Below are 55,838 nucleotides of genomic sequence, written 5' to 3' on the forward strand. Positions count from 1 at the left end.
AAGCCCGGGATTCCCGATCCGCATCGTGTTCACCGCCGACGGTCGCCATGCGCTGGTGACCAACGCCCGCGCTGGCGAACTGGCGGTGTTCGACGCCGACAGCAAGAGCCGCGTCGCGACGGTCGGCCTGCTGCGCGAGGATGGCGAGTATCGCGACACGCTGCTGGGCCGCGATGCGTTGCCGATCGGCGTGATAGCCGATCCGCAGCGCCCGCGGGTCTACGTCGCGATCAGCGGCGCGGACGAGATCGCGGTGATCGATACAGGTGACTGGAAGGTCGTCGACCGCTGGGCGACCGGACGCGAGCCGGACGCATTGGGGGTCGCCGAATGAACCGGCGCGTCCATCCGGCCGTCGCATCACATCCTCAGGTCCCGATCCGGCCGCGGCGGAGCTGAGTTCCCCCGTGGCGACCGGCACGGCACGTCGTCGCGAGGTGACCGGCACCGTCGGCGGGCGATCGGCTGGCCCCGTCGCGAATGCCCGTGCAGGAACGCGTGATGCGGATCGCCGCCGGAGTTCCGCCATCGACGGCTGCGACCCGGCGCCCGGAAAGGCGGCGGCCCCGCCAACGATCCTCGGCGCCCGCGTCGATCGATACCGTTGCTGCCTTCCGGCCCTGGCGGAGTTTTCGATCTAGCGTCGCGAGGGGCCGACGGGGCCACCATGGAGACGCGTCCCCCTCCGGCCGGGTCGCGCATCGCGCGGCGGCAGGACGGGGCGCTTGGAATTTGGCGGAGAGAGGGGGATTCGAACCCCCGAAGCGCGGTTTAGACGCTTACACACTTTCCAGGCGTGCTCCTTCAACCACTCGGACACCTCTCCGCTGGACCCGCCGGGGCGGCGCTCGGCCGCTCCGCAGGGGGCGCAAAGTCTAACGCTGGCGGTGGCTTGCCACAAGGGAAGAACGGGATCGGTTCATCATCGGCGCGGGCGCTTCCCTGCGCCACGGCGGGACGCGTACCCGCGCCGTCGCGGAAACAGGTCTCTGACACGGAACTCGACGACCCGCTGCGCGATGCGGGCCTGCTGCCGACGCTTTCAGCCGCGACACGAGGGCGCCCGGGCGTCGTCGCGGTCCCGGTGGGCCGGACGGGCATGGCACACTATGGACCTCAGCCGGCAGCGGCGACCTGCCGGTCGTCGACGGCGCCATCCGAGATCCGATCCAAGCCCATGTCCTACCTGGTCCTTGCACGCAAGTGGCGCCCCCGGCGCTTCGCCGAACTGGTCGGGCAGGAGCATGTGGTGAAGGCGCTGACCAACGCGCTCGACTCCGGCCGCGTCCACCACGCCTTCCTGTTCACCGGTACCCGCGGCGTCGGCAAGACCACGATCGCGCGCATCTTCGCCAAGTCGCTGAACTGCGAGCAGGGCACCTCGGCCGATCCCTGCGGCGAGTGCGCGGCGTGCAAGGACATCGACGCCGGTCGCTTCATCGACCTGCTGGAGATCGACGCGGCCAGCAACACCGGTGTCGACGACGTCCGTGAGGTGATCGACAACGCCCAGTACATGCCCAGCCGCGGCCGGGTGAAGGTGTACCTGATCGACGAGGTGCACATGCTGTCCAAGAGCGCGTTCAACGCGCTGCTGAAGACCCTGGAGGAACCGCCGGGGCATGTGAAGTTCCTGCTCGCGACCACCGACCCGCAGAAGCTGCCGGTCACCGTGCTGTCGCGCTGCCTGCAGTTCAACCTCAAGCGGCTGGACGAAGCGCAGATCGGCGGACAGATCGAGAAGATCCTTGCAGCCGAAGGGATCGATGCCGAGCCGGGCGCGATCCGGCAGATCGCGCGCGGCGCCGACGGCAGCCTGCGCGACGGCCTCTCGCTGCTCGACCAGGCGATCGCCTACACCGGCGGCAGGCTCGACGCCGCCGCGGTGGCGGCGATGCTCGGCACCGTCGACCGGACCCGGGTCGGAGCGCTGCTGGCCGCGCTGGCCGACGGCGATGGCGAGCGCCTGCTGGCCGAGGTCGCGGCGTTGTCGGAGTTCTCGCCCGACTGGGGTGGCGTACTGGATGCGTTGTCGGAGGCGCTGCACCGGGTGCAGGTGCGGCAGCTGGTCGCCGGTGCCGAGGTCGAGGGCGACGGTGTCGATATCGACCGGCTCGCCTCCGCGATCCGTGCCGAGGTCATCCAGCTCTGGTACCAGATGGCGATCAACGGCCGCCGCGACCTGGGCTATGCGCCGAGCCCGCGTGCCGGTTTCGAGATGACCGTGCTGCGGATGCTGGCGTTCCGTCCGGCGGGCGAGGACGGCGACGAAGCCGCGCCTTCCGGGCGCCAGGAAAGCGCGCCACGACGTGCGGCGGCGGCTTCGACGGCGGGCGCGCAGTCTCCGCCGGCCGCCGTTGCGAACCGGTCCGCGGATCGACCCATTGACCGGCCCGGTGCCGGACAGGACAACCCGCTCCCGACCGCATCCGGCGTTGCGGCATCGCCCGATCAGGCAGGACCGACGGCGTCACCCGCACCCCAGGCCGAGCCGGCGGGCGAGACGCCGTCGGTTCCGTCGTCGCTGACGTCACGTGTCGAGAGCGGAACGCAAACGGATGCGCATCGCGGCCTCCATCCCGATAGCGCAGGCGCTGACGGCACGCATGCGAACGGCGCGGCCGCCCCGTCCCGGCAGATCGAGGATGCCGACGACTGGCATGCCGTGGTGGATGGCCTGCAGTCGCTGAAGGGCCCCGCACGACTGCTGGCCGAGCACGCGGTATTCGTCGCTCACGCCGAAGGCGTATTGCGGCTGGCGCTGTCCGACCAGGACGAACACCTGCAGATCCCGATGACCGTGGAGCAGCTGGCGGTTGCGCTGGCGCCGGCTCTCGGCGAGGGCCTGCAGATCCGTTTCGAAACGGCCGCGCGCCTCGACGACTCGCTGCACGCGCGCAAGGCGCGGGCACGCGACGAGCGCCAGGCCGCGGCGGAGGAAGCATTTTTGAACGACCCGGACGTGCAGCGGCTGATCAGCCAGCACGGCGCGCGGGTCGTGCCCGATTCGATACGGCCTCTCGACGACGCCTGAGGACCGTTCCATCCCCCTGCCGGAGCCGTCCCGATCGTGCGGTCACGGCATCTTCCACTTCCATACAAGCGAGCAAGCAATCATGCGCGGAAACATCGCCCAACTCATGCAGCAGGCGCAGAAGATGCAGGAGAACCTGCAGAAGGCGCAGGAAGAACTGGCCAAGCTCGAGGTCACCGGCAATGCCGGCGGCGGCATGGTCAACGTGACCCTGACCGGCCGGATGGAGTGCCGCAAGGTGCGCATCGACCCGAGCGTGCTGTCGGATCCGGAAATGGCCGAGGACCTGATCGCCGCCGCAATCAACGATGCGGTCAACAAGGTCAACACCGAGTCGCAGTCGAGGATGGGGGCGGCCACCGCCGGCATGCCGATGCCGCCGGGGATGAAACTGCCGGGGATGTTCTGATGCGAACGGTGTGGCGCCCTGTCGCCACATCCGCGTCGCCGATCGGAAGCATGTCCTTCATCGGCGGCCGCACCATGCGGTCGGCGCGGTGCGCGCATATGTTCCGGTGCGGCGCGGGTACATTCCGGCGATGAGCTCCCTGCTCGAACAATTGATCGACGCCTTCCGCGTTCTGCCCGGCGTCGGGCAGAAATCGGCCCAGCGGATGGCCTACCACGTGCTCGAACGCGAGCGCGAGGGCGGTCTGCGGCTGTCCCAGGCGCTGTCCGAGGCGGTCGCGAAGATCGGCCACTGCGTGCGCTGCCGCGACTTCAGCGAGACCGAGGTCTGCACGACCTGCGCCAGCGCCTCGCGCGATGCGCACCAGTTGTGCGTGGTCGAGACACCCGCCGACCGTCTCGCGATCGAGCAGGCGACCGGCTACCGGGGACTGTACTTCGTGCTGCAGGGGCGGCTGTCGCCACTGGACGGGATCGGCCCGCGTGAGCTCGGTCTCGATGTCCTCGGTGCGCGCCTGGCCGAGGGCGAGGTGCAGGAGTTGATCATCGCGACCAACCCGACCGTCGAAGGCGAGGCGACCGCGCACTATCTGTCCCAGCTGGCGCGCGGGCACGGAGTGCGGCCCAGCCGTCTCGCCCATGGCCTGCCGCTTGGAGGCGAACTGGAATACGTCGATCGCGGCACGCTGTCGCACGCCTTCGGCAGCAGGACCGAGATCCGGGACTAGGTTTTCGGGATCCGCCGGCGCGACGCCGTATTCTTGCAGTCCCGAATCGCGGATCCCGAGCCATGACCGACACCATCTTCCACAAGATCATCCGTCGCGAGATCCCTGCCGACATCGTCTACGAGGACGATCACCTGATCGCGTTCCGCGACATCGCCCCGCAGGCGCCGGTGCACGTGCTGTTCGTGCCGAAGACCGACATCGCGACGCTCAACGACGTGCGGTCGGACCACGCAGTCATCATCGGCCGGCTCGCGGTCGCGGCCGCCGGGTATGCGAAGGCGCAGGGCCTCGCCGAGGATGGCTACCGTCTCGTGATGAACTGCAACGAATACGGCGGCCAGACCGTGTTCCAGCTCCACCTGCATCTGCTCGCCGGCGCGCAGTTGGGGCATTTCGGTACGCCGTAGGTCGCCTATCCGTCTGCTGCGGCCGTCATCGGCTCCCAGCGGTAGCTGCGGTGGTGGGCCAGTGCGAGCATCGCATGATCCTCGCTGCTGTCGCCGTAGGCATGCACGGCCTGGAAGTCCGTCAGCCGATACCGCTTCAGTACCCGTCGCGCCTTGTGGATGCCGCAGCAGTCGCGTCCCCGGTAGCGACCGGTGAAACGCCCATCGCGGTGGCCGAGCTGCGAGCAGATCAATGCCACGCCGTGCTGCCGGCACCAGTGGCGCAGGTAGAGGTCGATCGAGGCGGAGACGATCGCCACGGTGTCGCCGCGGGCCTGATGCCAGCGGATGCGCTCGAGCGCGTGCGGACGGACGAAGTCCGGCAAGGTATCGCGGGCGTAGCGCTCGGCGGCCGTGGCCAGCGCCCGACGTTCCAGTCCGGTCAGGCCGACCCGTACCACCGCCGCGCGCAGCGTCCGCGCCGGCACGATCTTCAGCCGGTAGTAGCCGAACGCCAGCGGCGCCAGCAGCAGGCCGCCCCAGCGCAGGCGGCTCGCAGGGAGGTTCGCCTTGAGGAAGGTCGAGAAGGTGTCGCGGTCGGTGACGGTGTGATCGAAATCGAACAGCGCCAGATCCATCTGCAACCTTCGAAGAGTCGGGTCATAGCCCCCTAAAGTCAGGGGGCAATTCGCGCGCGGCGCGAACGGGGGCGGAAGAGCATCGGCGGGGCGGAAATCTGCGCAGCAGATTTCGGGGTTTACCGAGCGAAGCCCGGTAAACGCCTCACCACCAGCCCCACCACGGCCACGGCGCCGGGTGGGTGATCACGTCGACCTGCTCGCGGACCGGCCACAGGTAGACGACGTCGGCCTCGACCATCGGAAAGCGGTAGTTGTAGCCGCCGATCTGGCGGTTCTCGTAGCCGGCGATGCGGCCGGTGAAGGTGACCTCGCGGCCGGGCTCGAACACCGCCGGGTCGTAGAAGCCATTGCGGCAGGCGATGAAGCGGCCGCCGGTCTCATCGGAGGCCCAGTACGGTCGTGCGTTGGCGTTGAGCCGGGTCGACAGCATCTCGAAGCAGGTCCGGTTCTCCTTCGGCTCGACCTGGATCACGCGGCCGCCCCAGCGCACCACGGCGCCGCTCATCTCGCTGTCCACCGCCATGCGCGGGGTGATCGGGTTGTATTCCCCCTGCAGCGGCTGTGGCTGGGTCGCGCAACCGGCGACCAGCGCGGCGGCCAGGACGGTGACTGACAGTCTTGGACGAAGCTTCATCGGTGTTCTCCCGGAATACGTGGGCGTTGCGGGCGGTGGCGGCGCAGGGCGCGGATCAGGGCCTTCAGGCGGGTCCGTTCCCCCGGTCCGGCCTGACCGCCAGCGTAGCGCCATTCGGCGAAACGTTGGCTGAGTCCGTTCAGCTCGGGTCCAAGGTCCGGGCGGGCCGCAGCGACGCGCCGCGCCCAGTCGCCGGCGGTTTCGTGCGCGGCGCGGGCAAGGCCGAGCCGCGCGTAGCGACGGTCGAGGCGATGCCAGGCGCGCAGCAGCGGGTCGCGCTCGCGCTCGCCACGGTGACTCAGCCAGGCCATCCACAGCACCGCGATCGCGGCGGCGAGTGCGAACAGCAGGATCATCTGCCGCGGCTCGAGCCGGTCGATGCCGAGCGGTTGCAACAGATGGCGCTGGCGGTCGGCGTCGAAGCCGAGCACGAAGTCGTTCCAGCCGCGCCGCAGCCAGTCGCTCAGCTCGAACGCCGGGGTGACGTTGGCGAGGCCGCCGAACAGCCCGCCGGCGCCCGGCGCACGGTCGGCGAGCGTGTCGTAGATGCGCTCCGGCGCGACCGCCGCGGTCGGGTCGACGCGGATCCAGCCGCGCTCCGGCAGCCATACCTCGGCCCAGGCGTGCGCATCGGAGCGCCTGACCAGCCAGTAGTCGCCGATCCGGTTGTAATAGCCGCCGGTATAGCCGGTGACGACGCGCGCGGGAATGCCGGCGCCGCGCATCAGCACGACGAACGCGCTGCTGAAGTGCTCGCAGAAGCCGGCCTTGTGGTCGAACAGGAACTCATCGACCGAGTGCCGGCCCGGCAGCGGCGTGGTCAGGGTGTAGGCGAACTCGCGACGGATCCAGTCCAGCGCGCGGCGCACGATCGCGGCGTCGTCGCGCCCGGCCTCGCGCCGCCACTGCCGGGCCAGCGCCAGCGTGCGCGGGTTGTAGCCGTCGGGCAGAGCCAACGCGCGCTGGCGGAGCACCGCGCCGAGGTCGGCGTCGTAGCGGGCCGGAGGTGCCGAGCGCATCCGCCAGCGGGTGAGCGAGGTCAGCGGACGCGGCGAGAACAGGCTGTGGTCGATCGCCAGGCGGCTGTCGTCCGGGGCCGAGCGCAGCAGGTCGAGCGCGACCAGCAGGCGGTCGTCGGTCGGCTCGACCTCGATCTCGTAGTCCCAGCCGGGTGTCGCCGGCTCCATCGGCGCCGGCGGCAGCCCGCGCAGCCAGCGCGGCTGGGTCCATTCGCGGCCATCGAAATCCCACAGCACGGGCCCGCGCCAGTACATCTGCGACGTCGGCGGGGCCTGACCGAAGAATTTCACCCGCAACGTCGGGGTGTCGTCGGCCATCAGGTCCACCCACTCGCCCGGCCGCATGCTGTCGGACAGGCCGGGCCGCGCCAGCGAGCGCTCGGGAATGCCCCACAGCGGATTGCCCAGGCGCGGGAACAGCCAGAACGCCGCCAGCGCCAGTGGCAGACCGATCGCGAGCAGGCGCCCGATCGCGGTGAAGCGCCGCCAGTCCAGTGCCGGACTGCCGGGGTCGCCGGCCTCGATGTCGGCCAGCCGCTGCAGCGTCGTCAGCGCCACCACCGAGGCGACCAGCCCGGACAGCAGGCTCAGCGGACCCTGGTCGAGCAGGAACGTTGCGAACGGTGCGAACAGCGCGAATCCGAGCAGGCTGCGGGCATCGCGCAGGCTGTAGGTCTCCGCCGGCTTGGCCGCGATCATCGCCGCCAGAAGCGCGCAACCGACATCGCGGCCGATGCTGAAGCCGGTCATCGCCATCACCACGCCGACCAGCGCCAACGCCAGCAGCGAGCGCAGCAGGCCCGGCATCGGCTGCCGCCACGACACCGCGGTCATCAGCACCGCGGTGAGCGCGACCAGGATGCCGATGCGCGGCGGCAGTTGCAGCAGCAGCGGCAGCAGGCACAGCGCGGCGGTGCCCAGCACGGCGACACGGGTGCCGGTATCGAGCCGCTCGCCGGTGGCGCGGCGGGGCATGACGGCCTGCGCGACCCCGGAGGCGCTAGCCATGAGGCATCAGCGCCAGTGCGCGCAGGCAGGCATGGCGGTGCTGGACGCCATGATCCGGACCCAGGCCGGGCTGTCCCGGCAAGGCGAGGCGGTAGCGCCGCCCCTCGCGCTCGGCGAGGTCGACCCAGCGCGCGAGACGTGCGATCCGGTGTTCGTAGCCCAGGCCCACGGTGGCCTGCCAGTCGAGCACGACCTCCGCGCCGAGCGGCTGCTCGTATTCGCGCACCATCAGCCGGTCGCGTCGCGCCGAGGCCTTCCAGGCGATCGCCCGGCGGGTGTCGCCGCTGCGGTAGTCGCGCAGATGATGGACATCCTCGCCGCTGGATTTCAGCTGCGATCGGGTGGCCTCGCCGCGGCCGTCGGGCAACGCCGGGCCGGCGGCTTCGGGGGCCGGATAGACCAGCAGCGGTGCCTGCGGCCACACGTAGGCCCATGCGCGGGCGAGGCCCAGCGGCCGGGTGGTCGAGATGCGCAGGCGCGGGACCTCGAGCCAGCCGCGATGCGTGGTCGGCAACTCGATGTCGGCCTCGCCCCGGTACGCGGTGAGGTTGAGCACTTCGCCACGGCTGGCGTGCGGCATCGCCTCCTCCCAGTCCACCTGCAAACCACGACGGGCGCGGCCCGGCCTGGCGCGCGCATGCACGCGCAGGCGGAGCGGAGTGCCGGCAGGCACCGGCTCCGCGTCGATCGCGAGGATTTCCAGGCCGCTGAGCTGCAACTGCGCGGCGATCAGGCTGGCCAGCCCGGCACCGGCCAGCAGCAGCGCCAGCAGCAGCGCCGGATTGTTGTTGTAGTTCAACGCGCCCATGCCCATCACTGCCAGCAGCGCCGCGTAGAACAGGCCGAAACGGGTCGGCAGCACATAGATGCGGCGACGGTCGAACGTCGCGGGCAGCGGCTCGGGTTCGCGCGGGCGCGCCCAGCGCAGCGCCCGTTCGCGCAGGCGTCCGAACGCCACCGTCGTCGGCGCCAGGCGGGAAACCGGTTCAGTCACGGCCCCGGAAACCCCGGCCGCAGCGTCCCGGAGCGGCGATCGTCGACCGTGTCGACGACCGGGCACGCGGCACGGCCATCAGTCCACCGGCACCGCGTGCAGGATCGACTTGGCCAGCGCGGCGTCGCTGCCGGCATCGGCGTCGGCGACCAGGCGGTGCGCGGCGACCGGAATGAAGAGGCTCTGTACGTCTTCCGGCAGCACGTGCTGCCGTCCGAGCAGCAGGGCGTGCGCACGGGCGGCGCGCAGCAGCGCGAGGCCGGCGCGCGGCGACAGGCCGACGCGCACCCCGGGATGCTTGCGGCTCTGCGCGAGCAGGGACTGCACGTAGCCGATCAGCGCCTCGCTGGCATGTACCGAAGCTGCGGCCTCGCGCGCGGCCAGCACCTCCTCGCTGCCGAGCAGCGGGTGGCTGCGTGCGATCAGGGTGCGGCGGTCGGCGCCGGCGAGCAGATCGCGTTCGGTCCTGTCGTCCGGATAGCCGAGGCTCAGCCGCAACAGGAAGCGGTCCAACTGCGAGTCGGGCAGCGGATAGGTGCCCGACAGGTCGACCGGGTTCTGCGTCGCGATGACGAAGAACGGCTCCTCCAATCGGTGGGTGGTGCCATCGACGGTCACCTGGTGCTCGGCCATCGCCTCGAGCAACGCGCTTTGGGTGCGCGGCGGCGCGCGATTGATCTCGTCGGCCAGCAGCACCTGGGTGAACACCGGGCCGGGATGGAATTCGAACCGACGGCTCTGGGCATCGAACACCGACACGCCGACCACGTCGGCCGGCAGCAGGTCGGAGGTGAACTGCACGCGCTGGAACTCGAGGCCGAGCGTCGCCGCGAGCGCATGCGCGAGGGTCGTCTTGCCGAGTCCGGGCAGATCCTCGATCAGCAGGTGACCGTCGGACAGCAGCGCGACGAAGGCGAGGCGGACCTCGAGCGGTTTGCCCAGCACCAGCGTGTTGACCTGAGTCATCGCACGGTCAAGTGCCGCGCGCAGGTCATCGGTTAGCATGACGGCCCTTGCGGGGGTCGAGGCCATTCGCTTCTCCTCTGCGATCCGAACCGCGGGCAGGGCGTCGCCGCCCTCCCCGGAACATTCCGAGTGTAGCGAGGTCCAGTGGCATGCGTGAGTTGGGCATGCGCGATTCGAGCGTGCGTGATGTGCGGATGCGCGGCGTGGAGGCGCACGACGCCGGTCGGGCGCGTTTCGCGTTCCTCGCGCTGTTCGCCTTCGTGATGCTGGTCAAGCTGCTGGTCGCCCTGCGTCTGCCGCTGTTCGTCGACGAGGCGTTCTACTGGCAGGAGGGGCAGCACCTGGCGGCCGCCTACTCCGACCTGCCGGGCCTCACCGCATGGCTGACCCGGCTCGGCGTCGCCCTGGGCGGCGACAGCACGTTGTCCAACAGCACGCTGGCGCTGCGGCTGCCGTTCCTGCTGCTGGCGGCCTTCGTGCCGTGGCTGGTGGTGCGGATCGCCCGCCGCGAGTCCGGCGAACGCGATGGCTGGATCGCCGGCAGCCTCGCGCTGCTGCTGCCGTTGTCGGGGTCGCTGGGGCTGCTCGCGCTGCCGGACGCGGCGATGGCGGTCGCGACCCTGCTGTGCGTCGACGCCGGTGCGCGGTTGCTGCGCCGGGTCGATGCCGCGACCGCTCTCGAGCTGGCCGGCGGGCTGGCGCTCGGGGCGCTCAGCCACTACCGCTTCATCGCCGTGATCGGGGTCGGTTTCCTGGCCCTGCTGCTGTTGCCGGACGGCCGCAGGGCATTGCGGGACGTGCGGGTGTGGACGGCGATCGCCTTCGGCGCAGCGGCGTGGACGCCGCTGGTGGCGTGGAATTTCGACAACGCCGACGCCGGCCTGCGCTTCCAACTGGTCGAGCGGCATCCGTGGGCGTTCCATGTCGACGGCGTGCTGTTCCTGGTGATCCAGGCCCTGCTGGTGACTCCGGTGCTGTTCGCGGCGATGGGATTCGCCGGTTGGCGCGCGCTGTCGGCACCGCGTCCGCAGTCGCGCTACTTCGGCTGGCTGGGCCTGCTGGTGGTGGCCGGCTTCTTCGTGCTCGGCTTCTTTGCCGACACCGAGCGGGTCAGCTTCCATTGGCCGCTGCCGGGATACCTGGCCCTGCTGCCATTGTTGCCGGCGCTGATCGAGCGATGGCCGAAACCCTGGCGCGTCGCGTTGTGGTGCACCGCCGGTGCCGGCCTGGCGGTGGTGCTGGGCTACTACGTGGCCGTGTCGGTCCCGGATGTCCGCGCGCGCGCCGCCGCCGAGAAGTGGTATCCGTCCAACTTCGCCGGCTGGGACGCCCTGGCCGACGCCGTGCGCGAGGAGCGTGCGGCAGCGCCGGCCGACACCCTGCTGGTGGCCGACAACTTCAAGGTCGGCGCCGAGCTGGGCTTCGCGCTCGGCGATCCCGACATTCCGGTGCTCGACCATCCGCTCAACCATTTCCATGGTCGCGCACCGCAACTGCGGCTATGGGGGCTGCAGACCGCCGGCCGCGAGGACTGGGGCGGCCGCCCGGTGCTGCTGGTGGTCGGTGCCAGCGAGGTCCGCTATCGCGAGCTGCTCGCCCGCTACCACGCGCTGTGCGAAATGGTCGGGCCGCTGCCGCCGCCGCGGGTGCTGAACGTCGATCACGGTCGCCAGCGTTTCCTGTTGTTCCGGTTGTCGGCAACTGGCGACGAGGCCACGGGGACGGGCGGAAACGTCTGCGTCGCACCGGCGATGGCCTGGATCACCACGCCGACACCGGGCCAGACCGCCACCGGCACGATCGAGGTGGCGGGCTGGGCGTTCAAGGACGGCGTCGGGCTCTCGCGGGTCGAGCTGATGGTGGACGGACGCGTGGTGACCGAGCTGCAGTACGGACTCGAAGATCCCGGCGTGGCCGGTTACTGGCGGATATCCAGCGACCCCCAGCACCCGAAGGTGGGGTTCCGCGGCACCTACGACATCGCCGCGCTGCCGCCGGGGCGGCATTGGATCGGTCTTCGCCTTCACGGGCGCGACGGCAGCGTCGAGGACTGGTCCGAACAGCCGATCGTGGTCGAACCCTAGACCGGGTTCCTTCGACGCGTCACTTCAGTGCGGCCGCAGGCCGTCGGTAGGGCAGGCGGCTCAGGGCAGGGGGTAGCCGGCCGCGCGCAGCAGGCGCGCGGTCTCGATCAACGGCAGCCCGACCAGGGCGGTCGGGTCGCGCGTCTCGATCGCCTCGAACAGGGAGATGCCCAGGCCCTCGCACTTGAAGCTGCCGGCGCAGTCGTAGGGCTGCTCGGCATCGACATAGCGCTCGATCTCGTCGTGCCGCAGCGGGCGGAACCGGACCACCGTCAGGTCGTTCGCCATCAACGGAACGCCGCCGGCGCGCATCACGCAGACGGCGGTGTGGAAACGTACCTGCCGACCCGACATCGCCGACAACTGCTCGATCGCGGGGTCGCGGCCACCGGGCTTGCCGAGTGGGCGGGCGTCGAGTTCGGCGACCTGGTCGGAACCGATGACCCAGGCATCGGGACGCCCGTCGGCGACCGCGGCGGCCTTGGCGGCGGCGAGGCGGGCGGCCAGCGCGGCGGGCGCCTCGTCCCCGTGCGGCGATTCGTCGACGTCGGGGCGCGCGGTCTCGAACGGCAGCCGCAGCCGCGCGAGCAGCTCGCGGCGGTACGCCGAGGTGGATGCCAGGATCAGTGGACTGCTCACGGGAGAGGCGACACGGGTTCAGGTCAGCGGTGCGCGCGCTTCCTCGATCCGGTCGAGCTGGCGCTCGATCCGGGCGCGGGCATTGTCGATGCCGCTGCGCACCTCCTGCAGTTCATCGAGGGTCGCGGCACTGCCGTGGTCGCGCAGCCACAGGCGCTGGCGCAGCATCTCTCGTAACGCGTCCTGGACCGGGTCTTCGGGCTGGTCGCCGGCGACCGCCTCGATCTCGTCGCGGGCCGTCCTGAGACGGGCCTCCAGGGCGTCGGCGGCGTCGAGGATCTCGCGGACCGCGCGGCGACGGCGCAGGCGCCGGTTCAGCAGGAAAAGCGCGGCCACGGCGGCCGCCACGACGGCGAACAGGATGAGTGTCAGGTTCACGGCAACGACGGGCGCGGGTGAACTTCCAGTCTGCCGTGCCGGCCTCGCTGCGGCAAATTCGGCTCCCGGTCGGCCGGACCCTGAAGGCGCATGCCGGGGGCGTTTGACAGGGGGGGAGGGCATCCTTAACATTCAGCGGCTTATGTCCGCTGATGTGCCAAGAGTGCAGGTGCCCGAGTTGCTGGATGCCTGGCGCATGGTGTCGGCGCGGCGCGGCGTCGCGGGTCGGCTGCCGTTGTCCTCGCTGACCCGTCTGGCCGACAGTCTGGTCGATACCGAAGGCGAAGTGTCCTATTCGCTGGATTTCGACAGGGACGCGTTGCAGGTGCCTTATGTCGAACTGCGTATCGACGCCGAGCTGCCGCTGCTGTGCCAGCGCAGCCTGCAGCGCTTCCTGTTGCCGGTAAAGATCGTGCAGCGGCTCGGCCTGATCCGTAATGAGGCGGACGAGGCCGCGCTGCCGCCGGACTACGAACCGCTGCTGATGCCCGCCGACGGCATGTTGCAGGGCGCCGAGCTGGTCGAGGATGAACTGATCCTTGCCGTCCCGGTCGTGCCGACGATGCCCGGCACGGAAGCGATGGAGCGCGATTGGCCGGCCCCGGAGGCCGAAACCGAACGCGCCAACCCGTTCGCTGCGTTGTCGGCGTTGAAGAAGCCCCCGTCCAATTGACGTCAGCTGCAAGCCAACCCGCTGTAGGTCAATTCGTACATCAACACAATCCAGTTCTCACGATCCAGCTTTCCCGGAGCAAGACCATGGCTGTCCAGAAGTCGAAAGTTTCCCCGTCCAAGCGCGGCATGCGCCGTTCGCACGATTCGCTGACCAGCAAGCAGCTGGCCACCGACCCGACCACCGGCGAGACCCACCTGCGTCATCACGTCACTGCCGATGGCTACTACCGCGGCAAGAAGGTGATCGACACCAAGGGCCGGATCGCCGACGAGGAGTAATCTCCTCGCTGGCCGCCGCGCCCACGGCGCGCGGCGGCTTCGCCCTCCATGGTCGTGATGCCGTGGGGGCGATCGCCATATCCAGCCGGATCCGGGGCTTTCCCGCTCGATCCCGCCCTTGCCGGGCGTCGCGTGCGATCCGTTCCCGCCGGTTGAGAGGCGGCTCCAACGCGGGCGGCTTCACTGCGGGCCGCTCCAATGCCAGCGTCGCTGGTGGCTATTGCAATCGCCGGGCTGATGCCGGCCGGGAGTGGCTTGATGAGTGAGCGGCAACAGGTGGGGCAGGGTATGGATGCGCAGGCGGGCGCCCGCGCAAGCGGAGTGTTCTCGCGCATCGCCGGCACCGGCAGCTATCTGCCGGAGAAGGTGCTGACCAACGACGACCTGGCGAAGATCGTCGACACCAGCGACGAATGGATCGCCGCCCGCACCGGCATCCGCGAGCGTCATGTGGCCGCCGACGGCGAGACGACCTGCGATCTTGCGTTCCATGCCGCCTCGCGCGCGCTGGAAGCCGCCGGCGTCGACGCCTCCGAGCTCGACCTGATCGTGGTCGGCACCACCACGCCCGACCTGATCTTTCCGTCGACCGCCTGCCTGTTGCAGCACCGTCTGGGCGCCAACGGCTGCCCGGCGTTCGATGTCAACGCCGCCTGTTCGGGCTTCGTCTACGCGCTGACCGTCGGCGACAAGTTCATCCGCTCCGGCGCGGCGAAGACGGTGCTGGTGGTCGGCGCCGAGACCCTGACCCGGATGCTCGACTGGAACGACCGCTCGACCTGCGTGCTGTTCGGCGACGGCGCCGGCGCGGTCGTGCTCAAGGCCGACGACGAGACCGGCATCCTCAGCACCCACATGCATGCCGACGGCGGCAAGAAGGAACTGCTGTGGAACCCGGTCGGCGTTTCCGCCGGCTTCAAGCCGGACGAGCACAACGCCGGCGTGAGAGTGCTGATGACCGGCAACGAGGTGTTCAAGCATGCGGTCAAGGCGCTCGATTCGGTGGTCGAGGAGACCCTGGAGGCCAATGGCCTGGATCGCCATGACATCGACTGGCTGATCCCGCACCAGGCCAACCTGCGCATCATCGAGGCGACCGCCAAGCGACTGGACATGCCGATGGACCGGGTGATCGTCACCGTCGACAGGCACGGCAACACCTCGTCGGGTTCGGTGCCGCTGGCGCTGGACGAAGCGGTGCGCTCGGGCCGGGTGCAGCGTGGCCAGTTGCTCCTGCTGGAGGCGTTCGGTGGCGGTTTCACCTGGGGTTCGGCGCTGTTGCGCTACTGACTGATCGCGGCAGCCCGCTCGGCGGTTCCCGCGATCCATCTCTTCGAAACGCCCCGCCGACGCGGGGCGTTCTTCTTTGTCCCGGACCGATCCGGAGGACGTTGTCGGCAACCGGCGGACCGCGCGGGCCCGGACGGATGCATGCCGCAGGGACCTGGCAAAGAAACGGGCGGACAGCACGACGCGCTGCGTCACGGAGTACCGGTATGCGGAGTGCACCGTTGGGGCCGATGATGGCTGCGCCGGTGACACCGGCGCAGCCGCGACGCCCTTCGGAACGGTTCGTGGGGACGGGTCGGATCGCGATCGGATCCCGGGTGGTCGCCGACGGTAGGAGCGCACCCATACGCTTTTTGTGACGACAGTACGCATGGGTACAGACGCCATGTGACATTCGCCCGTATCATGCACGCCCCGCTTCACAGGGTTTGTGCGTGACCGACACCGTCCCGACTGCCGCCGCGACCACGGTCGCTTCCGATCCCACCCTGGCGTTCGTGTTCCCCGGCCAGGGCTCGCAGTCGCTCGGCATGCTCGCCGGGTTGGCCGCCGACGATGCCGGCATCGCCGAGACCTTTGCCGAAGCCAGCGATGGCGCCGGCGTCGACCTGTGGGCGCTGAGCCAGCAGGGCCCCGAAGAGGATCTCGATCGCACCGAGTTCACCCAGCCGGCATTGCTGGCCGCGGGCGTCGCGGTGTGGCGCCTGTGGAACGCGCGAGGGGGCGTGCGCCCGGCGCGTCTGGCCGGGCACAGCCTCGGCGAGTACACCGCACTGGTCGCCTCCGGTGCGCTGTCGCTGACCGAAGCCGCGCGCCTGGTGCGCCTGCGCGGCCAGCTGATGCAGGCGGCCGCGCCCGCCGGCACCGGCGGCATGGCCGCGGTGCTCGGTGCCGAGGAGGCGCTGGTGGTCGAGGTCTGCGAGGCGGTATCGACCGCGTCCGCGGTCGTCGTGCCCGCCAACTTCAACTCGCCGGGACAGGTCGTGATCGGCGGTCATGCCGGGGCGGTCGATGCCGCGCTGGTGATGCTGGCCGAACGTGGTGTACGCAAGGCGGTCAAGCTCGCGGTCAGCGTTCCGTCGCACACGCCGCTGATGCGCGAGGCCGCCGACAGGCTCGCTGCCGCGATGGACGGGATCGCCTGGTCGGCGCCGTCGCTGCCGGTGGTCCAGAACGTCGATGCGCAGGTCCACGAAAACATCGACGCGATCCGCGATGCGCTGGTCCGCCAGCTCTACCTGCCGGTGCAATGGACCGGTTGCGTGCAGGCGCTGGCGGCCGCCGGCGCGACCCGGATCGCCGAATGTGGCCCGGGCAAGGTGCTCACGGGCCTGGCAAAACGCATCGACAAGGCGCTCGATGCGCGTGCCCTCGGCACGCCGGTGGATTTCGCCGGCGCGCTGGCCGAGTGGAAATGAATCTTCGCCACCAATCGCGCGGATAAACACCGATAATCCGTTCTGGATGCCTCATCCGCGGAATCCGTGGCCGAATTTCCTGGAGACGAACGAATGACCCAGACACTGCAAGGCGAAATCGCCCTGGTGACCGGCGCCAGCCGCGGCATCGGCGCGGCGATCGCGGACGAACTGGCCGCACAGGGCGCGACCGTGATCGGCACCGCGACTTCCGAGGGCGGCGCCCGGGCGATCGCCGAGCGTCTGGCCCCTCGTGGCGGCCATGGCCGCGTCGTCGACGTCGCCGATGCGGCCGCCATCGAGACGTTGATCGACGGCATCGCGAAGGAGATCGGCCCGGTCTCGATCCTGGTCAACAATGCAGGCATCACCCGCGACAACCTGCTGATGCGGATGAAGGACGAGGACTGGCAGGCGATCCTCGACACCAACCTGTCCAGCGTCTATCGCACCAGCAAGGCGGTGATGCGCTCGATGATGAAGGCGCGCAAGGGCCGCATCATCAACATCGCGTCGGTGATCGGCGTGACCGGCAATGCCGGCCAGGCCAACTACGCCGCCGCCAAGGCCGGCATCATCGCTTTCAGCAAATCGCTGGCGAAGGAGATCGGCTCGCGCGGGGTCACCGTCAATGTGGTCGCACCCGGTTTCATCGACACCGACATGACCCGTGCGCTGCCGGAGGACGCGAAGAACGCGATGCTCGGGCAGATCGCGCTCGGCCGCTTCGGCGAGCCGGCCGACATCGCCCGTGCGGTCGCGTTCCTGGCGGGTCCCTCGGCCGCGTACATCACCGGGGAAACCCTGCACGTCAATGGCGGCATGTACATGCCGTGAGGCCCGCGTCTCTGGGGTAAACGGCTGATTTGAAACAAATTTCAAAGGGGCGCACCTGGGCCCCGATTCCATTAGACTATTCCGTCGAACATCCCGTCCGGGAGGAGTGAGAACCCATGAGCAGCATCGAAGAGCGCGTCAAGAAGATCGTCGTCGAACAACTCGGCGTTAAGGAAGAAGAAGTCACCAACAACGCTTCGTTCGTCGACGACCTCGGCGCGGACTCGCTCGACACCGTCGAGCTGGTGATGGCCCTCGAGGAAGAGTTCGAGTGCGAGATCCCGGACGAAGAGGCCGAAAAGATCACCTCGGTGCAGCAGGCGATCGATTACGTCAAGGCGCACGTCAAGGCCTGATCCATGCCTGGCGGGCAGGTGCCGCCAAGGCGGTCGCGGGTCGGGTCGAACGCCCGGCCGCGTACCCTGCAAGCCAGTCGGGGCCGCTCTGCGGCCCCGTGTTGTTCCGGGATGCGATCGCGTCCTGCGCGCGCGCTCCGGAACCGCCGCGGCCGCGCAGGCGCCTGCGAGGGCTGTCCGAAGGCTTTCCCGTAACGCGGATCGCCGAACATCGGGCTGCCTGCGGCACGTTCCGCGGCCCCATTCCAACAGTTTTCCGGCGGCAGCCGGGCCGTACCCGGCAGTGCCCCGCATTCGGAGTCATCAATGTCGAAACGTCGCGTAGTGGTTACCGGACTCGGCCTCGTGTCCCCGTTGGGCAACGACGTGGCCAGCAGCTGGGACGGTATCGTCAACGGCCGCTCGGGCATCGCCCCGATCACCCACTTCGATGCGTCGGGCTTCACCACCCGCATCGCTGGCGAGGTGCGCGACTTCGACGTGACCCGCTGGGTCGGCGCGAAGGATGCGAAGAAGATGGACTCCTTCATCCACTACGGGGTTGCCGCCTCGCTGATGGCGATGGAGGACGCCGGCCTGGTGGTCGACGATTCCAACGCCGAGCGCATCGGTGCGCTGATCGGTTCGGGCATCGGCGGCATCCTCGGCATCGAGGAGCAGACCATCAAGTACCACGAGGGCGGCCCGCGCAAGATCTCGCCGTTCTACGTGCCCAGCACGATCATCAACATGCTGCCCGGCCAGGTCTCGCTGCTGACCGGCATCAAGGGTCCGAACTTCTCCGCGGTCTCCGCCTGCGCCACCTCGAACCATTCGATCGGCATGGCGATGCGGATGATCCAGTACGGCGACGCCGACGTGATGGTGGCCGGCGGCGCCGAGCGCGGCTCCTCACCGACTTCGGTCGGCGGCTTCTGTTCGATGAAGGCGATGTCGACCCGCAACGACGATCCGGCCCGCGCTTCGCGTCCGTGGGACAAGGAGCGCGACGGTTTCGTGCTCGGCGACGGCGCCGGCATCCTGGTGCTGGAGGAATACGAATACGCCAAGGCGCGCGGTGCGCGCATCTATTGCGAGCTTGCCGGTTTCGGCGCCAGCTCCGATGCCTTCCACATGACCGCGCCGAGCGAGAACGGCGAGGGCCCCGCGCGCTGCATGGCGACCGCGTTCAAGGACGCGGGCATCAATCCCGAGCAGGTCGGCTACCTCAATGCGCATGGCACTTCGACGCCGCTGGGCGACGTCGCCGAGACCCTCGCGATCAAGCGGGCGCTCGGCGATCATGCCTACAGGACGATGGTCAGCTCGACCAAGTCGATGACCGGCCACCTGCTCGGCGCGGCCGGCGGCGCCGAGGCGATCTTCTCGGTGCTGGCGCTGCACCACGGCATCATCCCGCCGACGATCAACCTCGACGAGCCCGGCGAAGGCTGCGACCTCGACTACGTGCCGAACACCGCGCGCGAGGCGAAGGTCGACGTGACCGTGTCGAACGGCTTCGGCTTCGGCGGCACCAACGGAACGCTGGTGTTCACGCGGGTCTGACCGGTTCCGCGGCTGGCCGACGACGATCCCCGCTTCGGCGGGGATCGTTCTTTGTGGCGGCCGGGTCCGCGGGTGAAGCCGCTGGGCGCTTGTTCCGAGCCCCCCTTTGTCAGGGGGGCGGCTTGCGTCACAGGCGGTGGGCGGGGGACTGGAGGCATGGCCTGGGGGCCCCGAGGTTTGCCGCGCAAACTTCGGGAGCTTCATTGGTGCATGCGCCCATGAAGGTGGTGCGACAATGTCCGCCATGCTTCTGACCTGCCAGCTTCCCGCCAATCTCGACCTGCTGTCGCTGCACCGGACCGATCCCGCGCGTTACCCGCTGTTGCTCGAGTCCAGTGCCCACGGCACCGCGCAGGGGCGATGGGACATGCTGCTGGCCGGCCGGGGCGAGGGGCTGCGGCTGGACGTCGACGGCGTCACCCGCGATCGTGAGGGCCGCGTACTGGGGCAGGACTTCCTGGCTGCGCTGGATCGGACCTGGTCGGCCGCACGGGTGCCGCGCGACGAACCGCGCTGGCCGTTCCGCGGCGGCTGGGCATTGCTGCTGGGTTACGAACTGGCCGCGCAGGTTGAACCGATACTGGCGCTGCCGCCGGCGCCGGGACGGTCGCCGGTCGCAATGGCGTTGCGCTGCCCGGCCGCGGTGCTGCGCGACCACGTCGGCGGCGGGTGCGTGGCGGTCGCCGAGCCCGGGCACGAAGGTCTGCTGGAGAGCATCCGTGCCGATTGCGACCAGGCCGCGCGGATGGCGGCATTGCCGCCGTGGCGCCCCCCGGCGCGGATCGACGAAGAGCCGCCGCAGCGATACGTCGACGGCGTCCTCCGCGTGCTCGAGTACCTGCGGGCAGGCGATGTGTTCCAGGTCAATCTGTCGCGTGGCTGGCAGGCGCACTTCGACGCCGCGCTCGATCCGGCGGCATTGTTCCAGCGCCTGCGCGAGCACAACCCGGCACCGTTCGCCGGAGTGTTCTCGACCGGGCAGGGCAGCGTGGTCAGCGCCTCGCCCGAGCGGCTGGTGTCGGTGCGCGGCGAGGTGGTGGAGACGCGCCCGATCGCCGGCACCCGGCCGCGCGCAACGGGCGGAGAGGGCGCCGTCGGGGAGGATGCCGAACGCATCCGCGAGCTGATCGGCCATCCCAAGGAACGTGCCGAGCACGTGATGTTGATCGACCTGGAGCGCAACGACCTCGGTCGCGTCTGCACGCCGGGCAGCGTGGAGGTCGACGAGTTGATGACGGTGGAGAGCTACGCTCACGTGCATCACATCGTCAGCAACGTGCGCGGCCGCCTGCGCGCTGACGCGACACCGGGGCAGGTGATTCGTGCGGTGTTCCCCGGCGGCACGATCACCGGCTGTCCGAAGGTCCGCTGCATGCAGATCATCGCCGAGCTCGAGGGCGTCGGCCGCGGCGCGTACACCGGTGCGATGGGGTGGCTCAATCGCGATGGCGATCTCGACCTCAACATCCTGATCCGCAGCGCCGAGGTCGACGGCAACGCGCTGCGTTTCCGTACTGGCGCCGGGATCGTCGCCGATTCCGATCCGCAGCGCGAACTCGAGGAGACGCGTGCCAAGGCGCGCGGGATGATCCGTGCGCTGGGCGAGCCGGTGAGCGTCGACTCCCCGTCGCCACCGTCCGCTCCGGCGGACGCCCGGCCATGCACGGCCGGGCGGGGCGGTCCGGAGTCGGTATGACGTCCTCACGGACGGCATGCCGCCTGATGCCGGGGCGAGGACGATGAGCGGCCGCACCGCGGTGATCTACCAGGCGGGCGAGCGCGTCGTGGCGGTCGATCCGGCCGACCGCGGCCTGGCCTACGGCGACGGCCTGTTCGAGACGATGCGAGCGCATCGCGGCGAGCTGCCCTGGTGGGACGCGCACTGGGCGCGGCTGGCGCTCGGCGCTGCGCGGCTGAACCTGCCGTTGCCGGATCCGGAGCAGGTCCTGGACGGCGCGAGAATGCTGCTCGATGGCGACGACGGCGTGTTCAAACTGCTGCTGACCCGAGGCGCAGGGGGGCGCGGCTACGCACCGCCGACGCCGGCGGTGCCGACCCTGGTGCTGTCGCGGCATCCCCTGCCGCCGCCCGCGCCGGAGCCGGGGTTGAACGTCCGCTGGTGCGAGATTCGACTGTCGTTGCAGCCGCGCCTGGCCGGACTGAAACATTGCAATCGACTCGAGCAGGTGCTTGCACGGGCCGAGTGGTCCGATCCGGGCGTCCATGAGGGCCTGCTGCGCAGCGTCGAAGGCGATGCGGTCGGTGCCACCGCCGCCAATCTGTTCGTCCTGCGCGAGGGCCGCTGGCGGACGCCGGCGGTCGACCGTTGCGGAGTGGCCGGAGTCTGCCGCGGCTGGGTGCTCGACGCACTCGACGTCCTGGAGACCCGTCTGGATGTGACCGACGTCGAAACCGCGGACGCGGTTTTCCTGTGCAACGCGGTGCGGGGTATCCTGCCCGTCGCACGGCTCGGGACGCGGCACTGGGCGGACGCCACGCCGGGGCACCGGCAGGTGACCGACCTGCAGGCACGGCTCGCCGCCGCGCATCCCGCCTTCGCCATGGAGAACCTGTGAGTCGCAAAGTCCTGCGCCGCCTGGGTGCGGTCGTCCTGCTGCTGATCGTGATGGCCGCGGCCGCCGGCTTCTGGGCGTGGCAGCGCTACACCGGGTTCGCCGACCGTCCGCTTTCCAGCCTGCAACCGGACACCACGTTGCTGGTCGAACGCGGCGACTCGCTGCCGGTGGTGCTGCGCAAGTTGCGGGCGGTGGGCGTCGGCGAGGGCCACCAGGCCGAGTGGCGGGTGCTGGCGCGCGAACTGGGCGCGGCCGGACGCCTGCAGGTTGGCGAATATGCGTTGAGTCCGGACATGAGCCCGCGCGACATCCTGATCGCGATGCGCGACGGCAGGGTCGTGCGCTACGCGTTCACGATCCTGCCCGGCCGCAACATCCGCGAACTGCGTACCGCATTGGCGAAGGCCGATCCGCTGCGGCAGGAAGCCGCCGACCTGGACGACGCGGCGCTGATGGCCGCGCTCGGTCACCCCGGCCAGCACCCGGAAGGCCGGTTCCTGCCCGAGACCTACCACTACACCCGCGGTGACAGCGATCTCGACCTGCTGCGACGCGCGTACGCGGCGATGGACAAGGCGCTCGACGAGGCCTGGGCCGCGCGCGATCCGGCCAGCGTGCTCAAGACCCCGGACGAGATGCTGATCCTGGCGTCGATCGTCGAGAAGGAGACGGGCATCGCCGGGGAGCGCGCGCAGATCGCCGGCGTGTTCGAGCGGCGGCTGGCGGCGGGAATGAAACTGCAGACCGACCCGACCGTGATCTATGGCCTCGGCGCGGCCTACGATGGCAACATCCGCCGTCGCGACCTGCAGACCGACACGCCTTACAACACCTATACCCGGTCCGGCCTGCCGCCGACGCCGATCGCGATGCCCGGCGTCGATGCGCTGCAGGCGGTCGCCCGCCCCGCCGATGGCGACGCGTTGTACTTCGTCGCCGTCGGTGATGGCAGCGGCCGCCACGTGTTCTCGCGCACCCTTGCCGAGCACAACGCCGCGGTCGCCCGCTATGTGCAGCGCTACCGCCAGGCGCGTGCGGCAGAACGCGCCGCCGCGCAGGCGCAGTCGACCGGCACCGGGCCCGAGGCGCCATGAGCCTGCGTACCTGCCCCCGGTTCGTCACCCTGGAAGGCGGAGAGGGCGCCGGCAAGTCGACGGTGCTCGACGCGCTGGTCGCCCGCCTGCGCGCGACCGGTGCAGAGGTGGTGGCCACCCGCGAGCCGGGCGGAACGCCGCTGGCCGAACAGATCCGCGACCTGCTGCTGGACCCGCGGCACGAGCCGCCGGCGGCCGAGACCGAACTGCTGCTGATGTTCGCCGCGCGCGCGCAGCACGTGCGCGAGACCGTGCTGCCGGCGCTGGAGCGCGGCGCCTGGGTCGTCAGCGACCGCTTCACCGACGCCAGCTATGCCTACCAGGGTGCCGCGCGCGGCGGCGATGCCGGTTTCATCGCCGAGCTCGAACGGCGGGTCGTCGGCATCGAACCTGGCCTGACCCTGCTGCTCGACGTGCCGGTCGCGATCGGGCTGGAGCGCGCGCGGCGGCGCGGCGGCGTCGATCGCATCGAGTCCGAACAGGACGCGTTCTTCGAGCGCGTCCGCGCCGGTTATCGCGCCCGTGCCGAAGCGCAGCCGCGACGTTTCCGCGTCATCGACGCGACCCTGCCGGCGGCCGAGGTCGCAGCCGAGGCGCTGCGCCACCTGCAGCGGCAGATCGGGATGGCGGCATGAGCGCGCGCGCCGGCTTCGCCCCCTGGCAGGCGCGCGCCTGCGACCGGATCGTCTCGGCGCTGGATGCCGGTCGTCTCGGCCATGGACTGCTGTTCTGCGGCCCGGGCCTGCTTGGCAAGCACGCGGTGGCCGAATACCTGGCCCGACGCCTGCTGTGCACCGGCCGCGACGAAGGCGGCGAGCCGTGCGGCGAGTGCCGCGGCTGCCTGCTGATGGCCGCCGGTTCGCATCCGGACTACCGCAGCATCTCGTTCATCCCGAACCGCGACGGCACCCGGCTGCGCACCGAGATCGTCATCGAACAGATCCGCGAGCTTTCGGCCCAGCTGGCGCTGACGCCGCAGTACGGCGGTGCCCAGGTCGCGATCATCGATCCCGCCGATGCGATCAACACCGCCGCGGGCAACGCCCTGCTCAAGACCCTGGAAGAGCCGGTGCCGGGTCGTTACCTGTGGCTGGTCACGGCGTTTCCCGCCCGGCTGCCGGCGACGATCCGCAGTCGCTGCCAGCGGGTCGAGTTCCGCCTGCCGCCCTACGACGAGGCGCTGGCCTGGCTGCAGTCCCGTGGCCACGGCGACGAGGACGCGCGTGACGCGCTGGAAGCCGCTCGTGGCCATCCGGGGCTCGCCAACCAGTGGCTGGAAGGCAACGGCCTGGACCTGCGCCGCGAAGTCGCCGAGGACCTGCAGCGGCTCGAGCGCGGGCTGGCCTCGCCGCTGGAGACCGCGCAGCGCTGGACCGGAGACGAGGACGCCGAGCTGCGCCTGCGCCACGCCGCCGACCTCGCCGTCTTCGAGGCCTCGCGCTTGACCGACCCGGCACGGACGCGCAGTCTGGCGACCTGGTTCGACAAGGCCAACCGCACACGCGACCTGCTGCGCACCACCGTGCGCGCCGACCTCGCGGTCGTGGAGCTGCTGCTGGCATGGCGAGCCGGACTCAGGGCCGACCGGGCCGCAGACGTGGGTCGTCGCGGCTAGCGGTATGGCAATGGGAGCGGGAGCCGTCCGCTACTGGCGGGATCGGCAACAGCATTCGCGATGGGGGACATCAGGACAATGAGCATCCAGCAGACAGGGAGCAGGAGATGAGCGGTGCAGGTGCGCGACAGGGCATCCTGACCCTGGCGATCAAGGACAAGGCTGCGCTCTACGGTGCCTACATGCCGTTCATCCGCGGCGGTGGGCTGTTCGTGGCCACGCCCAAGCGCTATTTCATCGGCGACGAGGTGTTCCTGCTGGTGACCTTGCCGGAATCGAACGAACGCATGCCGGTGGCCGGCAAGGTGGTCTGGGTGACCCCGGTCGGCGCCCAGGGCAACCGGCCGGCCGGCATCGGCGTGCAGTTCAACGAGAACGCCGAGGGCGAGGCGGTGAAGGGCAGGATCGAGGCCCTGCTGGCCGGCCAGCTGTCCGCGGACCGGCCGACCCATACGATGTGATGGCCGGCATGCGCGTCGCGTGGTCGTGCCTGCTCGCGCTGCTGCCGCTGGCGGGGTGCGCGCTGAAGCCGGCCGCCGAGTCTGCGCCGCCGGTGGCGGAGACCGGCTCCGGTTCGCCGCGGGCGGACGGATGTCCTCCCCATCACCTGATCTACCTGCACGGCCGGATCGTGCAGGAGTCCGGCCGCCATGCGGTCAGCCCCGAATTCGGCCGCTACCGCTTCGACGACATCGTCGAGGCGCTGGGCCGGCGCGGTGCCGTCGTCCATGCCGAGGTGCGTGCGCCGGGAACGGAACTGCAAGCGGCCGCCGATGCGGCCGTCGCCGAGGTGCGCAAGCTCAAGGCCTCCGGTGTCGCCAGCAGGAACATCGGCGTGGTCGGCGCCTCGCAGGGCGCGATCATCGCCCTGCTCGCCGCCGACCGGCTGGCCGACCCGCAGCTGCGGGTGGTGGCGATGGGCGCCTGCAACGACTGGGTCCGCGACAGCCTGGCGCCGCGGCCGGTCGGGCGTGTGCTCGACATCCACGAGCGCAGCGACACCATCGCCGGCGGTTGCGCCGAGGTGTTTGCCGCCAGCCCAGGCGTGACCGCCAGCCGGTCGCTCGAACTCGATACCGGACTCAGCCACGGCTTCCTGTACGCGCCGCTGCCGGAATGGGTCGAACCGGCGCTGGACTGGACCGCGCCGGCGTCCTGCGGTACTGCTGGACGGTATCAGTGGTCCCGCGAATCGTTGTCGGCCGGGTATGGCTCGACCCGCTTGAACCCGAACTTGCCCGAATAGACCTCCACTGTATCGGGCGCTCTGTCCAGGCCGCGGACCTCGAAGCTCAATCTCGAGAAGGCCGGACACATCAGGATGGGTTCCATCGGATGCACGTCGGGCCGGTAGCGGTATGCGAGCATCAGGCGCTCTCCCTGGCTCCAGGCCCGCGTCCAGTCAGGGTCAACACGGTCGGATCCGTTGTGCATGACCCAGCCCTCGACCTTCAGCGTGCCATCGGGTCGGAGCTCGGGCTCGAACCGGTTGATCCGCATCGGCGAGCCGGGGCCGGAGTCGCAGCCGTCGACCGTGACGCGCATCGTGACCTCGAGCGGCACCGGTTCGTGCCACTCGGGTTCCTGTGGCAGTGGCGGGAACGCGGGTTCGGCTGCCACACAGGTCGGTGTGATCACTAGCAACGCGCCCGCCGCCAGGCGCCTCACATCAACGCATCCCAGCCCGGCCTCGGCGCGAACCGCTCGCCGTGGCTCGCCTGCAATGCCTTCAGCTTCTCGACCAGCGTGGCGGCGCCGGTCTCGCGGATGTACTGGATCGGGCCGCCGCGGAACGGAGCGAAGCCGGTGCCGAAGATCACCCCGGCATCGAGCAGGTCGGCATCGGCGACCACGCCGTCGTGCAGGCAGGCGACCGCCTCGTTGAGCAGCGGCAGGATCAGGCGGTCTTCCAGGTCGGCCGGCGCCTTGTAGTCCTTCGGCAGCTCCGGCTTGACCGGCTTGCCGCCCTTGTCGGTCTGCTCCCACTTGTACAGGCCCTGGCCGTCCTTCTTGCCGCGCTTGCCTGGCTCGACGTCGCCGAGCGAGGCGGGGACTTCCAGCCCGAGGAACGGTGCCAGCTCGGCGCCGACGCCGGCGGCGACGTCGAGGCCGACCGTGTCGATCAGTTCGATCGGCCCCATCGGCATGCCGAACTTCACCGCGGCCTTGTCGATCGCCGCGCCCGGAATGCCCTCCGCGAACGCGGTCGCCGCCTCGAGCATGTACGGGAACAGCACCCGGTTGACCAGGAAGCCCGGGGTGCCGGCGACCGGCACCGGCAGCTTGTCGATCGCGCGGCAGAACGCCGCCAGCCGCTGGCGGGTCGCGTCGCCGACCTGGTCGTGGTCGATGATCTCGACCAGCGGCATCAGTGCGACAGGGTTGAAGTAGTGCAGGCCGGCGAACTGCGCCGGACGCTGGATGTGCCCGCGCAGTTCGGTCAGCGGAATCGACGACGTGTTCGTCGTCAGCAACGCGTCGGCCTTCATCTTCGGCTCCAGCATCGCGTACAGCTCGCGCTTGGCCTCCGGATTCTCGATGATCGCCTCGATCACCAGGTCGGCTTCGGCGACGCCGTCGCCGGCGAGGTCGCCGCGCAGCCGCGCGGTGACCTGTTCGCGCCTGGACTCGTCCTTGACCTTCTTCTCGAACAGGGCGCGGCCGCGGCCCAGCGCGCCGTCGATGAAGCGCTGCTCGCGGTCCTGCAGGGTCACCTCGAAGCCTTTGTAGGCGGACCAGGCGGCGATGTCGCCGCCCATGACGCCGGCGCCGACGACGTGCACCCGGGCAATGCCATGATCCTTGCCGCCCTGGCTCTTCAGTCGCTCCTGCAGGAAGAACACCCGGATCAGGTTGCGCGCGGTGGGCGTGGACGAAAGCTTGACCACCGACTTGCGTTCGGCTGCGAGCAGCCGCTGGATGCCGCCGCCGGCGCGCTTCCAGGTGCCGATCAGCGCGTAGGGCGCGGGGTAGTGGTCCTTGCGCGCCTTGCGCGCGACCTGCTTGACCAGCACCGGCGCCAGCAACTGGCGTGCCGGCCAGGTGTTGGTGATCCAGGCCATGAAGCGCTGCTTGAACGGTCGCTTGGCGCCGCGCAGGGCGAGCTTGGCCGCCTCGTCGATCAGCAGGGGCTCATCGACGGTCCTGTCGACCAGCCCGATGGCGCGCGCGGCCGAGGCCGACAGGCTGCGCCCGGTCAGCATCATGTCGAACGCGGCCGGTGCGCCGACCAGGCGCGGCAGCCGCACGCTGCCGCCCCAACCGGGGAAGATGCCCAGCTTCACTTCCGGCAGGCCGATCCGGGTCGACGGGCTCTTGCTGGCGACACGATAGTCGCAGGCCAGCGAAATCTCAGTGCCGCCGCCCATGCAGAAGCCGTGGATCGCGGCCACCGTCCGGCAGGGCAGGTCGGCCAGCCGCTGGAATACCTGCTGGCCGCGACGGATCGCGTCGCCGACCGTACCCTTTCGATCGAACTCGGCGAATTCCTTGATGTCGGCGCCGGCGATGAAGCCGCTGCTCTTGGCCGAGGCCACCACCACGCCCTTCGGCGGATCCATCGCCAGGCGCTCGATCAGGCCGTCGAGCTCGATCAGCACGTCCTGGGCGAAGGTGTTGACCCTCGCATCGGCGCGGTCGAAAGAGAGCACGAGGACACCGTCCTCGCGGAGCGAGGTCTGCCAGTGTTGGAAGCGAAGACCGTCGAGGCCAGCGATCATGCTGCACCATCCGTTAACGTATGGGAGACCGATATCATCCCGGGGACGTTTCGCTGCAGTCAAATCGCGGTTCCGGGCCGCCGCCGGTCGGGCCGGATCCGCGCGCTTCCCGCTCGTGGCGGGCATTCATGACCGTTGGCGCTTGTGGCGGCTGCTGCAATCCCCATTAATGTCGGGCAATGCACCGGTTCGTTCCGCCGGATTCGCCCGCCGATCATACGTCCGGGGCCGGCCTGGGCGGGTTGCCGCCATCCCCGGGCAGCAGTGCGGCCAGGGCGCGGCATCGCGGATTCGAACCAGCGTTGCCCCAGGATTGAACTTTTCCCCGACAGGGTTGTCCCATTGTTCGGCCGATGTGTATCACTGCATGTTGCCGAGCTGACAGGAGTGCCGGCGCGGCATGGCCGAAAACAAACTCGTTCAAGACGAAGCCCGCGGGCAGGACAGCGCGCTCGACCAGGAGTTGGTCAGGCGTGTCCAGCAGGGCGACAGCGCGGCCTTCGATGCGTTGGTGCGCAAGTACCAGCACCGGATCGTCGGGCTGATCGGGCGTTACATACCCGACTGGAGCGAGTGCCAGGACGTGGCCCAGGAGACGTTCATGCGCGCCTACCGCGCGCTGCCGAACTTCCGCGGCGACGCCCAGTTCTACACCTGGTTGCACCGGATCGCCGTGAATACCGCCAAGAACCATCTCGTCGCACAGAACCGCCGACCGCCGACCGACGATGTCGACGCCGCCGATGCCGAACAGTTCGACGGTGGTCTCCGCCTGCGCGATACCGACACCCCCGAACATGAACTGATGCGACAGGAGATCGAGCGTACCGTGATGGAGACGGTCGGATCGCTGCCCGAGGAGCTGCGGACCGCGATCACGCTGCGCGAGGTCGAAGGCCTGAGCTACGAGGAGATCGCCCGGCAGATGGACTGCCCGATCGGCACCGTGCGTTCGCGGATATTCCGCGCCCGCGAGGCGATCGATGCGCAATTGCGTCCCCTGTTGGACAACCGCCCCGTCCGGGAGCCCGCCCACTGACATGACCAGCATGCACAACTCTCCGACCGATCCCCTGATGACGCACGGCGACGACCGCGAAGTGCTGTCGGCATTGTTCGACGGCGAGCTGGAGGCCGAAGCAACCCGCTTCGCCCATCGCCGGCTCGCGCACGACGGCCGATGGCGCGAGGCCTGCGGGCGCTGGCAGTTGGCCGGCGACGTGCTGCGCCGTCGTGCGGAGGCGGTCGCGCCGACCGGCTTCGCCGACCGGCTCGCCCGGGCCATTGCGGATGAGGCGCCGGCTGCCGCGCAGACGGCCGTCCCGCTGGGCCTGACGTCCCATGTCTCCCCCCGTACCACGCGCCGTCGCTGGGTGCCCGGTGCGGCGCTGGCGGCTTCGGTGGCGGTTGCGGCGCTGTTCGTCGCCCGCCCATTGAGCGGTCCCGACGCCGCCGGCTCCGATACCGGTCCGGCTCCAGCCCAGCAGGTCGCGGTCGAAGCTTCCGCTCCGACCGGAGCGACGGGACCGGCGTCGTCTGCGGTCGTTGCGACGTCCACCGACCCGGCGGGAGTGGAGACCGGTGACGTCGGGTTCGAGACCGGCCTGAGCGCCGCGGCCGCCGCGGTGGCGGTGGCCGAGGTCCCGCGCCGCAGTGCGGAACGTCGTTCGCGCGGGCAGAGCCAACGTGCCGCGGTGCGCGTGGCACGCCGCGAGCCATCCCTGCCGGTGGTCGTGGGCGCAGCCACCGGTACATCCGCCGAGACGGTGGCAAGCCTGGCCGGATCTGCCCCCGCGGCTTCCGATGTCGTTGCCGACGTTTCCGCTGCCGTGCGCGACCCGTTCCACCCCGGCGACGCCGGCGCGAACGTCAGGCCGTGGCCGCGTGCCGTCCTGCCGGGTTCTGGCGGCCAGGGCGGGTACACGGTGGGCTATGGCGAGCCGGTACCGGTCTCGCCCTCGTTCTATCCGTTCGAGCCGCGCCTGTCCGAAGGCGAGGTCGAGCCGCCGGTGTCGCCTCCGGGCCGTTGAGCCGCAGCGGCCGGATGTCGCGGCAGGGCATTTCCGCCCGAGTCGGGCCGCCGTTCGCGAAGTTCCCCGCCATTGCAGGGCCCCGTTCCGGGGCACGGTACGTCCGACTCCCGTCCGACTTCCGGGCCCCGCCGTTTCCTGAAAGACACTTCCCTAGAGAGGCCGATTCCATGAGCCGACCGTTTCGTGCACTCGCATTGTCCGGACTGATCGCCGCGGCGCTTCCCGTGGCCTGCACCGCGCAGCCGCCGGCCGACACCGCCGGCGAGGCCCGCAATTCCACCATCGCGCCGCCACCCGCGGCGACGCCGGCACGGCCGCTGGTCACCGGGCTGCCGGACTTCACCACGCTGGTGCAGCGGGTCGGGCCGGCGGTGGTCAACGTGAGCGCCGAGATCGCGCCGCGCCGCGCCGCGCGCGGACAGATGCCGGGGCAGGGCGAGATTCCCGAATTCTTCCGCCGCATGCTGCCGCCGGGCATGCTTCCGGACGGGCCGCAGATGCCGCAGGCCCCGGGCGGAGTCTCGCTGGGTACCGGCTTCCTGATCTCCGACGACGGCTACCTGCTGACCAATCACCATGTCGTCGACGGTGCGGACAAGATCACCGTGCGGTTGTCCGACCGGCGCGAACTGGAGGCGGAGGTGATCGGCAGCGACGAACAGTACGACGTCGCGCTGCTGAAGATCGACGCCACCGGCCTGCCGTTCCTGCGCGCGGCCGATGCCAGTCTGACCAGGCCCGGCCAGTGGGCGGTCGCGATCGGCTCGCCGTTCGGACTCGACCATTCGGTCACCGCCGGCATCGTCAGCGCGGTCGGCCGCAGCAATCCGTACTCCGGCCAGCAGTACGTGCCATTCATCCAGAGCGATGTGGCGATCAACCGCGGCAACTCCGGCGGTCCGCTGCTCAACACCAGCGGCGAGGTGATCGGCATCAACTCGCAGATCTTCTCCAACTCCGGCGGCTACATGGGCGTGAGCTTCGCGATCCCGATCGACCTCGCGATGAACGCGGCCGAGCAGCTGAAGGAGACCGGTTCGGTGCGTCGCGGCCTGCTTGGCGTGCAGGTGCAGGCGATCGATGCCGAGACCGCGCGCGGCTTCGGGCTGAAGACCACGACCGGCGCCCTGGTATCGGTGGTCAGCCCCGGCAGCGCCGCGGAGAAGGCGGGCATGGAGGTCGGCGACGTCATCCGCAGCGTCGACGGCCGTCCGGTCAACACTTCGGCCGACCTGCCGCCGCTGATCGGCGCCCGCGCGCCGGGCAGCGAGGTGCGCCTGGGTGTCGTGCGCGACGGCAAGCTGCGCGAATTCAAGGTCGTGCTGGGCGCGCTCGAGGGCGAAGTCGCCAGCGCTCCGGCACGTCCGGACGAGGAGGGCGACGCCCCGCGATCCTCGTCCGGCAATCCGCTAGGTCTCACCACGCAGAGCCCGACCGCCGCCCAGCGCCGCCAGCTCGGGCTGGAAGCGGGCGAGGGCGTGCTGATCACCGCGGTCGGCGACGGAGCAGCGCGCGCTGACCTGCGCCCGGGGGACGTGGTGATGGCGGTCGGGCGCAAGCCGGTGGGGTCGCCGGCGGCGCTGGACCGCGAACTGGCGGACGCCGGGCCCGGCGATACGGTGATGCTGCTGGTGCGCCGAGGCGGCGGCACCCAGTTCGTCGCGGTCACCCTGGATTAGGGGCGCTGAGGGGCGACACCGTCCTGGGCCGGCGTGCGGCGCGGATGCGCCGAGCGCCGTCGCGGGCACGGCCGGCCGGGTCGTGCCCTTGGGGTGTCGCCGCTGTGCGATAATCTCCCGTTAGCCTGGCGCGTGCCCGCGCCCATCAACGAGCCCCTATCGCGCCCAGACAGCCGTCCCGGGCGGACCCGAATCGCCCGAATGCAGCAGATCAGAAACTTTTCCATCATCGCCCACGTCGACCACGGCAAGTCGACCCTGGCCGACCGCATCATCCAGTTGTGCGGTGGCCTGACCGCGCGCGAGATGGAAGCCCAGGTGCTCGACAACAATCCGATCGAGCGCGAGCGCGGCATCACCATCAAGTCGCAGTCGGTGTCGCTGCCGTACACCGCCCGCGACGGCAAGACCTACCACCTCAATTTCATCGACACCCCCGGCCACGTCGACTTCAGCTACGAGGTCAGCCGCTCGCTTGCCGCCTGCGAAGGCGCGCTGCTGGTCGTCGACGCCGCCCAGGGCGTGGAGGCGCAGTCGGTCGCCAACTGCTACACCGCGGTCGAACAGGGGCTGGAGGTGGTGCCGGTCCTGAACAAGATCGACCTGCCCACCGCCGACATCGACCGGGCCAAGGCCGAGATCGAGGCGGTGATCGGCATCGACGCCACCGATGCGGTCGCGGTCAGCGCCAAGACCGGGCTGAACGTCGAGGACGTGCTGGAGGCGATCGTCCAGCGGATCCCGCCGCCGCAGCCGCGCGATACCGACAAGCTGCAGGCGCTGATCATCGACTCCTGGTTCGACAACTACCTGGGCGTGGTGATGCTGGTGCGCATCATGCAGGGCGAGATCAAGCCCGGCGACAAGCTGACGGTGATGTCGACCGGCCGCAGCCACCAGGTCGACAACGTCGGCGTGTTCACGCCCAAGCGCAAGGAACTGGCGAGGCTCGGCGCCGGCGAGGTCGGCTGGGTCAACGCCAGCATCAAGGACGTGCACGGCGCGCCGGTCGGCGACACCCTGACCCTGACCGCCGACCCGGCCCCCAAGCCTCTGCCGGGCTTCCAGGAAATGCAGCCGCGCGTGTTCGCCGGCCTGTTCCCGGTCGACGCCGAGGACTACCCGGACCTGCGCGAGGCGCTGGAGAAGCTGCGGCTGAACGATGCGGCGCTGCGTTTCGAGCCGGAGAGCTCGGAGGCGATGGGCTTCGGTTTCCGCTGCGGTTTCCTCGGCATGCTGCACATGGAGATCGTGCAGGAGCGGCTGGAGCGCGAGTACGATCTCAACCTGATCACCACCGCGCCGACCGTGGTCTACGAGGTGCTCAAGACCGATGGCAGCATCGTGCCGATGGACAACCCGGCCAAGCTGCCGCCGGTGAACCAGGTCGACGAGATCCGCGAGCCGATCATCCGCGCCAACATCCTGACCCCGCCGGACTACATCGGCGGGATCATCACCCTGTGCGAGGAGAAGCGCGGCAGCCAGATCGGCATCACCTACATGGGCAGCCAGGTGCAGGTCGCCTACGAGCTGCCGATGGCCGAGGTGGTGCTGGACTTCTTCGACCGGCTGAAGTCGGTCAGCCGCGGCTATGCGTCGCTGGACTATCACTTCCTGCGCTTCGATCCCGGCCCGTTCGTCCGCGTCGACATCCTGATCAACGGCGACAAGGTCGACGCGCTGTCGATCATCTGCCACCGCAGCCACGCCGACCGCCGCGGCCGCGACCTCTGCGAGCGGATGAAGGAGCTGATCCCGCGGCAGATGTTCGACGTCGCGATCCAGGCCGCGATCGGATCCCAGGTGATCGCCCGCACCACGGTCAAGGCGATGCGCAAGAACGTGCTTGCCAAGTGCTACGGCGGCGACATCACCCGCAAGAAGAAGCTGTTGGAAAAGCAGAAGGAAGGCAAGAAGCGGATGAAGCAGGTCGGCCGCGTTGAGATCCCGCAGGAAGCCTTCCTGGCGGTGCTGCAGGTGGACAGCAAATGACGCCAGGGGACGGCGGTGCGCCTGGGCAGGCGCCGTGCCGGCTGTCGTCCATGACGAATAGCACGCCCGCCGCTATGCTCCGGGCGGCAGGCTTGGCCGAGGTCGTCCCGGCTCCCCAGGCCCCCTGCGAACCGCCGGTCTCCCATCACGAATCACTGCTCCGAAGGAACCTGCATGCGCTGGTTTGAAATCGCCCTGGTGGCGTTGACATTCGTCTCGGGTTTCATCTGGCTGCTGGACAAGCTGTATCTGGCCAGGCGACGTGCTGCCCATGCCACCCTGCTCGACGACGACAGCGATCCCTGGTACGTCGACTATTCCAAGGCATTCTTCCCGGTACTGCTGGTGGTGCTGATCCTGCGCAGCTTCGTCGCCGAACCGTTCCGGATCCCGTCCAACTCGATGATGCCGACCCTGCTGACGGGCGACTTCATCCTGGTCAACAAGTTCACCTACGGCCTGCGCCTGCCGATCACCAACACCAAGGTGGTGGCGCTGGGCGAGCCCGCGCGCGGCGACGTGGTGGTGTTCCGCCCCCCGCACCACCCGGACCAGGACTGGATCAAGCGGATCGTCGGGCTGCCGGGCGACACCGTCGCCTATCGCGACAACACCGTCTACCTCAATGGCAAGCCGCTGCGCTATCAGCCGGTCGGCATCTACGAAGGCAAGGGCAACGGCCGCGAGATGACCGGCTCGGAGGAGCTGACCGAAGACCTGGACGGGCGCGAGCACCGGATCCTCGAGCGGATCTCGCTGCCGTATGCCGACCACGGCGAGGGCGAGTGGGTGGTGCCGCCGGGTCACTATTTCGTGATGGGCGACAATCGTGATAATAGCGAGGACAGCCGATACTGGCAGACGCACTTCCTGCCGGAGGAGAATCTCCGCGGCAAGGCGTTCCTGATCTGGATGAACATCGACGGGGGCATCGACTGGTCGCGGATCGGGTCGCGGATTCCCTGAGGTCCGGGCCGGACATCGGGTGGGGAGTCGGGTTGGAGACGGGCCGGGCAACCGGTCCGGCAGAACGGATCGATCAATCGCGTCCAACGAGCAACGGGGAGAACGGCATGGGACACAACGTCATGAAACGCACGCAGGGTGGCATGACCCTGATCAGCTTCATCATCGTCCTGGCGGTGGTGGGCGTGTTCATTTACATGGGCATGAAACTGATCCCGATGTATTCGGAGTACTACGCGGTCAAGCGCGCGCTGTCGGAGCTGTCGACCGACCCCGCCGCCGCGAATGCCGAGCCGTCGAAGATCCGGGATCTGTTCTTCCGGCGCCTGTACGTCAGCTACGCCGACAACATCAAGAAGGAGCACTTCAAGATCGAGCGACGCGACGCCGGTTACCTGGTGACGGTCGACTATGAAGTCCGCAAGCCATTGATCGGGAACCTGGACGTGGTCGGCCGTTTCAATGCGACCCAGGAAATGCGTCGCAGCGGCGGCCTCGACTGACCGGCTTGAATGGGCGGATTTCCCATCGCTTCTCCGACATCGGCCTGCTCCGGCAGGCCCTGACGCACCGCAGTGCCGGTGCGCCGCATTATGAGCGGCTGGAGTTCCTTGGCGATGCGCTGGTCAACCTGTTCGTCGCCGAGGCGTTGTTCCAGCGCTGGCCCCAGGTCGACGAAGGCGCGCTGACCCGCGCCCGTGCCGAACTGGTCCGCGAATCCTCGTTGGCGACGATCGCGCGCGGGCTGGATCTCGGGGCGCAGCTCATCCTGGGCCCGGGCGAGATGAAGTCCGGCGGCCATCGGCGGGATTCCATCCTGGCCGATGCGGTCGAGGCGGTGGTCGCGGCCATCTATCTGGACGCCGGCTTCGAGGCCTGCCGTAAGATCGTGCTGCCCTGGTTCGAGCCGGTGATGGCGGCCATGCCACCGCCGCACAAGGTCGGCAAGGACGCGAAGACCCGCTTGCAGGAGTGGCTGCAGGGGCGGCAGAAGCCGCTGCCGGTATACGCGCTGCTGGCCGAGACCGGCGAGGAACACGCCAAGCATTTCCATGTCAGCTGCACGCTGGCCGATCCTTCGCTGCGCACCGAAGGTGCGGGCAACTCGCGCCGCGCCGCCGAACAGGCCGCCGCCGAAGCGGCGCTGGAAGGATTGAGGGCTGACTGAGGGCTGAGGGCGGGCAGGTTCCTGCGGCCCCGGGCTTTTGTAGGAACGGCGCAAGCCGCGATCAGGTTTTCATCCGAAGGCGCGATCGCGGCTTGCGTCGCTCCTACGGTCGCCGACGGTCGTGTCCAGGGGATCGCCCTCCAGTGCGCGCTCACTCGGCCCTGGCCCCCCGGCCCCAAGTACAATCCCTGCATGAACGCCCCCAGCCATCGCGCCGGCCACGTCGCCGTCATCGGCCGTCCCAACGTCGGCAAATCGACCCTGATCAATGCCCTCGTCGGCGCCAAGGTCAGCATCGTTTCCAATCGTCCGCAGACCACGCGCCATCGCCTGCTCGGCATCGCCACCTTCGATGCCGGACAACTGGTCCTGGTGGACACGCCCGGATTGCACCGCGAGCAGGGCAAGGCGACCGCATCGGCGATGCACCGGTGGATGAACCGGGCTGCCCGCGGTGCGCTGGAAGGCGTGGATGCGGCGATGCTGGTGGTCCGCGCCGGACAGTGGGACGAGGCCGACAGCTTCGCTTACGAAGCGCTGCGTACCGCGGGCCTGCCGGTCGTGCTGGTGGTCAACCAGGTCGATCGGCTGAAGGACAAGAGCGTGCTGCTGCCATATCTCGCGCAGGTCAGCGAGGGGCGTGACTTCGCCGGCGTGCACCCGATCTCGGCGCTCAAGCGCACCGGGCTGGAGGCGCTGGTCGCCGCCCTGCTCGCACTGGTACCCGAGCAGCCGCCGATCTACGGCGAGGACGAAATCACCGACAAGAGCCAGCGCTTCCTGGCCGGCGAGATGGTGCGCGAACAGCTGATGCGCCAGCTCGGAAAGGAGCTGCCGTATGCGACCACCGTGGAGATCGAGCGGTTCGAGGTAGACGAAACCGCGAAGTCGGGTCCGTTGCTGCGGATCGGCGCGGTGATCTGGGTCGAGCGCGACGGCCAGAAGGCCATCGTGATCGGCAAGGGCGGCGAACGCCTGCGCGAGATCGGTGCCAAGGCGCGCCAGCACATGGAGCGGCTGTTCGGAGCCAGGGTGTTCCTCGAAACCTGGGTGCGCGTGCGCCAGGGCTGGTCGGACGACGAGGCGGCACTGCGCGCATTCGGCTATCACGACTGAGCCATGCCTGCGCGATGCGCCTGACCGCCGAGCCCGCCTTCGTCCTGCATGCTCGGCCCTGGCGCGAGACCAGCCTGCTGGTCGAGGTGCTCAGTGCCGACCACGGCCGCATCGGACTGCTCGCGCGCGGCGTGCAGGGTGCGCGGCGGCATCCCCTGAAGGCCGCGCTGCAGCCCCTGCAGTCGATACGGTTCGATGCCGTCTGGCGCGGTGAACTGGCACGGCTGCTCAATGCCGAAGCGATGGATGTCGCGCCGCGGCTGTCGGGCGAGGCGGCGCTGTCGGCCTTCTATCTCAACGAACTGACGCTGCGTCTGGCGCCGCGCCAGGTACCGCAGCCCGAGCTGTTCGCCGCGTACGCGCATGCGCGCGAGCGCCTGCGTGGCGACGATCCTCTGGGCTGGACGCTCCGGCGCTTCGAGCGCGATCTGCTCGATGCGCTCGGCGTCGGTTTCGATCTGCGCTTCGATGGAGACGGTGACGCTATCGATCCGGCCGCGCGCTATCGTCTCGATCCCGAGCACGGTCCACGCCGGCTGCTGTCGGACCGCGGGCATGCCGACCGGGCCGGTGCGGCGACCGGCCGCGCGCTGCTCTCGCTGGGCGAGGACCGGCTGCCGGATGCGGCCGACCTGGCGTCGCTGCGGCGGCCGATCCGTGAAGTGCTGGCCCATCATCTGGGGCCGCGGGGCCTGAAGTCCTGGGAGATGCTCGCGGCCCTGGCCAGCGTGATGCCGGCGGCCGCGCGCGGCGGCGCCGACGATCAGCCTGGGCCGGGGCCGACCCCGTCGTAGCCGGACGGATCGCGGCCAGCCGGACCGCGATCGCGCGGCGGCACGGCGGCGGGCGCGTCGTCGGCCTGCGAGGCCAGCACCTCGTCCACTGCCCGCTCGAAGCGTTCGAGACTCTGCGGCAGGTCGGGCATGTGCTGAAGCGCCTCGACCGCGTCGGCCAGACGGACGGCGCCGACGAAGCCGCAGGCGGCGCGCAGCTTGTGCAGTTCGGCGTGCGCGTCGGCGGGGTCCCCGCGCCAGCCGGCCACGATCCGTTCGCGCGTCCGCTCCAGATCGGCCAGGAACATCCGCCGCAGCATCATGACGTGCTGGTGATTGCCATTGAGCGCGCGGTCGGCCGCGCGATCGTCCCATATCGGCTGGCCATCGGCGGCCCGCTCCGGCTCGCTCGCCGGGACCGCCGGCGACGCATGGGTCTGCAACATCGTCCGCACCGCGGCCTGCAGTTCGAGTGGCGCGAGCGGCTTGACCAGCACCTGCTCGAAACCCGCGGCCAGCAGTTGCGCTCGTTCGGTGGTCGAGAGGGATGCGGTGTGGGCGACCGCCGGCGTCCGCATGCCCTGCGCACGCAGACGGGTGAGCAGTCCGATCCCGGTGCCGTCGGGCAGGTGTGCATCGAACAGCCACAGCGCGTGGCGCCGGTCCTGGGCAAGCGACAGCGCGGTGCCGCTGCAATCGGCGGTTTCGACGACGACATCGAGCGGTTTGAGTGCGGCCTTGAAGAAACCGAGGCTGGTGGGATCGTCCTCCACCAGCAGGATGCGAGGGGGCGCGGAGCCTGTATTCATGGTGATGTGCTACGTCCGTGTGCGAGGGGGGCGCCTGGAGTGCCAGGCGCTGGGTTCAGCGAAGCCGGGTATGGGCCCGGTATGCTGCCGGCCATGCCCCCGCCGATGTTAGCCCGCTTCATGAGCACAACGGTACTGCTCGTCCTGTGCATGGCGGGCGAGGCGTCGGCGCGGGCGCTGGTATTGAGGGCGGAGCGTGTCGATACCGCAGTGGCGACGCTGGATGGCGTCCGGGTACGACTCGAATGGCCGGCCGGGGATATGAACGGAACCCTGGAAGTGCATGCGCGCCGTGTCGTCGCACCGGAACTCGGCTATCGGTTCGAGGCGGTGACCTGGCGGTGCACGCTGCAGCGCGACGGCGACGGCGACGGCGGCTGGCGCTGCGACGGCAACGTCGACAGCCGCGGCCGGGCGCCGATGCGGCTGGCGCTGGCGCTGGGGACCGCGCGGACCGATGCCGTCCTCTCGCGGGGGCGCGCGCAATTGGCGCTGCATCGTGACGCAGGCAGCCCCGACATCACCCGCATCGATCTGCGGCACGTGCCGGTCGCATGGGCGCAGGCGCTGGTCTCGCAGGCGTGGGCCGAAGGGCGGTTCGGCGACGGGCGGATCGATGCGGAACTGCAGGCCGGCGCCCCGGCGGACCGGCCGTTGCGGGTGTCCGGCCCGATCCGGCTGGACGGCCTGTCGCTGGACACCGCCGACGGCCGCATCGCAGCCGAGGGCGTACGGGCGATGCTCGAGCTGGACAGCCGGTTCGGCGCCCTTCCCAGCCTTGCGGTGCACGGACGGCTGGAGGGCGGAGAGCTGCTGTTCGGCACCACCTACGTCTCGCTCGGTCAGCGGCGCGTCGATCTGGCGCTGGACGCCGAGCGAGATGCCGGCGGAGGCTGGCGGTTGCCGCAATGGCAGTGGCAGGACGGTGCGGTGCTCGATGCGCGCGGCCAGGCCCGCATCGACGCCGATGCGACGTTGCGTGATCTCCAGGTCGATTTCCGTAGCGCCGACCTGGGCCGGCTCGGCGACGCCTATCTGAGCGGGTGGTTCGGGATGGCCGGCCTGGCCGAACTGCAGTTGGCCGGGCAGGCCGAGGGTGAGGTCTCGATCAGCGACGGCGAGCTGGCGACGGCCGCGATCGAACTCACGGGCGACGGTGCGAAGGGGGCGGCCATCGACGATCCGAGGGGGCGCTTCACTTTCACCGGGTTGCGCGGAGACGTGCGCTATGCCGCGCACGGGCCGGTAAGCAGCGAACTGCGATGGGAAGGTGGTGAGCTGTATGGTCTGCGGTTCGGCGCATCGCGGTTGCCGTTCCTCAGCCATGACGGCGTGCTGGAGATGCCGACGGCCGCGGTGCCGATGCTCGGCGGCGAGCTCCGTTTCGAACGCCTGCGGATCCGGCCACCGGCGGCAGGGCAGGGGCTGGACGTCCGCTTCGGACTGGGACTGGACGATCTGGACATCGGCCAGCTCAGCACGTCGCTCGGATGGCCGGCGTTCACCGGCGCGCTGAGCGGGCGCATTCCGATGGCGCATTATGCGGCCGACCGGCTCGACTTCGACGGCGGCCTCGACATGCAACTGTTCGAGGGCCGGGTCGCGGTCTCCGCGTTGTCGATGGAGCGGCCGTTCGGAGTCGCGCCGACGCTCTCGGCCGACGTCGCACTGGAAGGACTCGACCTGGAGGCGCTGACCGGCGTGTTCGGCTTCGGCAGCATCACCGGACGTCTGCATGGCCGCATCGGCGGGCTGCGCCTGGTCAACTGGCAGCCGGTCGCGTTCGAGGCCGAACTGCATACCGAGAGGACCCGCGGCGTGCGCCAGCGGATCAGCCAGCGCGCGGTGCAGGATCTGTCCAGCGTCGGCGACGCGTCGTTCGTGACCAGCCTGCAAGGCCAGTTGATCGGGCTGTTCGACGACTTCGGCTATTCGCGCATCGGGATCGCCTGCACGCTGGCGGACGAAGTATGCGAGATGGACGGACTGCGTTCAGTCGGGCGCGGCTTTATTGTCGTCGAGGGTGCAGGCATCCCGCGATTGACCGTGGTGGGCTACAACCGGCGTGTACACTGGCCCACGCTTGTCGAACGCCTCGGTGCCGTCGGCAGCGGCGATGTCGCGCCGGTGGTTGAATGAGCACATCATCAGGACAGTCCCTGCGGGGCGGGTCCTGGTCCGTCGGGCCCGGCCGCCGTCCGGTCCCGTCGAAAAGCACGACGGCAGATAACGCAACAGCCAGGAGAACGAGCATGCGTCGTTGGTTGGGTCTTCCCGTGGCGGCCGTGATGTTGACGGCCTGTGTCACGATCAATGTCTATTTCCCGGCGGCGGAAGCACGAGAGGCTGCCGAGGAGTTCGTCGAGAAGGTGATCGGCGACGAAGCCGCCGCGCCCGAGCCGGTCCCGGAGGGCGAAGGCGGTCAGAGTGCCTCGTTGAAGCCGGCGTCGCTGGCGCCCGCGATCGGTCCGGGCCCGGTTGCCGGCCTGCTCGCACAGGCCGGCGAGGTCGACTGGTGGGCGCTTGCCGGCATCGGTGGCGCACGGGCGCAGGGCCAGCCCGACATCACGATCCGGACTCCGGCGATCCAGGCGATCCAGGCGCGGATGGCGTCGCGGTTCGACTCGCAGCTGCGGGCAGGCTTCGACGCCGGCGCACTGGGTTTCGCCGCCGACGGGACCATCGTCGTGCGCGATGCGTCCAAGCTGCCGCTGAAGGACCGGGTCGCGATCAACCAGGCCGTCGCCGACGACAACCGCGATCGCAAGGCGGTCTATCGCGAGGTCGCGGTCGCCAACGGGCACCCGGAATGGGAGCCGCAGATCCGCGAGGTGTTCGCCAGGCAGTGGATCGCCAGCGCCCGCAAGGGCTGGTGGTACCAGAGCGGCGGCAGCTGGAAGCAGAAGTAGCGGGAAGAGCGGCGTGGCGCCGGCCTTCCGCTCCAGGTACGAGCGTCAGGGGCGGCGCAAGCCGCGATTGGGCCTCCAATGAAAGCCTGATCCGCGGCTCACGCCGCTGCTGCGGATCGTCTGCGAGCTGCAAGAGCGCGCCAGCCGGCCCTCAGCCCCCCGGCATCTGCGACAATGCGCGGCCCCGCCAGCTTCATTGCCAGCCTGTGGCCCGCATCGACCGTACCCCCTTCGAAATCCAGATCATCGACCTGACCCATGACGGCCGCGGCGTCGCCCGCAATGCCGAAGGAAAGACCGTGTTCGTCGGCGGCGCACTGCCGGGCGAGCGGGTGATCGCCAGCCAGACCCGGCGCCATCGCCACTACGACGAGGCGCAGACGCTCGAGGTCCTGCAGGCAGCGCCCGAACGGGTCGAGCCGCGGTGCGCGCATTTCGGCACCTGTGGCGGCTGCGCGCTGCAGCATTACGCCGAGGATCGCCAGATCCTGGCCAAGGCGCGGGTGCTGCGCGAGAACCTGGAGCGGATCGGGCACGTCACGCCGGAGCGCTGGCTGGAACCGCTGACCGACGCCGCCTGGGGCTATCGCCGCAAGGGCCGGCTGTCCGTGCGCCGGGTCGAGAAGAAGGACAGGACCCTGGTCGGCTTCCGGGAGACCGATCCGCGTTTCGTCGCCGACCTGCGCGAATGCCACACGGTGATTCCCGAGATCGGCACGAAGCTGGAAGCGCTGTCGGCCCTGGTGGATGGCCTCGAAGCGCGGCGCGAGATCCCGCAGATCGAATTCATCGCCGGCGACGGCCAGCCCGGCGAAGATGGTGCCGCCCGGCACCGGGTCGCGCTGACCTTCCGCCATCTGGCACCGCTGTCGGACAACGACAGGGCGGCACTGGCGGCTTTCGCTAAGGCACACGATCTCATGATCTTCCTGCAGCCCGGCGGCGTCGACAGCGTGCATCCGCTGTCACCGGAGGGGAGCTCGGACGACGGGGCGTCAATGCCGCTGTCGTTCCGGTTGCAGGACTGGGACATCGAACTGAAGTTCCGGCCGCTGGATTTCATCCAGGTCAACGCGGGGCTGAACCGCAAGATGATCCGCCACGCGTTCGATCTGCTCGATCCGCAACCGGGAGAGCGCGTGCTCGATCTGTTCGCGGGCCTCGGCAACTTCACCCTGCCGCTGGCGCGGCAGGTGCGCGAGGTGGTCGGTGTCGAGGGCGATGCCGGACTGGTGCAGCGTGCGCGCGAGAATGCCGGACACAATGGCCTGGCGAATGCGCGTTTCTTCGCCGCCGACCTGGCCAAGGATCTTTCCGGCGAGCCGTGGATGCGCGAGGGCTTCGACAAGCTGCTGCTCGATCCGCCGCGTTCGGGCGCGGACTTCGTGCTGTCGGTGCTGCCGCTGAAGCAGTTCAGCCGCATCGTCTACGTCAGTTGCCATCCGGCTTCGCTGGCGCGCGACGCCGGCTACCTCGTCAACGAGAAAGGCTGGAAGCTGAAGGCGGCGGGGGTGATGGACATGTTTCCGCATACCGCACACGTCGAGTCGATCGCGCTGTTCGAGCCGGGTTGACGGTTGTGGTCATGGATCGCGCGGACGAGTACGGATAAGGCCGCGTCGACAATGTTCCATCCGCGCTTGTCCGTGTAATCCGTGGCTGAGGCATTATCGAGTGCTGGCGAGGTACATGCCAGTGGCTGCAGTGGCCCGACATTGGCCGGTGTTTCCGAAGACTACCGCGAGGGCAAGGCGTCCTCCATTTGTGCCGAGGAGCAAACACTGTTCACCGGATCCCACGGCATGCTGCATACCTTCCAGAGCGCGGCGGCGGCAGGGGCGCCGACCGAGTCGCTGGCGGTCGATGGAGGGAGTTCGGTCATGGCGCCTGCGACGACGTATGGGGTGGCAAAGAAGAGTGCGGCCAAGGCTGTCACCAAGACGTTGCCTGAATCGGCCTGCGACGAAGAATGCATCAAGCATCAGCTGGACCACTACCACAAGCGCCAGGGAATGACGGACGATACGAAGATCAAGGCGGCGCAAACCGGAAGCTTTGCCGCGGCAGATGTGTCTGCCGCAACGGCACAGGCTGCCGCACGCACGAATGCCATTCGCTCAGCAGGCATATCCGGCGCTGCTGGCTGCCGATAGACAATACCCAAGGAGGAAATCAGTGAGCGGCCATTGGACTGGTACTTATTCGTTTGTAACCGGCGCAGTTCGTTTTTTCGATCTGACCTACATCGCGATGAGTGCCGATGAACTAGACAAAGCGAAGTACCCGCATTCCGACTTCGTCGAATGGGACAACCATGTCTGGCGGGATGGGGGACGTGTGCTATGGCCGACCGCGGGTATTGCTATTGCGCAAAAGCCGCTGCAGCAGATGTGCGCTGTCGGCGTCTATGGGGGCGTGCTGTTATTGGGTGGCGGTGATCGACACGAAGAACAAATCGGTAACACCGACGAGTTGATCAAAGCCCGAGGCCCGCTGCGGGGTGTTCGTACCATCGGTGAACACGTCTACGTCGTCGGCATGAACCGCCAGGCTTGGCGTAGAAACGATGCCCATCAGTGGGTCTCTATAGATCAGGGCGCCAGACCGGCCGATGGCAGTAGGGAAGTGGTCGGCTTCGAGGCGGTGGACGGATTCTCCGAATCGGACATCTATGCAGTGGGGTTGGATGGTGAAATCTGGCGCTTCGACGGCAACACCTGGAGCCAGAAGCAAAGCCCGACCAACATCGTGCTGACTCGGGTACTCTGCGCGGGCGACGGTGTGGTCTACGCATCGGGGCGTAAAGGACTGCTGCTTAGGGGGCGCGGGGATGCATGGGATATCATCGATCACCAGAGCATGATCGATGATATCTGGGATCTCGCCTGGTATCAGGACAAGCTTTATCTGTCGACCATGTACGGACTATTCACGCTCGACCAGGACAAGCTCTTGCCGGTCGATTTCGGTGAAGACTCGCCCAGTAGCTGCTATCACCTCAGCACCTCAGATGGTGTGTTGTGGTCAATTGGTGGCAAGGACATCATGGCTTTCGACGGTAACAGCTGGGCGCGTATTGATTGATGAGTGCCAGGGTTATTCAAGTTCGTAGAGGTTTTGCATGGGGTTGGAAATCGAACGCAAGTTCCTGGTCGTCGGCGATGGCTGGCGCACGGCCGCGCACGCGGTGGTGCCGATGGCGCAGGGCTATCTCAACGACCTCGTGGCGATGGATGCGGGCGAGAATGGGCGCGCCGCGATGAAGGCCTCGGTGCGGGTGCGCATCGCCGGCGAGGAGGCATTCCTGAACCTGAAATCGAGGGAGCTCGGCCACACCCGCCAGGAGTTCGACTATCCGATCCCGATTGCCGACGCACGCGATCTGCTCGAACTCTGCGTCGGTGGAAAGATCGACAAGCGCCGTCATTTCGTCACCGTCGGTACGCACACCTGGGAGGTGGACGAGTTCCTCGGCGACAACGCCGGACTGGTCGTTGCCGAGATCGAGCTGGAAGATGCGGACGAAGCCTTCGAGCATCCCGGCTGGCTCGGGCGTGAGGTGACCGAAATGGTGCGCTACTACAATCTCGCGCTGGCGACGCGGCCGTACTCGCAATGGAGCGACGACGAGCGGGCCGGTTCTTGATGACGTCGGCGACGTGGAACCTTTTGCCGCGGATTGCACGGCCGGGGCGGGCCGGGGGGATACGGAAGGCGTATCCGTGTCGATCCGCGCTAATCCGTGGCATCGCCTTTCAATACAATGGCCGCACCGTCCTGGTGCGGTCCTGATGGAGTCTTCATGCTGCTGATCGGCGTCGCCGGACATGAACTGGAAGCTCGCGAGCGCGACTGGCTGCAGCACGATGCCTGCGCCGGCGTGGTGCTGTTCGCGCGCAACTTTGCCTCGCACACACAGGTACGCGAGCTCTCGCAGGCAATCCGCGAAACCGCGCCGCGCCCGCAACTGGTCTGCGTCGATCAGGAGGGCGGACGGGTGCAGCGCTTCCGCGACGGCTATGCGGCATTGCCGCCGCTGGAAGCGTTCGGACGACTGCATGCCGACGATCCGGTTTCCGCCCTGGCGCTGGCCCGCGAACATGCCTGGCTGATGGCCAGCGAGGTGCGCGCCAGCGACGTCGACCTGAGCTTCGCGCCGGTGGTCGATCTGGGCCGTGGCAATCGCGCGATCGGCAATCGTGCGTTCTCGGCCGATTCCGCGGTCGTCGCCGATTTCGCCCGCGTCTACGTGCAGGGCATGCACGAGGCCGGGATGGCGGCGACGCTGAAGCACTTCCCCGGCCATGGCTCGGTGCCGGAGGACACCCATTTCGAGGCGGCCACCGACCCGCGCACGCTCGAGGAGATCCGTGCGCTCGACCTGGTACCGTTCGCTGCGGGCATCGGGGCGGGCGCCGATGCGGTGATGATGGCGCACGTGCGCTATCCGCAGGTCGACGCCGATCCCGCCGGTTATTCGCGACGCTGGATCGAGGAGATTCTGCGTGCCGATCGCGCCGATGGCGGACTGGGCTTCCGCGGAGTGGTCTTCAGCGACGACATCGGCATGAAGGCGGCGGACACGGCCGGTGGTGTCGGTATGCGCGTCAACGCGCATCTGGACGCTGGCTGCGACGTGGTCCTGGTCTGCCATCCCGAACTGGTCGAGGACTCCCTCGCGGCGGTCCGCGATCGCACGCTCGACATCCTGGTCCTGTCGGGGCTGGCCGGACGCGATGCGCCCGGCTGGGACGTCCTGCGGGCCGACACCCGCTACAGTGACAGCCGCAGCCGGCTGGAGGTTCTGACCTGATGAGTGGACACGATCTGGCCTGGGCGCTGGAACATTCCGAGGTCGTCGTCGAACAGCACGAGCTGGAGGCGGCGGTTGCGCGGATGGCCGATGCGATTCGCGCCGACTACGACGAGCCGCCGGTCTTCCTGACCATCATGCACGGCGGCCTGCCGTTCGCGGCGCGGCTGGCGATGGAGCTGGGCGCGCGCGGACTCGACCTCGCGTTCGACTATCTGCATGCGACCCGCTACCGCGGTGAAACCCGCGGCGCCGACCTGGTCTGGAAGCACCGGCCGGCGACGCCGCTGGCCGGGCGGCGGGTGCTGCTGGCCGACGACATCCTCGACGAAGGACACACCCTGGCCGAAATCATCCAGTGGTGCCGCGAGCAGGGCGCCAGCGACGTGCGTGTCGCGGTACTGACGGTGAAGCAGCACGACCGCTGCGTGCCCGGCGTGCGTGCGGACTATGCCGGGGTGGAGGTGCCGGACCGCTATGTGTTCGGCTACGGCATGGACTTTCACGAACAGGGCCGCAATCTGCCGGCCATCTACGCGTTGAAGGATCCGGCATGAGCACGAGTGGCAGCGCGACCGGCGGCGCGATCGACCTGGCGGTGATCGGCGGCACCGGGGTCTACCGGCTCGCGGCGCTGCAGGACGTCGAAAGCCATGAGCTGGAGACCTGCTACGGCAAGCCGTCGGGGCCGGTGCGGATCGGCACGCTGCACGGCCGCCGCGTGGCCTTTCTGGCCCGCCATGGCGAGGGTCATTCGGTACCGCCGCACCTGATCAACTACCGCGCCAACCTGGCTGCGCTGCAGACGCTGGGTGCGGTCCGGGTGCTCGCGTTGAATACCGTCGGCGGCATCACCGATCGTTTCGGGCCGAGGGTCCTTGCCTGCCCGGACCAGTTGATCGACTACACCTGGGGGCGCGTGTCCACGCTGTGCGAGGGCGAGTCGTGGACGGAGTCCGGCGGCGAAGTGCTGCATGTGGATTTCGGCGAACCCTACACGCGCGCGTTGCGCATCGCGATGGTGCAGGCGGCGCGGAGGGCCGGTGTCGATCTGGTCGATGGCGGCTGCTACGGCGCGACCCAGGGCCCGCGACTGGAGACGCGCGCCGAGATCGTGCGGATGCGTCGCGACGGCTGCGACCTGGTCGGAATGACCGGAATGCCGGAAGCGGGACTGGCACGCGAACTTGGACTGGACTACGCATGCCTGGCGATCGTCGCCAACTGGGCGGCTGGCGCCGGACCCGATCCCGATGAAGTGATCACCCTGCAGGACGTGCTGGACAACGTCGCGGCAGCGTCGGCGGGTCTGCCCGCGCTGCTGGCGGCGCTTCTGGAGAACTGAACCGGTCGCAGCCGTGCGCGTGGACTGCTGGCCGGAGCGATGAAGGGACAGGCGACTGCAGTCGATACGATTGGCGGGCGGCCCGAGTGGATGCTTGTGTGTAGACGGCGTGAAGGCCATAAACAGGCTATCCAACAGTTGTCAAGCGCTCGTTCAGTTTGCATACTCGGGTGTGTGTCGCGCGCGGTTCAGCGCCGACGCACCCATCGCATCCAGCATGAGGTCATCAAGGACATGCAGTACGGTACCGTTAAGTGGTTCAACGACGCCAAGGGATTCGGCTTCATTTCACCCGAGGATGGCAGTGCAGACGTTTTCGTCCATTTCTCGGCGATCAACGCCAAGGGTTTTCGCAGCCTGCAGGAAGGCCAGCGCGTCAGCTACCAGCTGACCCAGGGTCCGAAGGGCGCCCAGGCCTCCGAAGTGACGGTGGCTGCCGAGGCGTGACCCTTACCGGATTCGGATTTCCCGGCCCCGCTTCGGCGGGGCTTTTTTGTGTGCATCGATCCGCGAATGCATGCGTGTGGATGCATGCCGGCCGGGGACGACGCATTCGCATGCGGCGATGCGGACGACCGCGTTGCGCGCCTAGAATCGGTAATGGTCCCGAACGGAGTCGACGATGTCCGCCTTCACGCCAGCCGATCCTCACGGCAACGGAAAAACGCATGCGGGGCGCCGCGGCGCCGGAGACTGCATCGACACGCACGCGGTCGAGAACCAGCCGCCAGAGTTTGCGCCCCGGGATTTGTGGAGCGACGATGTCGCCCTGCGCGAGGCCGTGTCGCGCGAAGGAGCCGGTGCCTGGAGCGTGCAGGTTTCCGCCTATGGCGCCGTGGCCGGTGATGCGCTGTACGCGCTTGGCTTCGATGCCCACCGGGATCGGCCGCGCCTGCGCAGTCACGACCGTTTCGGCCACCGCATCGATGTGGTCGAATTCCACCCGAACTACCACACGGTCATGCAGACGGCGATCGAGCACGGCGTCGCCGGACTGTCGTGGCGCGACGAGCGTGCCGGCGCCCACGTCGCGCGCGCCGCGCTGAGCTACCTGCATCACCAGGTCGAACCCGGCAGCAGCTGCCCGCTGACGATGACCCACGCCGCAGTGCCGGTGTTGCGGCAGGCGCCGGCGCTGGCCGAATGGGCGGAGAAGGCGGCCGCACCGCACTACGACCCGCGCAACGTGCCGGTCGCGGACAAGCGAGGAATCACCCTCGGCATGGGCATGACCGAGAAGCAGGGCGGCAGCGACGTGCGCAGCAACAGCACCGTCGCCACGCCGTTGTCCGGCGACCGGCCGTCGAGTGACGAATACACGCTGATCGGGCACAAGTGGTTCTTCTCGGCGCCGATGTCGGACGGCTTCCTGGTGCTGGCGCAGGCGCCGGGCGGCCTGAGCTGCTTCCTGATGCCGCGCTGGCGGCCGGACGGCAGCCGCAACGCGTTCCGGATCATGCGCCTGAAGGACAAGCTCGGCGACTGGTCGAACGCCTCCTCGGAGGTCGAGTTCGACGGCGCCTGGGCGTATCGCATCGGCGACGAAGGACGTGGAGTGCCCACCATCATCCGGATGGTGATGCTCACCCGCCTGGACTGCATGCTCGGTTCCTGCGCCGAGATGCGGATGGCGCTGGCGCAGGCGATCCATCACACCCGGCATCGGCAGGCGTTCGGCAGGCGGCTGGTCGAGCAGCCATTGATGCGCAACGTGCTCGCCGACCTTGCGATCGAATCCGAGGCCGCGCTCGCGCTGTCGATGCGGGTCGCGCGTGCGGTCGACGCGGCCGACCGCGATGCCGGCGAGGCGGCGTTCGCGCGGGTCGCGACCGCGATCGGCAAGTACTGGATATGCAAGCGCACGCCTGCGTTCGTCAACGAGGCACAGGAGTGCCTGGGCGGAGCCGGCTACGTCGAGGAATCGATGCTGCCGCGGTTGTACCGGCAGGCGCCGCTGAATTCGATCTGGGAGGGCAGCGGCAACATCCAGTGCCTGGACGTGCTGCGCGCGCTCGCACGCGAGCCCGACTGTCTGACGGCACTGCAGCAGGAGATGTCGGACGTGGACGGCATCCCGGATGCGTTCATCGCCGGGCTCGCGGCAGCGGTGCCGCGGACCGGGGAGAGCGAGGCCCGCCTGCTGGTTGAACGCCTGGCGCTGGGACTGCAGGCGGCGGCCCTGTTGCGCGCCGGTAGTCCGCTGGCCGAGGCCTTCGTGCGCAGCCGTCTGCTCGGTGGACACGGCCTCGTGTTCGGCACCCTGCCGGGCGACATCGATTGCGAGACGGCCATCGCCCGCGCGTTGCCGTGACGCGATGACCTGTTAGCCCGGGTAAGCGAAGCGCACCCGGGGATTCGATGCTTCGGTTCCCGGGTGCGCTTCGCTTACCCGGGCTACGCTTGCTGGTCGAACGGCTGGCTCTGGGCCTGCAGGCGGTCGCGTTGCTGCGTGCCGGCAGTCCCTTGGCCGAAGGCTTCGTCTGCGGCTGGCTCGAAGTCGGGCACGGCCTTGCACTGGCACGCTGCCGGCAGATATCGATTCCGACGCGATCATCGCCCGCGCGCTGCCATGAAATGACAGACGAAATCAGCCACGGATGGACACGGATCAAACGATATTCAAAAGGCTTTATCCGTGTTCATCCGCGTGATCCGCGGCCAACGACAATCCGTCTGCCAGCGTCCTACCGCTCCGGTGGCAGGGTGCGCGCGCCGGTGACGATCATCCGCACCATCGTCGACAGTTCCTCGACCAGTTCCGGATCCTTCTCCGGCGGCAGGTCCATCGCGGTCGCGCCGACCGCGAACACCAGCCGTGTGATCGCCTTGGCCGCCAGCGCGGGTTCGTGCAGGGTCGCATGGTCGAGCCGGGCCAGGCGGATCAGGTCCAGCCGCAGTTCCTCCTCGAAGAACTGCAGTTCGCGGTCGACCGCCTGCTTGAACGCATCCGAGCCGACCGTGCCCTCGCGCAGCAGCACGTGCAGCAGCTTGTCGTCGGCGCGCAGCTGCTCCATGAACGCCTCGACCGAGCTGCGGATCACGCTGCGCTTGCCGCCGGCGACGCGCTGCCGGGCCTCGCCGATGATCCGCCGCAGCGAGCGCCCCGCCAGATCGATCAACGCGACCGCCAGCTCGTCCATGTCGCGGAACTGCCGGTAGAAGCTGTTGGGGGCGATCCCGGCCTCGCGCGCGACCTCGCGCAGGCTCAGCGTCGAAACGCTGCGATGCGGTCCGATCAGCTTCAGCGCAGCGGCGAGCAGGTCCTCCCGCGAGATCGAAGGCTTTCGTCCAGGGCCGTGCTCTTCCGGCGTCGTGCTGGCGGAGAGGTTGACCCCGGCGGGATGGGTGGAGGTGACGGTCACGGCGGCAAGTATGACGAGTCTGAACGACCGGAGGGGCGGATAATCACAATTCCGCAATTAATATACGGTTGTATATACAAACGTCCATGCACTGGTATAGTCGCGTCACCATGAGTGCCCATGTCCACCCGCAACGAAGCCGACGTCCGCTCCGTCTCAAGCGTCTGCTGTCGCCGTTCGTCGCCCCGCAAGTCTTTGATTTCTGGTCTTCGCGCGTCCATCCGCTGTGGACCTGGGAGCGCCCGCTTGCGCAACTGGTCGAGCGCCGCCGCGAATCGGCCGACGCGATGACCCTGCTGCTGCGGCCGAATGGCCACTGGGGCGGATTCCGTCCTGGTCAGCACGTCAACCTGGGGGTCGAAGTCGACGGCGCCCGGATCACCCGCAGCTACAGCCTGTCCGAGCCGCCGCGCAGCGATGGGCTGATCGCGGTGACGGTGAAGTCGATGCCGGGCGGCAGGGTCAGCCCGCGCCTGTTCGACGGACTGGCCGAGGGGACGATCGTCGAACTGGGCCAGGCCTTCGGCGAGATGGTGCTGCCGCGGCAGCCGGACGGCGAGTGGCTGTTCCTCGCTGCCGGCAGCGGCATCACTCCGTTGATGGCGATGCTGCGATCGCTGGCGGCCGAAGGCATGCCGGTGCCGCTGACCCTGTGCTATTGGGCGCGGCGGCGCGAGGAGCTGTGTTTCGTCAACGAGCTGCGCCGGCTTGCGGCCATGCACGCGAACTTCGATCTGCATCTGCTGCTGACCCGCGATACCGCCCGCGACGAGCATGAGCGCGAGGGCCGCATCGACGACGGGATGCTGTCCCGCCTGGTGCCGGAGTTTCAGGGGCGCCGGGTGATGGCCTGCGGTCCGGGCGGCTTCGTCGAAGCTGCGCGTGGCCTGCTGGAGGGGCGCGTGCGCAGCTTCCAGGCCGAGGCCTTCACCGCGCCGGAGATTCCGGTCGTCGACGAGGGCGAGGTCGACGTGACCCTCGTACGTAGCGGCCGGAGGCTGAAGGTGTCGCGCGGGCAGCCGCTGCTGGCGGCGCTGGAGGCACAGGACGTGCGCCCGCCGTCGGGTTGCCGGATGGGCATCTGCAACACCTGCGCCTGCGGCAAGTCCGCCGGCAGCGTGCGCCACCTGCCCAGCGGCGCGCTCGACCACGAGAACACCCAGGCGCTGAAGCTGTGCATCCACGGCGCCGTCACCGACCTGACCCTCGACCTGTGAAGAAGGCCGAACCGAGCATGAAAGACCCCGCCGCGCGCAAGAGCGCCCGCAAGCCCCCGAAGAACCGGCCGCTGAGCCTCGCCGAACTGGACGCCTTCGGCGCCGAGCTCGACGCGCTGCGTGCCCGTACCGTCGCCAGCCTTGGCGCGCGCGACGCGCGTTATATCCGCAACGTCGTCAGGGCAGTGCGCTATACCGAGGTCGCCGGCCGCGGCCTGTTGTTCCTCGGCGCCTTCGTGCACGGCGTGCTGGTGCCGGCCTGGATCGCCGGCGTGTTGCTGCTGGCGTTGTCGAAGATCCTCGAGAACATGGAGCTCGGCCACAACGTGATCCATGGCCAGTACGACTGGATGGGCGATCCGCAGCTCAACGGCAAGACCTACGAGTGGGACATCGTCGGAACAGCCGAGGCCTGGCGCAAGACCCACAACTTCCGCCACCACACCTACACCAACGTGCGCGGGCTGGACGACGATATCGGCTACGGGCTGCTGCGGATCTTCCCGGAGCAGAAATGGCAGCCGTTCTTCCTGCTGCAGCCGATCATCGCGCCGGTGTTCGCGCTGCTGTTCGAGTGGGGCGTGGCGATCCAGGACCTCAAGCTCGGCCGCTGGGTGCAGGGCAAGATGAGCGCCTCGCAGCTGTGGCGCAAGTTCCGCCCGGTCGGCCGCAAGATCGCCCGCCAGACGCTGAAGGACTATGTGGTGTTCCCGGCGCTGGCCGGCCCGTTCTTCCTGCCGGTGCTGCTGGGCAACGTGGTCGCCAACCTGATCCGCAACGTCTGGACCTACGTGATCATCTTCTGCGGGCACTTCACCGCCGACGCAGAGACCTTCCCGCGCGAGGTGATCAAGAACGAGTCGCGCGGGCACTGGTACCTGCGCCAGCTGCGCGGTTCGTCGAACATCTCCGGCGGCCCGGTCATCGATCTGCTGTCGGGCAATCTCAGCCACCAGATCGAGCATCACTTCTATCCCGACATCCCGGCAAACCGCTACGCCGAACTGGCGGTCGAGGTCCGCGAGATCTGCTCGCGCTACGGCCAGCACTACAACACCGGTTCGCTGCCGAAGCAGTTCGGCCAGGTGACGTGGCGGATCCTGCGCCATGCGTTCCCGAGCCGGCCACGCCGCACGGCGGCGCTGGTGGCGGAGGCCTGAGACCATCCCGCACAGGCGAGACCTGTCGAGCCCGAACGCGCTGAGGCAGGCACAAGCGACCGCAGGAGTGGCGCATGCTGCGATCAGGCCTTCACGGAGAGTCCAGGTCGCGGCTTGTGCCGTCCCTACGCTTTCGGGCGATCGTGCCGATGGGCTTCAGTCGAGGAACTGCAGCTTCGCCAGTTCCGCGTACAGTCCGCCCTCGGCCAGCAATTGTTCGTGGGTACCCTCGGCGACGATACGGCCGCGGTCCATCACCACGATCCGGTCGGCCTTGAGCACGGTCGCCAGCCGGTGCGCGATCACCAACGTGGTGCGGCCTTCCATCAGCGTTTCCAGCGCCTGCTGGACCGCACGCTCGCTGTGCGCGTCGAGCGCGCTGGTAGCCTCGTCCAGCAGCAGGATCGGCGCGTCCTTGAGCAGGGCGCGGGCGATCACGATGCGTTGCTGCTGACCGCCTGACAGGCGTGCGCCGCGCTCGCCCAGTCCGGTATCCAGCCCCTGCGGCAGGGCGTCCACGAAGTCGGCCGCGTGGGCCGAGCGTACCGCCGCCTCGATCTCCGCGTCGCTGGCGTCGAGCCGGCCGTAGCGGATGTTCTCCCTCGCGCTGGCGGCGAAGATCGTCGGCTGCTGCGGCACCAGGGCGATCGCCTCGCGCAGCTGCGCGGGATCCAGGCGGGTGACGTCGACGCCGTCGACGCGGACGGTGCCGGCCTCCGGATCGTGGAATCGCAGCAGCAGCGAGAACACCGTGCTCTTGCCCGCGCCCGAAGGGCCGACCAGTGCGACGGTCTCGCCAGGGGCGACCTTCAACCCGAATGCATCGAGGGCCGGAAGTTCGGGCCGGGCGGGGTAATGGAAGGTGACGTTGTCGAAGGCGATCGTGCCGCGTACCGGGTCGGGCATCGGCTGCGGATGCGCCGGCACCGCGATCGCCGGCTCCGCTTCCAGCAGTTCGCTGATCCGGCCCATGCCGCCGGCCGCGCGCTGCAGCTCGTTCCACACCTCGGCCAGCGCGCCGACGGAGCCGCCGCCGATCAAGGCGTAGAGCACGAACTGTCCCAGCGTACCGGCGCTCATGCGGCCGGCGGCGACGTCGTGCGCGCCCGACCACAGCACCAGGGTGATCGCACCGAACACCAGGCTGATCGCGATCGCGGTGACCCAGGCCTGCGCCTGGATGCGCCGGCGCGCGGTGGCCACCGCGGCCGCCACCGCCTCGCCGAAGCGCCCTCGCTCGTACGGCTCGCGTGCGTGCGCCTGCACGGTGCGCACCGCGCCCAGGGTTTCGGCCGCCAGCGCGTTGGCATCGGCGATGCGGTCCTGGGCCGATCGCGAGATCTTCTGCAGCCGCCTCGCACCCATCACGATCGGCAGGACCGCCAGCGGGATGCCGACCATCGCATACGCGGCCAGCCGCGGACTGGTCACGAACAGCATCGCGATGCTGCCGAGGAAGGTCACCGCGCTGCGCAGCGCCACCGACATGCTGGAGGCGACCACATTGCGCAGCAGCTCGGCGTCCGCGGTCAGCCGCGAAACCAGTTCGCCGCTGCGGTTGGCGTCGTGGAAGCCGGCGTCGAGGTCGATCAGGTGCGCGTACAGCCTCCGGCGCAGGTCGGCGACGACCCGCTCGCCGAGCAACGAGACGAAGAAGAAACGCGCGGCGGTGGCGAACGCCAGCACCAGCGCGACGACGAACAGCAGCGCGAACGCGCGATCGATGCCGTCGCCGCCGGATTCGAAGCCATGGTCGATCACGGTGCGGAAGGCCGGCGGCAGGCTCAGCGTCGCGGTGGAGGAAAAGGCCAGCGCCAGCAGCCAGGCGCCGAACAGCCCCCGGTGCCTGCGCACGAACGGCCACAGGGTGCGCAGTTGCCCGAGGGGGGGCTTGGAAGAAGCGGTGTCGGTCATTGCGGGAGTATGCGGGGCCTTGAGGCATCAGCCGTGTCGACGTGGGGCCGGGTATCGGCCGAGGGAGGCGGATACGGGCCTCCAGCGTGCGTGGGCACCGATCCGGCCGGAAGCGTGAACCGCCAGCTAGCTGTGATCTCTCAGTAGGTTGTTCATCCAGGGTGATCCCGGAAGACTGGAGGTGCGAATCAGCCACCCCTCCAGGAGCCCCGGATGAACCTGCATAAACATGCCCGTCTTAGCCCTCGCGGTC

General features: G+C 69.2%; 53 protein-coding genes, 1 tRNA gene, 1 other RNA gene and 1 pseudogene (1 of these 56 cut by a window edge). 42 read left to right on the top strand and 14 right to left on the bottom strand.

Going from position 1 to position 55,838, the window contains the following annotated elements; genetic code table 11:
* Window positions 1-334 carry the final stretch of a YncE family protein gene (locus L3V18_RS16990; RefSeq protein WP_237056506.1) on the top strand. The gene continues 716 nt to the left of window position 1, outside the view, so only the last 334 of its 1,050 coding nucleotides appear in the window; its start codon lies beyond the left edge, outside the window; its stop codon occupies window positions 332-334.
* A 229-nt stretch (window positions 335-563) separates the two neighbouring features.
* On the opposite strand, the gene ffs is transcribed toward L3V18_RS16990, so the two are convergent.
* Both ffs and L3V18_RS17000 read right to left on the bottom strand, forming a co-directional pair.
* Window positions 564-660: signal recognition particle sRNA small type (gene ffs, locus L3V18_RS16995), an RNA gene on the bottom strand.
* Window positions 661-733: 73 nt separating this feature from the next.
* Window positions 734-826: transfer RNA gene (locus tag L3V18_RS17000), tRNA-Ser, on the bottom strand.
* Window positions 827-1,177: 351 nt separating this feature from the next.
* On the opposite strand from L3V18_RS17000, the gene dnaX reads away from it, so the two are divergent.
* From dnaX to L3V18_RS17020, 4 genes are all read left to right on the top strand, one after another.
* Window positions 1,178-3,034, top strand: a complete 1,857-nt coding sequence (gene dnaX / locus L3V18_RS17005; RefSeq protein ID WP_237056507.1) for a DNA polymerase III subunit gamma/tau — start codon at window positions 1,178-1,180, stop codon at window positions 3,032-3,034.
* Between the two features lie 82 nt (window positions 3,035-3,116).
* A complete protein-coding gene (locus tag L3V18_RS17010) occupies window positions 3,117-3,443 on the top strand; it encodes a YbaB/EbfC family nucleoid-associated protein (RefSeq protein ID WP_237056508.1) in 327 nt (108 codons plus the stop codon).
* Window positions 3,444-3,573: 130 nt separating this feature from the next.
* The gene (gene recR / locus L3V18_RS17015; protein ID WP_237056509.1) at window positions 3,574-4,170 is read left to right on the top strand and encodes a recombination mediator RecR; all 597 of its coding nucleotides are present in this window, start codon (window positions 3,574-3,576) and stop codon (window positions 4,168-4,170) included.
* A 62-nt stretch (window positions 4,171-4,232) separates the two neighbouring features.
* Complete coding sequence (locus L3V18_RS17020) at window positions 4,233-4,580, top strand: histidine triad nucleotide-binding protein (protein WP_237056510.1); 348 nt, start codon at window positions 4,233-4,235, stop codon at window positions 4,578-4,580.
* A gap of 5 nt (window positions 4,581-4,585) precedes the next feature.
* Here L3V18_RS17020 and L3V18_RS17025 read toward each other — a convergent pair whose 3' ends face one another.
* The 5 genes from L3V18_RS17025 to L3V18_RS17045 form a co-directional block, all read right to left on the bottom strand.
* Window positions 4,586-5,197: an HAD family hydrolase gene (locus L3V18_RS17025; protein WP_237056512.1), complete on the bottom strand. Its 612-nt coding sequence runs from the start codon at window positions 5,195-5,197 to the stop codon at window positions 4,586-4,588.
* 145 nt (window positions 5,198-5,342) lie between these two features.
* On the bottom strand, window positions 5,343-5,834 hold the full coding sequence (locus L3V18_RS17030; protein ID WP_237056514.1) for a Slp family lipoprotein: 492 nt from the start codon (window positions 5,832-5,834) through the stop codon (window positions 5,343-5,345).
* The gene (locus L3V18_RS17035; protein ID WP_237056516.1) at window positions 5,831-7,828 is read right to left on the bottom strand and encodes a transglutaminase TgpA family protein; all 1,998 of its coding nucleotides are present in this window, start codon (window positions 7,826-7,828) and stop codon (window positions 5,831-5,833) included. Before L3V18_RS17035 ends, L3V18_RS17030 begins: the two co-directional genes overlap by 4 nt.
* Window positions 7,829-7,853: 25 nt before the next feature.
* A complete protein-coding gene (locus tag L3V18_RS17040) occupies window positions 7,854-8,819 on the bottom strand; it encodes a DUF58 domain-containing protein (RefSeq protein WP_237056580.1) in 966 nt (321 codons plus the stop codon).
* Between the two features lie 114 nt (window positions 8,820-8,933).
* Window positions 8,934-9,887, bottom strand: coding sequence for an AAA family ATPase (locus L3V18_RS17045; RefSeq protein WP_237056518.1), 954 nt, complete (start codon window positions 9,885-9,887; stop codon window positions 8,934-8,936).
* 98 nt (window positions 9,888-9,985) lie between these two features.
* On the opposite strand from L3V18_RS17045, the gene L3V18_RS17050 reads away from it, so the two are divergent.
* Window positions 9,986-11,905, top strand: coding sequence for a glycosyltransferase family 39 protein (locus tag L3V18_RS17050; RefSeq protein ID WP_425493556.1), 1,920 nt, complete (start codon window positions 9,986-9,988; stop codon window positions 11,903-11,905).
* Between the two features lie 60 nt (window positions 11,906-11,965).
* On the opposite strand, the gene L3V18_RS17055 is transcribed toward L3V18_RS17050, so the two are convergent.
* Window positions 11,966-12,544 carry a Maf family protein gene (locus L3V18_RS17055; protein WP_237056520.1) on the bottom strand — a complete coding sequence of 193 codons (579 nt, stop codon included), beginning with the start codon at window positions 12,542-12,544 and terminating at the stop codon, window positions 11,966-11,968.
* Window positions 12,545-12,562: 18 nt separating this feature from the next.
* Complete coding sequence (locus tag L3V18_RS17060; RefSeq protein WP_237056522.1) at window positions 12,563-12,922, bottom strand: hypothetical protein; 360 nt, start codon at window positions 12,920-12,922, stop codon at window positions 12,563-12,565.
* Between the two features lie 142 nt (window positions 12,923-13,064).
* On the opposite strand from L3V18_RS17060, the gene L3V18_RS17065 reads away from it, so the two are divergent.
* The 14 genes and pseudogenes from L3V18_RS17065 to L3V18_RS17130 all read left to right on the top strand — a co-directional run bounded on the left by L3V18_RS17065 (window position 13,065) and on the right by L3V18_RS17130 (window position 25,853).
* Window positions 13,065-13,595 carry a YceD family protein gene (locus L3V18_RS17065; RefSeq protein WP_237056524.1) on the top strand — a complete coding sequence of 177 codons (531 nt, stop codon included), beginning with the start codon at window positions 13,065-13,067 and terminating at the stop codon, window positions 13,593-13,595.
* Window positions 13,596-13,681: 86 nt separating this feature from the next.
* Entirely contained in the window at window positions 13,682-13,876 is a 195-nt protein-coding gene (gene rpmF / locus L3V18_RS17070) for a 50S ribosomal protein L32 (RefSeq protein ID WP_237056526.1), read from the top strand.
* 288 nt (window positions 13,877-14,164) lie between these two features.
* Window positions 14,165-15,166, top strand: a complete 1,002-nt coding sequence (locus L3V18_RS17075) for a beta-ketoacyl-ACP synthase III (RefSeq protein ID WP_237056582.1) — start codon at window positions 14,165-14,167, stop codon at window positions 15,164-15,166.
* 434 nt (window positions 15,167-15,600) lie between these two features.
* Window positions 15,601-16,584, top strand: coding sequence for an ACP S-malonyltransferase (gene fabD, locus L3V18_RS17080; RefSeq protein WP_343226354.1), 984 nt, complete (start codon window positions 15,601-15,603; stop codon window positions 16,582-16,584).
* A gap of 93 nt (window positions 16,585-16,677) precedes the next feature.
* Window positions 16,678-17,421, top strand: coding sequence for a 3-oxoacyl-ACP reductase FabG (gene fabG, locus L3V18_RS17085; protein ID WP_237056528.1), 744 nt, complete (start codon window positions 16,678-16,680; stop codon window positions 17,419-17,421).
* A gap of 116 nt (window positions 17,422-17,537) precedes the next feature.
* Entirely contained in the window at window positions 17,538-17,777 is a 240-nt protein-coding gene (acpP, locus tag L3V18_RS17090; protein ID WP_036135371.1) for an acyl carrier protein, read from the top strand.
* Window positions 17,778-18,083: 306 nt separating this feature from the next.
* The gene (fabF, locus tag L3V18_RS17095) at window positions 18,084-19,322 is read left to right on the top strand and encodes a beta-ketoacyl-ACP synthase II (protein ID WP_237056530.1); all 1,239 of its coding nucleotides are present in this window, start codon (window positions 18,084-18,086) and stop codon (window positions 19,320-19,322) included.
* Between the two features lie 244 nt (window positions 19,323-19,566).
* Window positions 19,567-20,922: pseudogene (locus L3V18_RS17100) on the top strand (aminodeoxychorismate synthase component I); the annotation flags it as partial.
* A 139-nt stretch (window positions 20,923-21,061) separates the two neighbouring features.
* Complete coding sequence (gene pabC, locus L3V18_RS17105) at window positions 21,062-21,898, top strand: aminodeoxychorismate lyase (RefSeq protein ID WP_237056532.1); 837 nt, start codon at window positions 21,062-21,064, stop codon at window positions 21,896-21,898.
* Window positions 21,895-22,992, top strand: coding sequence for an endolytic transglycosylase MltG (mltG, locus tag L3V18_RS17110; protein WP_343226355.1), 1,098 nt, complete (start codon window positions 21,895-21,897; stop codon window positions 22,990-22,992). Before pabC ends, mltG begins: the two co-directional genes overlap by 4 nt.
* The gene (gene tmk / locus L3V18_RS17115; RefSeq protein WP_237056533.1) at window positions 22,989-23,627 is read left to right on the top strand and encodes a dTMP kinase; all 639 of its coding nucleotides are present in this window, start codon (window positions 22,989-22,991) and stop codon (window positions 23,625-23,627) included. Before mltG ends, tmk begins: the two co-directional genes overlap by 4 nt.
* The gene (locus tag L3V18_RS17120) at window positions 23,624-24,607 is read left to right on the top strand and encodes a DNA polymerase III subunit delta' (RefSeq protein WP_237056534.1); all 984 of its coding nucleotides are present in this window, start codon (window positions 23,624-23,626) and stop codon (window positions 24,605-24,607) included. Before tmk ends, L3V18_RS17120 begins: the two co-directional genes overlap by 4 nt.
* A 107-nt stretch (window positions 24,608-24,714) precedes the next feature.
* On the top strand, window positions 24,715-25,068 hold the full coding sequence (locus L3V18_RS17125; protein ID WP_237056535.1) for a PilZ domain-containing protein: 354 nt from the start codon (window positions 24,715-24,717) through the stop codon (window positions 25,066-25,068).
* A complete protein-coding gene (locus L3V18_RS17130) occupies window positions 25,068-25,853 on the top strand; it encodes a hypothetical protein (RefSeq protein ID WP_237056536.1) in 786 nt (261 codons plus the stop codon). The genes L3V18_RS17125 and L3V18_RS17130 overlap by 1 nt, the downstream gene beginning before the upstream one ends.
* Here L3V18_RS17130 and L3V18_RS17135 read toward each other — a convergent pair.
* Together L3V18_RS17135 and L3V18_RS17140 are read right to left on the bottom strand one after the other, a co-directional pair.
* A complete protein-coding gene (locus tag L3V18_RS17135) occupies window positions 25,784-26,227 on the bottom strand; it encodes a hypothetical protein (RefSeq protein ID WP_237056537.1) in 444 nt (147 codons plus the stop codon). The two genes, L3V18_RS17130 and L3V18_RS17135, sit on opposite strands and share 70 nt — an antisense overlap.
* A gap of 44 nt (window positions 26,228-26,271) precedes the next feature.
* On the bottom strand, window positions 26,272-28,326 hold the full coding sequence (locus L3V18_RS17140) for a 3-hydroxyacyl-CoA dehydrogenase NAD-binding domain-containing protein (RefSeq protein WP_237056538.1): 2,055 nt from the start codon (window positions 28,324-28,326) through the stop codon (window positions 26,272-26,274).
* 400 nt (window positions 28,327-28,726) lie between these two features.
* On the opposite strand from L3V18_RS17140, the gene rpoE reads away from it, so the two are divergent.
* The 9 genes from rpoE (at window position 28,727) to recO (ending at window position 38,077) form a co-directional block, all read left to right on the top strand.
* The gene (gene rpoE, locus L3V18_RS17145; RefSeq protein ID WP_237056540.1) at window positions 28,727-29,365 is read left to right on the top strand and encodes an RNA polymerase sigma factor RpoE; all 639 of its coding nucleotides are present in this window, start codon (window positions 28,727-28,729) and stop codon (window positions 29,363-29,365) included.
* A gap of 1 nt (window position 29,366) precedes the next feature.
* On the top strand, window positions 29,367-30,356 hold the full coding sequence (locus L3V18_RS17150; protein WP_237056542.1) for an RseA family anti-sigma factor: 990 nt from the start codon (window positions 29,367-29,369) through the stop codon (window positions 30,354-30,356).
* A 170-nt stretch (window positions 30,357-30,526) separates the two neighbouring features.
* Complete coding sequence (locus L3V18_RS17155) at window positions 30,527-32,038, top strand: DegQ family serine endoprotease (RefSeq protein WP_237056544.1); 1,512 nt, start codon at window positions 30,527-30,529, stop codon at window positions 32,036-32,038.
* A gap of 201 nt (window positions 32,039-32,239) precedes the next feature.
* The gene (gene lepA, locus L3V18_RS17160; RefSeq protein WP_237056546.1) at window positions 32,240-34,033 is read left to right on the top strand and encodes a translation elongation factor 4; all 1,794 of its coding nucleotides are present in this window, start codon (window positions 32,240-32,242) and stop codon (window positions 34,031-34,033) included.
* A gap of 174 nt (window positions 34,034-34,207) precedes the next feature.
* Window positions 34,208-34,999: a signal peptidase I gene (lepB, locus tag L3V18_RS17165; protein WP_237056547.1), complete on the top strand. Its 792-nt coding sequence runs from the start codon at window positions 34,208-34,210 to the stop codon at window positions 34,997-34,999.
* A gap of 122 nt (window positions 35,000-35,121) precedes the next feature.
* Window positions 35,122-35,502: a DUF4845 domain-containing protein gene (locus L3V18_RS17170; protein WP_237056548.1), complete on the top strand. Its 381-nt coding sequence runs from the start codon at window positions 35,122-35,124 to the stop codon at window positions 35,500-35,502.
* Window positions 35,499-36,167 carry a ribonuclease III gene (gene rnc, locus L3V18_RS17175; RefSeq protein ID WP_237056585.1) on the top strand — a complete coding sequence of 223 codons (669 nt, stop codon included), beginning with the start codon at window positions 35,499-35,501 and terminating at the stop codon, window positions 36,165-36,167. The genes L3V18_RS17170 and rnc overlap by 4 nt, the downstream gene beginning before the upstream one ends.
* 192 nt (window positions 36,168-36,359) lie before the next feature.
* On the top strand, window positions 36,360-37,283 hold the full coding sequence (era, locus tag L3V18_RS17180; RefSeq protein WP_237056549.1) for a GTPase Era: 924 nt from the start codon (window positions 36,360-36,362) through the stop codon (window positions 37,281-37,283).
* A gap of 14 nt (window positions 37,284-37,297) precedes the next feature.
* A complete protein-coding gene (recO, locus tag L3V18_RS17185; RefSeq protein WP_237056550.1) occupies window positions 37,298-38,077 on the top strand; it encodes a DNA repair protein RecO in 780 nt (259 codons plus the stop codon).
* Here recO and L3V18_RS17190 read toward each other — a convergent pair.
* On the bottom strand, window positions 38,047-38,865 hold the full coding sequence (locus tag L3V18_RS17190; RefSeq protein WP_237056551.1) for an Hpt domain-containing response regulator: 819 nt from the start codon (window positions 38,863-38,865) through the stop codon (window positions 38,047-38,049). The two genes, recO and L3V18_RS17190, sit on opposite strands and share 31 nt — an antisense overlap.
* Window positions 38,866-38,985: 120 nt before the next feature.
* Here L3V18_RS17190 and L3V18_RS17195 point away from each other — a divergent pair, with 120 nt between their 5' ends.
* From L3V18_RS17195 to L3V18_RS17245, 11 genes are all read left to right on the top strand, one after another.
* Complete coding sequence (locus tag L3V18_RS17195; protein WP_237056552.1) at window positions 38,986-41,004, top strand: translocation/assembly module TamB domain-containing protein; 2,019 nt, start codon at window positions 38,986-38,988, stop codon at window positions 41,002-41,004.
* 113 nt (window positions 41,005-41,117) lie between these two features.
* A complete protein-coding gene (locus L3V18_RS17200; RefSeq protein ID WP_237056553.1) occupies window positions 41,118-41,774 on the top strand; it encodes a DUF1318 domain-containing protein in 657 nt (218 codons plus the stop codon).
* Window positions 41,775-41,980: 206 nt separating this feature from the next.
* Window positions 41,981-43,348, top strand: a complete 1,368-nt coding sequence (rlmD, locus tag L3V18_RS17205) for a 23S rRNA (uracil(1939)-C(5))-methyltransferase RlmD (RefSeq protein WP_237056555.1) — start codon at window positions 41,981-41,983, stop codon at window positions 43,346-43,348.
* Window positions 43,349-43,429: 81 nt separating this feature from the next.
* Window positions 43,430-43,927 carry an HNH/endonuclease VII fold toxin-2 domain-containing protein gene (locus L3V18_RS17210; protein ID WP_237056557.1) on the top strand — a complete coding sequence of 166 codons (498 nt, stop codon included), beginning with the start codon at window positions 43,430-43,432 and terminating at the stop codon, window positions 43,925-43,927.
* Between the two features lie 22 nt (window positions 43,928-43,949).
* Window positions 43,950-44,858, top strand: coding sequence for a hypothetical protein (locus L3V18_RS17215; protein WP_237056559.1), 909 nt, complete (start codon window positions 43,950-43,952; stop codon window positions 44,856-44,858).
* Window positions 44,859-44,895: 37 nt separating this feature from the next.
* Window positions 44,896-45,420: a CYTH domain-containing protein gene (locus L3V18_RS17220; protein ID WP_237056561.1), complete on the top strand. Its 525-nt coding sequence runs from the start codon at window positions 44,896-44,898 to the stop codon at window positions 45,418-45,420.
* 156 nt (window positions 45,421-45,576) lie between these two features.
* Window positions 45,577-46,587 (top strand): beta-N-acetylhexosaminidase, encoded by a 1,011-nt coding sequence (gene nagZ, locus L3V18_RS17225; protein WP_237056563.1) that lies wholly within the window; start codon window positions 45,577-45,579, stop codon window positions 46,585-46,587.
* Window positions 46,587-47,144 carry a hypoxanthine-guanine phosphoribosyltransferase gene (locus L3V18_RS17230; RefSeq protein WP_237056564.1) on the top strand — a complete coding sequence of 186 codons (558 nt, stop codon included), beginning with the start codon at window positions 46,587-46,589 and terminating at the stop codon, window positions 47,142-47,144. The genes nagZ and L3V18_RS17230 overlap by 1 nt, the downstream gene beginning before the upstream one ends.
* The gene (locus L3V18_RS17235) at window positions 47,141-47,932 is read left to right on the top strand and encodes an S-methyl-5'-thioinosine phosphorylase (RefSeq protein ID WP_237056566.1); all 792 of its coding nucleotides are present in this window, start codon (window positions 47,141-47,143) and stop codon (window positions 47,930-47,932) included. Before L3V18_RS17230 ends, L3V18_RS17235 begins: the two co-directional genes overlap by 4 nt.
* Window positions 47,933-48,166: 234 nt before the next feature.
* Window positions 48,167-48,379: a cold-shock protein gene (locus L3V18_RS17240; protein WP_237056568.1), complete on the top strand. Its 213-nt coding sequence runs from the start codon at window positions 48,167-48,169 to the stop codon at window positions 48,377-48,379.
* Between the two features lie 175 nt (window positions 48,380-48,554).
* A complete protein-coding gene (locus tag L3V18_RS17245) occupies window positions 48,555-50,243 on the top strand; it encodes an acyl-CoA dehydrogenase family protein (RefSeq protein ID WP_237056570.1) in 1,689 nt (562 codons plus the stop codon).
* Window positions 50,244-50,616: 373 nt separating this feature from the next.
* On the opposite strand, the gene fabR is transcribed toward L3V18_RS17245, so the two are convergent.
* Window positions 50,617-51,207, bottom strand: a complete 591-nt coding sequence (gene fabR, locus L3V18_RS17250) for an HTH-type transcriptional repressor FabR (RefSeq protein WP_237056586.1) — start codon at window positions 51,205-51,207, stop codon at window positions 50,617-50,619.
* Between the two features lie 197 nt (window positions 51,208-51,404).
* On the opposite strand from fabR, the gene L3V18_RS17255 reads away from it, so the two are divergent.
* Both L3V18_RS17255 and L3V18_RS17260 read left to right on the top strand, forming a co-directional pair.
* Window positions 51,405-52,511 (top strand): ferredoxin reductase, encoded by a 1,107-nt coding sequence (locus L3V18_RS17255; RefSeq protein WP_237056572.1) that lies wholly within the window; start codon window positions 51,405-51,407, stop codon window positions 52,509-52,511.
* A 17-nt stretch (window positions 52,512-52,528) separates the two neighbouring features.
* Complete coding sequence (locus tag L3V18_RS17260) at window positions 52,529-53,671, top strand: fatty acid desaturase family protein (protein WP_237056573.1); 1,143 nt, start codon at window positions 52,529-52,531, stop codon at window positions 53,669-53,671.
* Between the two features lie 156 nt (window positions 53,672-53,827).
* Here L3V18_RS17260 and L3V18_RS17265 read toward each other — a convergent pair whose 3' ends face one another.
* Window positions 53,828-55,585, bottom strand: coding sequence for an ABC transporter transmembrane domain-containing protein (locus L3V18_RS17265; protein ID WP_237056574.1), 1,758 nt, complete (start codon window positions 55,583-55,585; stop codon window positions 53,828-53,830).
* Window positions 55,586-55,838: the final 253 nt, after the last annotated feature.

The organism is Marilutibacter chinensis, from assembly GCF_021725675.1.
Taxonomy (GTDB): domain Bacteria; phylum Pseudomonadota; class Gammaproteobacteria; order Xanthomonadales; family Xanthomonadaceae; genus Marilutibacter; species Marilutibacter chinensis.

What these genes read in the sequence shown, in the direction of transcription:
- dnaX (WP_237056507.1), top strand. Translation starts at nt 1,178, where the DNA reads ATGTCCTACCTGGTCCTTGCACGCAAGTGGCGCCCCCGGCGCTTCGCC.
- L3V18_RS17010 (WP_237056508.1), top strand. Translation starts at nt 3,117, where the DNA reads ATGCGCGGAAACATCGCCCAACTCATGCAGCAGGCGCAGAAGATGCAG.
- recR (WP_237056509.1), top strand. Translation starts at nt 3,574, where the DNA reads ATGAGCTCCCTGCTCGAACAATTGATCGACGCCTTCCGCGTTCTGCCC.
- L3V18_RS17020 (WP_237056510.1), top strand. Translation starts at nt 4,233, where the DNA reads ATGACCGACACCATCTTCCACAAGATCATCCGTCGCGAGATCCCTGCC.
- L3V18_RS17025 (WP_237056512.1), bottom strand. Translation starts at nt 5,197, where the DNA reads ATGGATCTGGCGCTGTTCGATTTCGATCACACCGTCACCGACCGCGAC.
- L3V18_RS17030 (WP_237056514.1), bottom strand. Translation starts at nt 5,834, where the DNA reads ATGAAGCTTCGTCCAAGACTGTCAGTCACCGTCCTGGCCGCCGCGCTG.
- L3V18_RS17035 (WP_237056516.1), bottom strand. Translation starts at nt 7,828, where the DNA reads ATGCCCCGCCGCGCCACCGGCGAGCGGCTCGATACCGGCACCCGTGTC.
- L3V18_RS17045 (WP_237056518.1), bottom strand. Translation starts at nt 9,887, where the DNA reads ATGGCCTCGACCCCCGCAAGGGCCGTCATGCTAACCGATGACCTGCGC.
- L3V18_RS17050 (WP_425493556.1), top strand. Translation starts at nt 9,986, where the DNA reads ATGCGCGATTCGAGCGTGCGTGATGTGCGGATGCGCGGCGTGGAGGCG.
- L3V18_RS17065 (WP_237056524.1), top strand. Translation starts at nt 13,065, where the DNA reads ATGTCCGCTGATGTGCCAAGAGTGCAGGTGCCCGAGTTGCTGGATGCC.
- rpmF (WP_237056526.1), top strand. Translation starts at nt 13,682, where the DNA reads ATGGCTGTCCAGAAGTCGAAAGTTTCCCCGTCCAAGCGCGGCATGCGC.
- L3V18_RS17075 (WP_237056582.1), top strand. Translation starts at nt 14,165, where the DNA reads ATGGATGCGCAGGCGGGCGCCCGCGCAAGCGGAGTGTTCTCGCGCATC.
- fabG (WP_237056528.1), top strand. Translation starts at nt 16,678, where the DNA reads ATGACCCAGACACTGCAAGGCGAAATCGCCCTGGTGACCGGCGCCAGC.
- acpP (WP_036135371.1), top strand. Translation starts at nt 17,538, where the DNA reads ATGAGCAGCATCGAAGAGCGCGTCAAGAAGATCGTCGTCGAACAACTC.
- fabF (WP_237056530.1), top strand. Translation starts at nt 18,084, where the DNA reads ATGTCGAAACGTCGCGTAGTGGTTACCGGACTCGGCCTCGTGTCCCCG.
- pabC (WP_237056532.1), top strand. Translation starts at nt 21,062, where the DNA reads ATGAGCGGCCGCACCGCGGTGATCTACCAGGCGGGCGAGCGCGTCGTG.
- tmk (WP_237056533.1), top strand. Translation starts at nt 22,989, where the DNA reads ATGAGCCTGCGTACCTGCCCCCGGTTCGTCACCCTGGAAGGCGGAGAG.
- L3V18_RS17120 (WP_237056534.1), top strand. Translation starts at nt 23,624, where the DNA reads ATGAGCGCGCGCGCCGGCTTCGCCCCCTGGCAGGCGCGCGCCTGCGAC.
- L3V18_RS17125 (WP_237056535.1), top strand. Translation starts at nt 24,715, where the DNA reads ATGAGCGGTGCAGGTGCGCGACAGGGCATCCTGACCCTGGCGATCAAG.
- L3V18_RS17130 (WP_237056536.1), top strand. Translation starts at nt 25,068, where the DNA reads ATGGCCGGCATGCGCGTCGCGTGGTCGTGCCTGCTCGCGCTGCTGCCG.
- L3V18_RS17140 (WP_237056538.1), bottom strand. Translation starts at nt 28,326, where the DNA reads ATGATCGCTGGCCTCGACGGTCTTCGCTTCCAACACTGGCAGACCTCG.
- rpoE (WP_237056540.1), top strand. Translation starts at nt 28,727, where the DNA reads ATGGCCGAAAACAAACTCGTTCAAGACGAAGCCCGCGGGCAGGACAGC.
- L3V18_RS17150 (WP_237056542.1), top strand. Translation starts at nt 29,367, where the DNA reads ATGACCAGCATGCACAACTCTCCGACCGATCCCCTGATGACGCACGGC.
- L3V18_RS17155 (WP_237056544.1), top strand. Translation starts at nt 30,527, where the DNA reads ATGAGCCGACCGTTTCGTGCACTCGCATTGTCCGGACTGATCGCCGCG.
- lepA (WP_237056546.1), top strand. Translation starts at nt 32,240, where the DNA reads ATGCAGCAGATCAGAAACTTTTCCATCATCGCCCACGTCGACCACGGC.
- lepB (WP_237056547.1), top strand. Translation starts at nt 34,208, where the DNA reads ATGCGCTGGTTTGAAATCGCCCTGGTGGCGTTGACATTCGTCTCGGGT.
- L3V18_RS17170 (WP_237056548.1), top strand. Translation starts at nt 35,122, where the DNA reads ATGAAACGCACGCAGGGTGGCATGACCCTGATCAGCTTCATCATCGTC.
- era (WP_237056549.1), top strand. Translation starts at nt 36,360, where the DNA reads ATGAACGCCCCCAGCCATCGCGCCGGCCACGTCGCCGTCATCGGCCGT.
- recO (WP_237056550.1), top strand. Translation starts at nt 37,298, where the DNA reads ATGCGCCTGACCGCCGAGCCCGCCTTCGTCCTGCATGCTCGGCCCTGG.
- L3V18_RS17190 (WP_237056551.1), bottom strand. Translation starts at nt 38,865, where the DNA reads ATGAATACAGGCTCCGCGCCCCCTCGCATCCTGCTGGTGGAGGACGAT.
- L3V18_RS17195 (WP_237056552.1), top strand. Translation starts at nt 38,986, where the DNA reads ATGAGCACAACGGTACTGCTCGTCCTGTGCATGGCGGGCGAGGCGTCG.
- L3V18_RS17200 (WP_237056553.1), top strand. Translation starts at nt 41,118, where the DNA reads ATGCGTCGTTGGTTGGGTCTTCCCGTGGCGGCCGTGATGTTGACGGCC.
- L3V18_RS17220 (WP_237056561.1), top strand. Translation starts at nt 44,896, where the DNA reads ATGGGGTTGGAAATCGAACGCAAGTTCCTGGTCGTCGGCGATGGCTGG.
- nagZ (WP_237056563.1), top strand. Translation starts at nt 45,577, where the DNA reads ATGCTGCTGATCGGCGTCGCCGGACATGAACTGGAAGCTCGCGAGCGC.
- L3V18_RS17230 (WP_237056564.1), top strand. Translation starts at nt 46,587, where the DNA reads ATGAGTGGACACGATCTGGCCTGGGCGCTGGAACATTCCGAGGTCGTC.
- L3V18_RS17235 (WP_237056566.1), top strand. Translation starts at nt 47,141, where the DNA reads ATGAGCACGAGTGGCAGCGCGACCGGCGGCGCGATCGACCTGGCGGTG.
- L3V18_RS17240 (WP_237056568.1), top strand. Translation starts at nt 48,167, where the DNA reads ATGCAGTACGGTACCGTTAAGTGGTTCAACGACGCCAAGGGATTCGGC.
- L3V18_RS17245 (WP_237056570.1), top strand. Translation starts at nt 48,555, where the DNA reads ATGTCCGCCTTCACGCCAGCCGATCCTCACGGCAACGGAAAAACGCAT.
- L3V18_RS17255 (WP_237056572.1), top strand. Translation starts at nt 51,405, where the DNA reads ATGAGTGCCCATGTCCACCCGCAACGAAGCCGACGTCCGCTCCGTCTC.
- L3V18_RS17260 (WP_237056573.1), top strand. Translation starts at nt 52,529, where the DNA reads ATGAAAGACCCCGCCGCGCGCAAGAGCGCCCGCAAGCCCCCGAAGAAC.
- L3V18_RS17265 (WP_237056574.1), bottom strand. Translation starts at nt 55,585, where the DNA reads ATGACCGACACCGCTTCTTCCAAGCCCCCCCTCGGGCAACTGCGCACC.